General features: G+C 66.9%; 59 protein-coding genes (1 of these 59 cut by a window edge). 30 read left to right on the forward strand and 29 right to left on the reverse strand.

Annotation, left to right across the window (positions count from 1 at the left end; translation table 11 throughout):
* The 8 genes from Sj15T_RS03365 to Sj15T_RS03400 form a co-directional block, all read left to right on the forward strand.
* A protein-coding gene (locus Sj15T_RS03365; protein WP_013039876.1) for an XrtA/PEP-CTERM system amidotransferase crosses the window boundary here: on the forward strand, positions 1-775 show its 3' end. It extends 1,121 nt beyond the left edge of the window; 775 of the gene's 1,896 nt are visible here — the last part of the coding sequence; its start codon lies off the left edge, out of view; its stop codon occupies positions 773-775.
* 177 nt (positions 776-952) lie between these two features.
* Complete coding sequence (locus Sj15T_RS03370; RefSeq protein WP_013039877.1) at positions 953-2,302, forward strand: sugar transferase; 1,350 nt, start codon at positions 953-955, stop codon at positions 2,300-2,302.
* Positions 2,302-3,435, forward strand: a complete 1,134-nt coding sequence (locus tag Sj15T_RS03375) for a glycosyltransferase (RefSeq protein WP_013039878.1) — start codon at positions 2,302-2,304, stop codon at positions 3,433-3,435. The genes Sj15T_RS03370 and Sj15T_RS03375 overlap by 1 nt, the downstream gene beginning before the upstream one ends.
* A gap of 109 nt (positions 3,436-3,544) precedes the next feature.
* Positions 3,545-4,297, forward strand: a complete 753-nt coding sequence (locus tag Sj15T_RS03380; RefSeq protein WP_013039879.1) for a methyltransferase domain-containing protein — start codon at positions 3,545-3,547, stop codon at positions 4,295-4,297.
* A gap of 29 nt (positions 4,298-4,326) precedes the next feature.
* Complete coding sequence (locus Sj15T_RS03385; RefSeq protein ID WP_041386347.1) at positions 4,327-5,652, forward strand: hypothetical protein; 1,326 nt, start codon at positions 4,327-4,329, stop codon at positions 5,650-5,652.
* Positions 5,649-6,788, forward strand: coding sequence for a glycosyltransferase (locus Sj15T_RS03390; protein ID WP_013039881.1), 1,140 nt, complete (start codon positions 5,649-5,651; stop codon positions 6,786-6,788). The genes Sj15T_RS03385 and Sj15T_RS03390 overlap by 4 nt, the downstream gene beginning before the upstream one ends.
* A complete protein-coding gene (locus Sj15T_RS03395; RefSeq protein ID WP_013039882.1) occupies positions 6,785-7,537 on the forward strand; it encodes an FkbM family methyltransferase in 753 nt (250 codons plus the stop codon). Before Sj15T_RS03390 ends, Sj15T_RS03395 begins: the two co-directional genes overlap by 4 nt.
* Positions 7,537-9,276, forward strand: coding sequence for a hypothetical protein (locus tag Sj15T_RS03400; protein WP_013039883.1), 1,740 nt, complete (start codon positions 7,537-7,539; stop codon positions 9,274-9,276). The genes Sj15T_RS03395 and Sj15T_RS03400 overlap by 1 nt, the downstream gene beginning before the upstream one ends.
* Before the next feature lie 37 nt (positions 9,277-9,313).
* On the opposite strand, the gene Sj15T_RS03405 is transcribed toward Sj15T_RS03400, so the two are convergent.
* Both Sj15T_RS03405 and Sj15T_RS03410 read right to left on the reverse strand, forming a co-directional pair.
* Positions 9,314-11,056, reverse strand: coding sequence for an amidohydrolase (locus Sj15T_RS03405; protein WP_013039884.1), 1,743 nt, complete (start codon positions 11,054-11,056; stop codon positions 9,314-9,316).
* A 53-nt stretch (positions 11,057-11,109) separates the two neighbouring features.
* Positions 11,110-11,979 (reverse strand): NAD(P)-dependent oxidoreductase, encoded by an 870-nt coding sequence (locus tag Sj15T_RS03410; RefSeq protein WP_007688461.1) that lies wholly within the window; start codon positions 11,977-11,979, stop codon positions 11,110-11,112.
* A 98-nt stretch (positions 11,980-12,077) separates the two neighbouring features.
* Between Sj15T_RS03410 and Sj15T_RS03415 the strand changes: the two genes are divergently transcribed.
* The 3 genes from Sj15T_RS03415 (at position 12,078) to Sj15T_RS03425 (ending at position 17,269) form a co-directional block, all read left to right on the forward strand.
* Complete coding sequence (locus Sj15T_RS03415; protein WP_007688463.1) at positions 12,078-13,325, forward strand: threonine ammonia-lyase; 1,248 nt, start codon at positions 12,078-12,080, stop codon at positions 13,323-13,325.
* A 302-nt stretch (positions 13,326-13,627) separates the two neighbouring features.
* Positions 13,628-14,446: an arginyltransferase gene (locus tag Sj15T_RS03420; RefSeq protein ID WP_013039885.1), complete on the forward strand. Its 819-nt coding sequence runs from the start codon at positions 13,628-13,630 to the stop codon at positions 14,444-14,446.
* Between the two features lie 300 nt (positions 14,447-14,746).
* Positions 14,747-17,269 (forward strand): EAL domain-containing protein, encoded by a 2,523-nt coding sequence (locus tag Sj15T_RS03425; protein ID WP_013039887.1) that lies wholly within the window; start codon positions 14,747-14,749, stop codon positions 17,267-17,269.
* 457 nt (positions 17,270-17,726) lie between these two features.
* On the opposite strand, the gene Sj15T_RS03430 is transcribed toward Sj15T_RS03425, so the two are convergent.
* The 4 genes from Sj15T_RS03430 to Sj15T_RS03445 all read right to left on the reverse strand — a co-directional run bounded on the left by Sj15T_RS03430 (position 17,727) and on the right by Sj15T_RS03445 (position 20,271).
* Positions 17,727-18,527, reverse strand: a complete 801-nt coding sequence (locus Sj15T_RS03430) for an RcnB family protein (RefSeq protein ID WP_013039889.1) — start codon at positions 18,525-18,527, stop codon at positions 17,727-17,729.
* 108 nt (positions 18,528-18,635) lie between these two features.
* Entirely contained in the window at positions 18,636-19,121 is a 486-nt protein-coding gene (locus Sj15T_RS03435) for a GAF domain-containing protein (protein WP_041386351.1), read from the reverse strand.
* Between the two features lie 41 nt (positions 19,122-19,162).
* Complete coding sequence (gene arfB / locus Sj15T_RS03440) at positions 19,163-19,588, reverse strand: alternative ribosome rescue aminoacyl-tRNA hydrolase ArfB (protein ID WP_013039891.1); 426 nt, start codon at positions 19,586-19,588, stop codon at positions 19,163-19,165.
* Positions 19,589-19,593: 5 nt separating this feature from the next.
* Positions 19,594-20,271 (reverse strand): RNA pseudouridine synthase, encoded by a 678-nt coding sequence (locus tag Sj15T_RS03445; RefSeq protein ID WP_013039892.1) that lies wholly within the window; start codon positions 20,269-20,271, stop codon positions 19,594-19,596.
* A 68-nt stretch (positions 20,272-20,339) separates the two neighbouring features.
* Here Sj15T_RS03445 and Sj15T_RS03450 point away from each other — a divergent pair, with 68 nt between their 5' ends.
* A complete protein-coding gene (locus Sj15T_RS03450) occupies positions 20,340-21,302 on the forward strand; it encodes an acyltransferase family protein (RefSeq protein ID WP_041385843.1) in 963 nt (320 codons plus the stop codon).
* 204 nt (positions 21,303-21,506) lie between these two features.
* Here Sj15T_RS03450 and Sj15T_RS03455 read toward each other — a convergent pair whose 3' ends face one another.
* From Sj15T_RS03455 to Sj15T_RS03470, 4 genes are all read right to left on the reverse strand, one after another.
* Positions 21,507-22,367 (reverse strand): sigma-70 family RNA polymerase sigma factor, encoded by an 861-nt coding sequence (locus Sj15T_RS03455; protein WP_013039894.1) that lies wholly within the window; start codon positions 22,365-22,367, stop codon positions 21,507-21,509.
* Complete coding sequence (locus Sj15T_RS03460; protein WP_013039895.1) at positions 22,367-22,822, reverse strand: carboxymuconolactone decarboxylase family protein; 456 nt, start codon at positions 22,820-22,822, stop codon at positions 22,367-22,369. The genes Sj15T_RS03455 and Sj15T_RS03460 overlap by 1 nt, the downstream gene beginning before the upstream one ends.
* 281 nt (positions 22,823-23,103) lie before the next feature.
* Positions 23,104-23,850, reverse strand: a complete 747-nt coding sequence (locus Sj15T_RS03465; protein WP_013039896.1) for a glutaminyl-peptide cyclotransferase — start codon at positions 23,848-23,850, stop codon at positions 23,104-23,106.
* Positions 23,847-24,584 (reverse strand): folate-binding protein YgfZ, encoded by a 738-nt coding sequence (locus Sj15T_RS03470; RefSeq protein ID WP_013039897.1) that lies wholly within the window; start codon positions 24,582-24,584, stop codon positions 23,847-23,849. Before Sj15T_RS03470 ends, Sj15T_RS03465 begins: the two co-directional genes overlap by 4 nt.
* Before the next feature lie 63 nt (positions 24,585-24,647).
* Here Sj15T_RS03470 and Sj15T_RS03475 point away from each other — a divergent pair, with 63 nt between their 5' ends.
* Complete coding sequence (locus tag Sj15T_RS03475) at positions 24,648-25,973, forward strand: dihydroorotase (RefSeq protein ID WP_013039898.1); 1,326 nt, start codon at positions 24,648-24,650, stop codon at positions 25,971-25,973.
* Here Sj15T_RS03475 and rarD read toward each other — a convergent pair.
* Positions 25,970-26,839: an EamA family transporter RarD gene (gene rarD / locus Sj15T_RS03480; protein WP_338057853.1), complete on the reverse strand. Its 870-nt coding sequence runs from the start codon at positions 26,837-26,839 to the stop codon at positions 25,970-25,972. The genes Sj15T_RS03475 and rarD overlap by 4 nt on opposite strands.
* A 38-nt stretch (positions 26,840-26,877) precedes the next feature.
* The gene (locus Sj15T_RS03485; RefSeq protein WP_007688490.1) at positions 26,878-27,099 is read right to left on the reverse strand and encodes a hypothetical protein; all 222 of its coding nucleotides are present in this window, start codon (positions 27,097-27,099) and stop codon (positions 26,878-26,880) included.
* 160 nt (positions 27,100-27,259) lie between these two features.
* Between Sj15T_RS03485 and Sj15T_RS03490 the strand changes: the two genes are divergently transcribed.
* The 7 genes from Sj15T_RS03490 (at position 27,260) to Sj15T_RS03520 (ending at position 32,373) form a co-directional block, all read left to right on the forward strand.
* Positions 27,260-27,955: a hypothetical protein gene (locus Sj15T_RS03490; RefSeq protein WP_013039901.1), complete on the forward strand. Its 696-nt coding sequence runs from the start codon at positions 27,260-27,262 to the stop codon at positions 27,953-27,955.
* Between the two features lie 295 nt (positions 27,956-28,250).
* A complete protein-coding gene (gene crcB / locus Sj15T_RS03495; protein ID WP_013039902.1) occupies positions 28,251-28,634 on the forward strand; it encodes a fluoride efflux transporter CrcB in 384 nt (127 codons plus the stop codon).
* The gene (locus tag Sj15T_RS03500; RefSeq protein ID WP_013039903.1) at positions 28,631-29,941 is read left to right on the forward strand and encodes an RluA family pseudouridine synthase; all 1,311 of its coding nucleotides are present in this window, start codon (positions 28,631-28,633) and stop codon (positions 29,939-29,941) included. Before crcB ends, Sj15T_RS03500 begins: the two co-directional genes overlap by 4 nt.
* The gene (locus Sj15T_RS03505) at positions 29,938-30,612 is read left to right on the forward strand and encodes an HAD-IA family hydrolase (protein WP_013039904.1); all 675 of its coding nucleotides are present in this window, start codon (positions 29,938-29,940) and stop codon (positions 30,610-30,612) included. The genes Sj15T_RS03500 and Sj15T_RS03505 overlap by 4 nt, the downstream gene beginning before the upstream one ends.
* Positions 30,609-30,866 carry a hypothetical protein gene (locus Sj15T_RS03510; protein ID WP_013039905.1) on the forward strand — a complete coding sequence of 86 codons (258 nt, stop codon included), beginning with the start codon at positions 30,609-30,611 and terminating at the stop codon, positions 30,864-30,866. Before Sj15T_RS03505 ends, Sj15T_RS03510 begins: the two co-directional genes overlap by 4 nt.
* On the forward strand, positions 30,863-31,558 hold the full coding sequence (locus tag Sj15T_RS03515) for an ATP12 family protein (protein WP_013039906.1): 696 nt from the start codon (positions 30,863-30,865) through the stop codon (positions 31,556-31,558). Before Sj15T_RS03510 ends, Sj15T_RS03515 begins: the two co-directional genes overlap by 4 nt.
* A gap of 92 nt (positions 31,559-31,650) precedes the next feature.
* Complete coding sequence (locus Sj15T_RS03520; RefSeq protein ID WP_007688503.1) at positions 31,651-32,373, forward strand: hypothetical protein; 723 nt, start codon at positions 31,651-31,653, stop codon at positions 32,371-32,373.
* 387 nt (positions 32,374-32,760) lie between these two features.
* Here the strand turns inward: Sj15T_RS03520 and Sj15T_RS03525 are convergent, their stop codons facing one another.
* From Sj15T_RS03525 to Sj15T_RS03535, 3 genes are all read right to left on the reverse strand, one after another.
* Entirely contained in the window at positions 32,761-33,441 is a 681-nt protein-coding gene (locus Sj15T_RS03525; RefSeq protein ID WP_041386353.1) for a murein L,D-transpeptidase catalytic domain family protein, read from the reverse strand.
* 139 nt (positions 33,442-33,580) lie between these two features.
* Positions 33,581-33,865, reverse strand: coding sequence for a hypothetical protein (locus Sj15T_RS03530; RefSeq protein WP_013039909.1), 285 nt, complete (start codon positions 33,863-33,865; stop codon positions 33,581-33,583).
* Positions 33,866-33,870: 5 nt separating this feature from the next.
* Complete coding sequence (locus Sj15T_RS03535; RefSeq protein ID WP_013039910.1) at positions 33,871-35,325, reverse strand: L,D-transpeptidase family protein; 1,455 nt, start codon at positions 35,323-35,325, stop codon at positions 33,871-33,873.
* A 73-nt stretch (positions 35,326-35,398) separates the two neighbouring features.
* On the opposite strand from Sj15T_RS03535, the gene Sj15T_RS03540 reads away from it, so the two are divergent.
* Positions 35,399-36,304 (forward strand): histone deacetylase, encoded by a 906-nt coding sequence (locus Sj15T_RS03540; RefSeq protein WP_041386355.1) that lies wholly within the window; start codon positions 35,399-35,401, stop codon positions 36,302-36,304.
* A 37-nt stretch (positions 36,305-36,341) separates the two neighbouring features.
* Here the strand turns inward: Sj15T_RS03540 and Sj15T_RS03545 are convergent, their stop codons facing one another.
* The 7 genes from Sj15T_RS03545 to hisB form a co-directional block, all read right to left on the reverse strand.
* Entirely contained in the window at positions 36,342-36,923 is a 582-nt protein-coding gene (locus Sj15T_RS03545) for a hypothetical protein (RefSeq protein ID WP_013039912.1), read from the reverse strand.
* A 77-nt stretch (positions 36,924-37,000) separates the two neighbouring features.
* Entirely contained in the window at positions 37,001-37,321 is a 321-nt protein-coding gene (locus tag Sj15T_RS03550) for a phosphoribosyl-ATP diphosphatase (RefSeq protein WP_013039913.1), read from the reverse strand.
* Positions 37,322-37,363: 42 nt separating this feature from the next.
* The gene (locus tag Sj15T_RS03555) at positions 37,364-37,600 is read right to left on the reverse strand and encodes a PEP-CTERM sorting domain-containing protein (RefSeq protein ID WP_025551763.1); all 237 of its coding nucleotides are present in this window, start codon (positions 37,598-37,600) and stop codon (positions 37,364-37,366) included.
* 163 nt (positions 37,601-37,763) lie between these two features.
* Positions 37,764-38,528: an imidazole glycerol phosphate synthase subunit HisF gene (gene hisF, locus Sj15T_RS03560; RefSeq protein ID WP_007688517.1), complete on the reverse strand. Its 765-nt coding sequence runs from the start codon at positions 38,526-38,528 to the stop codon at positions 37,764-37,766.
* Between the two features lies 1 nt (position 38,529).
* Positions 38,530-39,267: a 1-(5-phosphoribosyl)-5-[(5-phosphoribosylamino)methylideneamino]imidazole-4-carboxamide isomerase gene (gene hisA / locus Sj15T_RS03565; RefSeq protein ID WP_013039915.1), complete on the reverse strand. Its 738-nt coding sequence runs from the start codon at positions 39,265-39,267 to the stop codon at positions 38,530-38,532.
* A 91-nt stretch (positions 39,268-39,358) separates the two neighbouring features.
* Entirely contained in the window at positions 39,359-39,976 is a 618-nt protein-coding gene (gene hisH, locus Sj15T_RS03570; RefSeq protein WP_013039916.1) for an imidazole glycerol phosphate synthase subunit HisH, read from the reverse strand.
* Complete coding sequence (hisB, locus tag Sj15T_RS03575) at positions 39,973-40,560, reverse strand: imidazoleglycerol-phosphate dehydratase HisB (protein ID WP_007688525.1); 588 nt, start codon at positions 40,558-40,560, stop codon at positions 39,973-39,975. The genes hisH and hisB overlap by 4 nt, the downstream gene beginning before the upstream one ends.
* A gap of 98 nt (positions 40,561-40,658) precedes the next feature.
* On the opposite strand from hisB, the gene Sj15T_RS03580 reads away from it, so the two are divergent.
* The 4 genes from Sj15T_RS03580 to gmk all read left to right on the forward strand — a co-directional run bounded on the left by Sj15T_RS03580 (position 40,659) and on the right by gmk (position 43,697).
* Positions 40,659-41,135, forward strand: coding sequence for a ClpXP protease specificity-enhancing factor SspB (locus Sj15T_RS03580; protein ID WP_007688526.1), 477 nt, complete (start codon positions 40,659-40,661; stop codon positions 41,133-41,135).
* 67 nt (positions 41,136-41,202) lie between these two features.
* Complete coding sequence (gene fumC / locus Sj15T_RS03585; protein ID WP_041385847.1) at positions 41,203-42,588, forward strand: class II fumarate hydratase; 1,386 nt, start codon at positions 41,203-41,205, stop codon at positions 42,586-42,588.
* 49 nt (positions 42,589-42,637) lie between these two features.
* Positions 42,638-42,979, forward strand: a complete 342-nt coding sequence (locus tag Sj15T_RS03590; RefSeq protein WP_007688529.1) for a hypothetical protein — start codon at positions 42,638-42,640, stop codon at positions 42,977-42,979.
* A 52-nt stretch (positions 42,980-43,031) separates the two neighbouring features.
* Positions 43,032-43,697 (forward strand): guanylate kinase, encoded by a 666-nt coding sequence (gmk, locus tag Sj15T_RS03595; RefSeq protein ID WP_007688531.1) that lies wholly within the window; start codon positions 43,032-43,034, stop codon positions 43,695-43,697.
* Between the two features lie 7 nt (positions 43,698-43,704).
* Here gmk and Sj15T_RS03600 read toward each other — a convergent pair whose 3' ends face one another.
* Positions 43,705-44,772, reverse strand: a complete 1,068-nt coding sequence (locus Sj15T_RS03600; RefSeq protein ID WP_013039919.1) for an SAM-dependent methyltransferase — start codon at positions 44,770-44,772, stop codon at positions 43,705-43,707.
* Positions 44,762-45,664 carry a prolipoprotein diacylglyceryl transferase gene (gene lgt, locus Sj15T_RS03605; protein ID WP_338756201.1) on the reverse strand — a complete coding sequence of 301 codons (903 nt, stop codon included), beginning with the start codon at positions 45,662-45,664 and terminating at the stop codon, positions 44,762-44,764. Before lgt ends, Sj15T_RS03600 begins: the two co-directional genes overlap by 11 nt.
* A gap of 401 nt (positions 45,665-46,065) precedes the next feature.
* Between lgt and Sj15T_RS03610 the strand changes: the two genes are divergently transcribed.
* Positions 46,066-46,823 (forward strand): IS5 family transposase gene (locus Sj15T_RS03610; protein WP_115288555.1). Its coding sequence is split into 2 segments (ribosomal slippage): positions 46,066-46,402 and positions 46,402-46,823, totalling 759 coding nucleotides; the frame shifts between segments, so codons are not numbered across the junction.
* A gap of 147 nt (positions 46,824-46,970) precedes the next feature.
* Here the strand turns inward: Sj15T_RS03610 and wrbA are convergent.
* Positions 46,971-47,570 carry an NAD(P)H:quinone oxidoreductase gene (gene wrbA, locus Sj15T_RS03615; RefSeq protein ID WP_007688537.1) on the reverse strand — a complete coding sequence of 200 codons (600 nt, stop codon included), beginning with the start codon at positions 47,568-47,570 and terminating at the stop codon, positions 46,971-46,973.
* Positions 47,571-47,696: 126 nt separating this feature from the next.
* Positions 47,697-48,416 carry a pirin family protein gene (locus Sj15T_RS03620; RefSeq protein ID WP_007688539.1) on the reverse strand — a complete coding sequence of 240 codons (720 nt, stop codon included), beginning with the start codon at positions 48,414-48,416 and terminating at the stop codon, positions 47,697-47,699.
* Positions 48,417-48,523: 107 nt separating this feature from the next.
* On the opposite strand from Sj15T_RS03620, the gene Sj15T_RS03625 reads away from it, so the two are divergent.
* Together Sj15T_RS03625 and Sj15T_RS03630 are read left to right on the forward strand one after the other, a co-directional pair.
* On the forward strand, positions 48,524-49,417 hold the full coding sequence (locus Sj15T_RS03625; protein WP_013039922.1) for a LysR family transcriptional regulator: 894 nt from the start codon (positions 48,524-48,526) through the stop codon (positions 49,415-49,417).
* 209 nt (positions 49,418-49,626) lie between these two features.
* Positions 49,627-50,334 (forward strand): response regulator transcription factor, encoded by a 708-nt coding sequence (locus Sj15T_RS03630; protein WP_007688543.1) that lies wholly within the window; start codon positions 49,627-49,629, stop codon positions 50,332-50,334.
* 114 nt (positions 50,335-50,448) lie between these two features.
* On the opposite strand, the gene Sj15T_RS03635 is transcribed toward Sj15T_RS03630, so the two are convergent.
* The 3 genes from Sj15T_RS03635 to Sj15T_RS03645 form a co-directional block, all read right to left on the reverse strand.
* Positions 50,449-50,865 (reverse strand): hypothetical protein, encoded by a 417-nt coding sequence (locus Sj15T_RS03635; protein ID WP_013039923.1) that lies wholly within the window; start codon positions 50,863-50,865, stop codon positions 50,449-50,451.
* A gap of 314 nt (positions 50,866-51,179) precedes the next feature.
* Positions 51,180-51,863, reverse strand: coding sequence for a hypothetical protein (locus Sj15T_RS03640; RefSeq protein ID WP_013039924.1), 684 nt, complete (start codon positions 51,861-51,863; stop codon positions 51,180-51,182).
* 100 nt (positions 51,864-51,963) lie between these two features.
* Complete coding sequence (locus tag Sj15T_RS03645; protein WP_013039925.1) at positions 51,964-53,256, reverse strand: S8 family serine peptidase; 1,293 nt, start codon at positions 53,254-53,256, stop codon at positions 51,964-51,966.
* 122 nt (positions 53,257-53,378) lie between these two features.
* Here Sj15T_RS03645 and Sj15T_RS03650 point away from each other — a divergent pair, with 122 nt between their 5' ends.
* Entirely contained in the window at positions 53,379-53,867 is a 489-nt protein-coding gene (locus Sj15T_RS03650) for a sigma-70 family RNA polymerase sigma factor (RefSeq protein WP_007682404.1), read from the forward strand.
* Positions 53,864-54,559: a hypothetical protein gene (locus Sj15T_RS03655; RefSeq protein WP_013039926.1), complete on the forward strand. Its 696-nt coding sequence runs from the start codon at positions 53,864-53,866 to the stop codon at positions 54,557-54,559. Before Sj15T_RS03650 ends, Sj15T_RS03655 begins: the two co-directional genes overlap by 4 nt.
* The last annotated feature ends 141 nt before the right edge of the window (positions 54,560-54,700 follow it).

The raw sequence follows: 54,700 nt of genomic DNA on the forward strand, positions 1-54,700 counted from the left end.
CAGGCGGCATCGGTTCCAGATGCAGGGGGAAAGGCTGCGCGGCCTGATCCCCGCTTCGGTGCGGCGGCCGCTGTTCGGGACATTGGGCCGCTACTATCCCAAGGCCGACTGGGCGCCCCGGCCCCTGCGCGCGAAGTCGACCCTGCTGGAACTGGCGGGGGAGGGCGGGGAAGCCTATGCCGCGTCGGTCGGGGTTACGCCCCATGCGCTGCGGCAGCGTCTGTTCAGCCCGGACATGAAGGCGCGGCTCGGCGCCTATCGGGCGGAGGATCGCTATGTCAGGATGATGGCGGAGGCGCCGGCGCGCGATCCGCTGGACCGGGCGCAATATGCCGACATCCGCATCTGGCTGCCCGGCGACATATTGACCAAGACCGACCGGATGAGCATGGCCGTCAGCCTGGAGGCGCGGGAGCCGTTGCTGGATCATCGGCTGGTGGAGTTCGCGGCGCGGCTGCCCGTGGCGCAGCGGATTCGCGGGAACAGCGGCAAGTACCTCATGAAGAAGGCGATGGAGCCATTCCTGCCGCAGGACATACTCTATCGCCCGAAAATGGGCTTCGTCACGCCGATCAGCGCCTGGTTCCGGGGGCCGCTCGCCGGGGAGGCGACGGCGATCGCGGGAGGATCGGCCTTGGCGAAGACCGGCTGGTTCGACGCGAAGATGCTGGGGAAGGTGGCCGCGGATCACAAGGCCGGGCTGGCGGATCACGGGCGGCTGCTGTGGCAGTTGCTGATGCTGGACAAGGCTTTGGCGCGGTTGTTCAGCCTTTGATCGTTACGCCAGATGCTCCTGCGAAGGCAGGCGTCCAGTCCCGTCGCTGCACAAGATCGCGGCGCCTGAACCGGGTTCCTGCCTGCGCGGGAACGCTTCTTCTCCATTCAAACTCTTGAAAGCCGCCTCCGGCAATGCCAACGGAGCGGACACGCCAAAGCCAATCAGGGTCCACGAGTGACAGTCTCCAAGGAAATATTGCGGGTGCGCCTGTACCTGCTGTGTCTGCTGGGGGACATGGCGGCGCTGTTCCTGTCCTTCCTGCTCGCCAATTACCTGGTGCTGGGCGCATGGCTGGGCGAGCCGGGCAAGCCCCACGGCATCGTCATGTTCGCGATGATCGCGCCGCTTTACGTCCTGCTGGGCGTGCAGGGCGGCGCCTATGGCATCCACATGCTGGAGGATCTGCGGCGCGGCATATTCCGGGCGTTGATGGCGCTGGCGCAGGCGGCGATGCTGATGCTGCTGATCGTCTATCTGGGCAAGATCGCGGAGCAGCTTTCGCGCCTGACCTTCATCGTCGGGCTTGGGATTTCGGCGGTGGGCGTGGCGGCCGTGCGGCTGGCCATCGGGCGGCTGAGCGCGCACCTGCTGGGCGAGGTGCCGCACCTGACGGCGGTCATCATGGACGGGGTCACGATCGATGCCGGCCCGCACATGCATGTGATAGAGGCCGCCGGCGCGGGATTGCATCCCAAGGGGCATGACGCGGACATGGCGGCCCGCCTGGCGGCCGCCGTGGGGCTGGCGGAACGGGTGATCGTCGCCTGCCCGATGGAGCGGATGGACGACTGGTCGGTGGCGCTCAAGTCCCTGTCGGCGCGGGGCGAGATCGTGGTGCCCGAACTGCTGCGCTTCGCCCCGGCGCGGGTGGACGAATTCGACGGCCAGCCGACGATCATCGTCGCGGGCGGGCCGTTCCAGTTCCGCGATCGCCTGATCAAGCGATTCTTCGACATCGTCGTGGCGACGGTGGCCACCATCGCGCTGTCCCCGGTGCTGATCGCGGCGGCGCTGGCGGTGAAGCTGACCAGTCCCGGCCCCGTCATCTTCCGCCAGCCGCGCATCGGCCGCGACGCCCGGCCGTTCAACATCTACAAATTCCGTTCCATGCGGACGGAGGCGAGCGACCGGAAGGCCGACAGGCTGACGGCGCGGGACGACGACCGGGTGACGGCCGTGGGCCGTTTCCTGCGCAAGACCAGCATCGATGAGCTGCCGCAGCTTTTCAACGTGCTGCGCGGCGACATGAGCATCGTCGGGCCGCGCCCCCATGCCGCCGCCGCCAAGGCCGGCGACAGCCTCTATTGGGAAGTGGACGAGCGCTATTGGGAACGGCATTGCATCAAGCCGGGCATGACCGGGCTGGCGCAGGTGCGCGGCCATCGCGGATCGACCGACCATCATCAGGATCTGATCGACCGGCTCCAGTCGGACCTGGAATATGTCACCCAATGGTCGATCTGGCGCGACCTGCGCATCATCGTCGCGACCATCGGCGTGCTGGTGCACCATAAGGCCTATTGATGGACGGGATCGACCTGATCGCGGCGTTGCTGCTGCTGCTGTCGCTGGTGGCGGTGGCGTGGCCGTTTCTTTTCTACCCGCTGATCCTGCGCCTGCTGCCGACGAAGGCGGAACGGCCGGTCGCGGGGCCGGCGCCGTCCGCATCGCTGCTGTTCTGCGCCTATAACGAGGCGGCGGCGATGCCGGAAAAGCTGGCCAATCTGGCGATGTTGAAGGCGCGCTGCCCGGCGCTGGAAATCCTTGCCTTCGACGACGGATCGTCGGACGAGACGGCGGCGCTGATCGCGGCGCGGGGCGATCTGGTGACGCTGCTGCGCGGGCCGGGGCGCAGCGGCAAGGCGCATGGCATGAAGCTGCTGGCGGCGCGGGCCAAGGGCGACGTGCTGATCTTCACCGACGCCAATGTCATGCTGGACCCCGACGCCGTCGACAATCTGCTGGCGCGCTATGCCGATCCGGAGATCGGGGGCGTGCTGGGGTCGCTGCACTATATGGGCGATGGGGAAAGCGCGACCGCCTCGGTCGGGTCGCTCTACTGGCGGATCGAGGAGCGGTTGAAGGACGAGGAATCGCGCACCGGGAACGTGCTGGGGGCGGACGGGTCGATCTTTTCCATCCGGCGGGCGCTTTATCCGGAATTTCCCGACAGCGTGCTCGACGATCTGACCGTGTCGATGGCGGTCGTCTTCGCGGGCAGGCGGCTGGTGAAGGCGAAGGACGTGATCGCCCGCGAGCGGCTGGTCGCCGGGCGCGGCGACGAATATCGGCGCAAGATGCGCATCGCCGCCCGCGCCTGGCACACGCACAGCCATTTGCGGCCGCAATTGCGGCGGATGGGGGCATTGGATCGGTTCAAATATGCCTCTCGCAAGATCGTGCGCTGGTTCGGCGGGATATTCATCCTGACGGGCCTCGTCGCGGCGGGGACGCTGGCGATGCGGATTTCGCCGACGCTCTACATGGCTGGCGGGCTGACGGGGGTGTTCATCCTGTGGCGCGGGCTTCGGTCCAGCGGCGGGCCTTTCGCGGCGGTGGTGGACATCGTGCTTGCCTATTTCGCGACGCTCCAGGGCGTGGCGAAGGCGATGACGGGGCGGACCGTGACCATCTGGAATCCGGCCAAGTCGCGCTGATCCGCCTTCGCGGGGGTGACGGCCTGAATGGGGCGGGCGCCACGGAATCGCTCGCCAAAGCGGCGGCATATTGTATAGGCCGGTGCCAACTGCTTTTTGGAGCCAAGGCGTGATCACTTTCCAGCGGGTGGCGAAGGCCGCCGGCAAGCATCTGACCCGGACCCTGCTGGCCGCGCGCAAGGCGCTGGGCGCGCGGGCGAACCGGGGCTGCCCGGCCTGCGGGCAGGCGGTGGTCGGATTCTTCCGCTATGGCGACAATGCCGAATGGGGTTGCCCGAACTGCGGCGCTTCCCCCCGCGAACGGCTGATGAACCATCTGATCGCGGGCCATGTGCTGACCGTGCCGGAACAGGGCGCGGTGCTGCACATGGCGCCCAATGAGGGCAGCCTGGTGCGCCGCTTTTCCGCCGCCGCGGACTATACCCCCGCCGACCTCGATCCCGGCCGCTATTCTGTGCCGAACATGCGGCGCGTGGACCTGATGGCGCTCGACGCCAGCGATCGTTACGACCTCTTCTACGCCAGCCATGTGATGGAGCATGTGCCCGACGATCATGCCGTGCTGCGCAACATTCATCGCGCGCTGAAACCCGGCGGCGAGGCGTGGCTGATCGTCCCGTTATGGGACAAGCCGACCGAGGACGGCAGCTTCGACATGCCTCCGCGCGAACGGGAGCGGCGTTTCGGCCAGTGGGACCATGTGCGCCAATATGGCCCTGACTTCGCCGACCGCATCCGGGCGGCGGGCTTCGACCTGGAGGAGATCGACGCCGGCGCCATCGACGCCGATACGCGGCATTATCATGCGCTGGACGACAGGCTGTTCCGCGCGCGCAAGCCTTTGACGACCGGCGCGCGGTGAGCATGCCGCCCGGCAGCGCGCTTGCCCGGATGGAGGGATCGGCGCGCATCCTTGCCCTCATCAAGCTCGCCAATGTCGGGCTGACGCTGATCTGGGGCTTTGCCGTCACCTATGTCTTCGTGCGCGTCCTGCCGTTGCGCGAGTTCCAGTCCTTCCTGCTGCTGGTGGCGTTCGGCAATTTCACGATTTCCGCCGAATTCGGGCTTACCAGCATCATCTATGCGCGGCTGCGGCGGTATTGGCTGGGGAATTCGGGGCCGGGGAATTCGGGGCCGGGAAATTCGGGGCCGGAGAAGGGCGAGGCGGGCGGCTTCCGGCTGGAGGAAATGGGCGTGCTGTTCCTGTTCCTGGGCCTGCTGATCGTCGGCGGCCTGGCTGTTCTGCTGGCCGCGCTGGCGGCGGGCGGGCTGCATACGGGCATGCCGCTTCTCTTCCTGCTTTTCTTCCTGTCCGCCTGTCTCAACCTGCCCGCCCTGCTCGCCAAGAGGGCGCTGGCGGCGGTGGACGGCAATTTCCTCTGGGAAGCGCTGGATTGCCTGCGCCGGGCGATGACCATCGCGCTGCTGCTGTTCATCCTGCAGGGGCTGGACCCGCGCATGTCCGTCGCCTTGCAGCTTTGCGTCAGCATCGCGGTGATCGGCTATGCCATCGCCCTGGTGCATCGGCGCCTGGGCATGCGGGCGCGGCACTGGCTGTCCTTCAGGGTCGGCGGCGGCCATGTCAGGCGCCATTATCTGCGGGACATCGGCGCTTCGGCGGCCTTCACCATTTCCGAAATCCTGGCCTATAACGCGCCTTATTTCACCATTGCCGCCGCGACCCAGGATGCGCGGCCGATGCTGCTCTTCGACTTCTTCTTCAAGATGTCCCGATCCCTTTCCATGCTGGTGAGGGCGATGGTGGAGGCGGCCTTGCCCCGGATCACCCGCGCCTTCCACGCCGGCGACCGGGCAAGGCTGCGCCAGTTGGTGACGCGGGCGCTCGGCGCGGCGCTATTCTTCGCGCTGGGCGCTTCGGCGGCCTTGCTGCTGCTGGGCGAGTGGCTGTTCGCAAAGCTGTTCGACGGCCGCGCCGCGATCGACCGGGTCGACCTGCTGCTGATCGGCGGCGCGCTGCTGGCGCTCGCCCTGATCTGCGTGTCCGTCTATGTGCAGGGCGCGCTGGGGCGGTTCAGGCTGCTGCTCGGCCGGTCCTTGCCCTTCCTTGCCGGGTCGCTGCTCAGCGTGCCGCTGGCCCGGATATTCGCGCCGGATCGGTTCGACCTCATGTTCCTGCTCCTCTACGCGCTGACCCTGTTCGTCGCGGCGTTCATCCACGGACTTTCGCTGCGCCAGTTGGTGGGGAAGCGCGCATGAAGGTCGCCATGTGCGATCCGTCGCTTTTCACCGGGCGCTATGACGATAGCCTCTGCGCCGCGATGGCGGGCGAGGGCGCGGAGGTCGCCTTGCTCGGCCGGCCGATGCGGGCGACCGACGCCATCGTGCCGCGGGGCTATCGCTACGAGCCGCGCTTCTTCCGCCGGAGCGAGGCGCTGCGCCGGCGCATGGGGGAAGGGCGGGCCTTCCGCCTGCTCAAGGCGGCGGAATATGGCCTCAGCTGCGCGCTGGGCGACCTTGCCCCGCTGGCCGGGGCGGATGTCGCGCATATGCAATGGCTGCCGCTCGCGCCGGCCGACCGGATCATGCTGCGGCGGTTGAAGGGCAGGACGGCGCTGGTCCACACGGTTCACAATGCCGATGCCTATCATGCCGACGCCGGGGTGCAGGGCAGGGGCTATCGCGGCCTGCTCGACATGTTCGACGCGCTGATCGTCCATGGCGGGACGACGCGGGAAGCGCTGGAGCGGCAGGGCGTCGATCCCAAGCGCATCCATGTGATTCCGCACCCGCCGATGCGGCTTGCGCCCGCCGGAGCGGAGGATCTGGCGCAGGTGCCGGATGCTATCCTGCCGCGCCTGCTGTTTTTCGGCACCATCCGGCCTTATAAGGGCGTCGACCTGCTGCTGGAGGCCTGCCTGTCGCTCTGGCGCGCCGGGCATCGCTTCGAACTGGCGCTGGCGGGCAAGCCCTTCATGGACATCGCCCCGCTGATCGAGCGCGTCCGCGCCGCGGGCTTTGGCGAGCGGTTGATCACCGATCTCGCTTTCCTCACCGAACAACGGCTCGACGCGCATATGGCGAAGGCGGACATATTGGCCTTCCCCTATCGGCATATCGACAGCAGCGGCGCTTTCCTGTCGGCCCTGCACCATGGCAAGGCCATGGTCACGTCGGACGCGGGCATGTTCGCCGACCTGCCGGAGGGGGTCGCCGCCAGGACGCCGGCGGGAAACGCGCCCGCGCTTGCGCAAGCCCTCTTGCTCCTCGTAGAAAGCGCGGCCATCAGGCAAGCTTTGGGAGCGCGCGCGCGCACCTATGGAGATTCAATGGGCAACTGGAAGGACATGGCCCTGGCCACCATCGCCATCTATCGCGGCGTGACCGGGAAATGAGCCGTCATATCCGGGAACTGCGCGACCGGGCGCTGGCGGTTCGGCTGGCGCTGGCGGGGCGGGTGCATCAATATCCCGAAATCCAGGCGCTGCGCCGTTTCCTGGGCGCCTTCGCGGTGGATTGCGTGTTCGACGTCGGCGCCAACCGGGGCCAATATGCGACGATGCTGCGCAGCGATGCGGGCTTTGGCGGCACGATATTGTCCTTTGAGCCCAATCCGGACATCTTTTCCGAACTGGAACGCAACGCCTCGTCCGACCGCCGATGGCATGTGTTCAACATGGCCCTGTCCGACTTCGACGGCATGGCGAGCTTCAACATCATGGCGGCCGACCAGTTCAGCTCGCTGAAGGCGCCGTCGGGGGAGCAGGACGCGATCTTCGCCGAGCGCAACAGGGTGACGCGCACGGTCGACATGCAATGCCGCCGGCTGGAAAGCCTGTTGCCTGACCTCAGGCGCGCCCACGGCTTCGCCCGGCCTTTCCTGAAGATGGATACGCAGGGGCACGACCTGTCCGTCTGCGAAGGCGCGGGCGACGCGCTGCGCGACATGGCGGGCGTGCAGACCGAACTCGGCGTCCGGCCGATCTATGAAGGTGGAACCGGCTATCGCGCGATGATCGACTGGCTGGCGGAGCATGGCTTCGTCCCCTCCGCCTTCTTCGCCAACAACAAGGGGCATTTCCCCCTGCTGGTCGAGATGGACGGCATTTTCGTCAACCGGGCGCTGCTGCCGCGGGAAGGCTGATGTTCAATCGGTTGCGCCCCATCAGTGCCACCCGCCTGTTCCTTGCGGGCGCGATCGGGCTGGCGCTGTGGCTGGGCGCGACTTTCCTCTGGCATGTGACCTACAGGCAGGGCATCAGCCTGGCGGTGATCCTGTTCCTCGACCAGGATTTTCCGGCGCTTCTGGGCGGATTGCTGCTGCTGACGCTGGCCGCGCCCTTCGCGGAGGGCATGGGCTGGCGCCTGGCGCCGCCGCGCGCGCGGGTGATGGTGCCGCTGGTGCTGTTCTTCGGCCTGGTGGCATGGGCGGGGCATTACTGGCTGTTCCAGGACTATTCCATCTCCCGCGACGAGGAGGTCGCCCGCTTTGCCGCCGCCTATATGCGGGAGGGTTTCCTGGCCCGCCCGATCCCGATGGAGTGGGAGGCCTATCGCCGGGCGATCATGCCCGAATTCTTCTCCCCCTTCGGCGCGGCGGATTATTGGACGGCGGCCTATCTGCCGGTGAACAGCGCGATCCAGGCGCTGTTCTGGCAGGCGGGCGACCCCAATCTGGCCGGGCCGGCGCTGCTGATGGCGGGGCTGTTCGCGCTGTGGCGGGTGGCGCTGCACCTGTTCCCCGACAGGCCGGACGCCGTGTGGGTGACGATGCTGCTGGGGCTGTCGTCGGCGCAGCTATGGGTCACGGCGATGACGCCCTATGCCATGACGGGGCATTTCGCGCTCAACATGATCTGGCTGGCGCTGGTGCTGCGCGGCGGGGCGGTGGGGCATCTGGGCGCGGGCGTGGTCGCGCTGGCGGCGGCGGGGCTGCACCAATGGCATTTCCCGCCGATCTTCATCGCGCCCTTCATCCTCTGGATGCTGCTGGGACGGCGGTGGCGGGTCGCGATCTTCCACATGCTGGTGCTGGCGGTCGTCGTCATCGTCTGGGCGAAGCTATGGCCCGCCTTCCTGACCCATGCGCTGGGGCAGGCGACCGACGTGCGCCCTTCCGCAGGCGTGGCGGACAAGGTGGGCAGCCTGTTCGAGCGGCTGGGCGACCGCTGGCAGCCGCTGGTCAATCTCAGCCGCTTCGCCGCCTGGAACAACATATTGATGGTGCCTCTGGCGACGCTGGGCGTGTTCGCGATGCGCTGGCGCGGGGCGATCCGGGGGCAGGAGATCGCGCTGCCGCTGGCGCTGGGCTGCTTTGCCGGATGCGCGCTCGCCCTGGCGCAGGGCTATGGCTGGGGCTATCGCTATGCCCATGGTTTCATCGGGCCTTTCTGCCTGCTGGCGGGCCTTGGCTGGGCGCGCTTCCGGACGGGCGCCATGCGGCCCCTGTTCCTGGGAACCGCCATCACCTTGCTCAGCAGCGCCTTCCTGGTGTGGCGGACGCACGGCTTCGTCGCGCCCTATGCGGCGAGCCACCGGATGATCGACGCGTCGCGGGCCGACGTCGTCCTCGTCGATCCGCGCGGCGGGCTTTACGTGACGGACCTGGTGCGGGGGCGCAACGGCGTGCCGGGCAAGCCGATGGTGATGAACCTTGGCATGCTGACGCTTGAGCAGGTGGACAATCTTTGCAGGAATTATGTGGTGGAACTGTTCGACCGCGCCGAATTCCGGCCGCTGGGCGTGCCGCTGGCGCGATGGAATCTGGGGCGCATGGACGCGCTGCGCGCGCATATGAAGGAGGAGGGCTGCGACAAGCCGGTGCAGCCGCCCCTGCCGGAGACGGAGGAAGAGGCCTTCAACGCGGCGGGGGATGTGCTGTAACGCGCCGTGCTCTTGGCCGCGCAGGAGCGCATCGCTTCTACTGCCCCTTCACATAGACCCGCTTGCCGCCGATCCACGTTTCCAGCACTTGCGTGCCCCGAATCTCGGCGGGGCTGGAGGTGGAAATGTCCCGGTCGATCAGCAGGAAATCCGCCCGTTGGCCCGGCGCCAGGCTGCCGAAGCGCTTTTCCGCGAAGGCCGCATAGGCCGCCGTCCGGGTGAAAGCGTCCAGCGCCGCCTCCAACCGAACCCGCTGTTCCGGCATCCAGCCGCCCGCCGGTTGCCCCGACGCATCCTCCCGCGTCATGGCGGCGGCGATTCCGGAGAAGGGATTGGGGCTTTCCACCGGCACGTCCGACCCGAAGGCGAGCGGCACGCGATTGTCCAGCATCGCCTTCCACGCATAGGCGCCCTTCAACCGCGCCTCGCCCAGCCGCGCCGTCGCCATGCGCCAGTCGGACGTCTGGTGCACCGGCTGCATGGAGGCGACGATGCCGAACTGGCCGAAGCGCGGCAGTTCGGCCGGGTCGACGATCTGCGCATGTTCGACGCGCCAGCGCCGGTCGCCCTTGTAGGTTTCGCTCAGTTCCTGCACCGCGTCCAGCACTTCGCTGTTGGCCGCGTCGCCGATGGCGTGGACCGCGATCTGGAAATTGTCCATCGCCGCCCGGCTCATGATGTTGCGAAGCTGGGTGGAAGGGATCATCGGCAGGCCGCGCTGTCCCGGCGCATCGGCATAGTCGGCCTTCAGCCAGGCCCCCCGCGATCCGAGCGCGCCGTCCAGGACCAGCTTGATCCCGCCCATGCGCAGATGATCGTCATAGAGCCAGGGCGTCGGTTCCGGCCCGGCGATCAGCACCATGTTCTCAAGGCCGAGGGCATAGGACATGATCCGTACCCGCAGCGCGCCGCGATCCGCCGACCGGCGAAAGGCCTGCCAGTCGTCGATGCCGGTGCCCATGTCGGCAATGCCGGTGATGCCCTGCCGCAGCAGCGCCTGCTGCGCCTTTTCCAGCGCGATGTCGCGGTCCTTGGGCGCCGGGGGCGGCACCACGCGGGTGATCAGCTCCATCGCCTTGTCGACGAACACGCCGGCGGGCTTCCCCGCCGCCATTTCGATCCGCCCGCCGGCGGGCGCCCTGGTCGCGGCGGTGACGGCCGCCGCCTTGATCGCCAGCGAATTGGCCCAGCCCGCATGGCCGTCCACCCGTTCCAGCCAGACCGGAACGTCGCTGACGGCGGCATCCAGTTCGGCCGCCGTCGGAAAGCGGCCCAGGCCCCAAAGCTCCTGGTTCCAGCCCGTGCCGATGATCCATTTGCGGCCCGTATTGGCGGCGGCATAGGCCCGGATCTTCGCCTGCGCCTCCGCCAGCGATTTGGTGTCCGACAGGTCCAGCGTGATCAGCGACAGGCCATAGCCCATCACATGCCCATGCGCGTCGATCAGGCCGGGGATCAGCGTCCTGCCGCCCGCGTCCAGCTTGAAGTCGGGGCGCTTGGGCTGGGCCTGTTCCGGCTCGTTCCGCTTCCGCTTGCGGGGGCGCGGCTGCTCCGGTTCCCGGTAGCGGTCGGGCAGCAGCCTTTCCACCTTGCCCTCATCGTCGATGGTGAGCGCCCGGAAACGCACCAGCCGGCCGTCGGCGTCCAGCGCGATGCCGTTCACATTGTCGATGATGCCCGACGCGAGCGCGGGGACGGGAAGCGCCAGGGCGAGGGCGGTGGCGAGGGTGACGAGGGCGATGGCGCGGCCGTTCGCGCGCGGCTTGCCGCAGGGGCGCATTGTCGCTGGGCCAGGCCCAGGGCGAACGGCGCTGCTGGTCATGCCGGCCCTGTTCATGCCCGCGTGATCCGCCGGACGAGCGCGCTGGTGTCCTGCCGGTGGCCGCCCATCGCCTGCACATCGGCATAGAATTGGTCGATCAGCGCCGTCACCGGCAGGGTCGCGCCATTGGCCCGCGCCTCCTCCAGCGCCAGCCCCAGGTCCTTGCGCATCCAATCCACCGCGAAGCCGAAATCGAAACTGTCCGCCGCCATCGTCTTCCAGTGCTTGTCCATCTGCCAGCTTTGCGCCGCGCCGCCCGAAATCGCGTCGAACAGCTTGTCCAGGTCCAGTTCCGCCGCCTGCGCGAAGCGCAGCGCTTCGGCCAGGCCCTGCACGACGCCCGCGATGCAGATCTGGTTCACCATCTTGGCGGTCTGGCCCGCGCCCGCCTTCCCGACATGGACGATGCGCGGCGCATAGGCCTGCATCACGATCCGGGCCGCCGCGACCGCCGGTTCGCTGCCCCCGCACATGACCGCCAGGCTGGCCTTTTCCGCCCCGGCCTGACCGCCCGTCACCGGCGCGTCGACGCAGTGCAGCCCTCGGCTTTCGCCCTCCACGAACAATTGCCGCGCGATCCGCGCCGATACCGTGGTATGATCGATGAAGAGGCCGCCCGGCTTCATCGAGCGGAAGGCGCCGTCGCGGCCCAGGGTGATCTGGCTCAGATCGTCGTCGGTGCCGACGCAACTGATGACGATCTCCGCATCCTCGGCCGCCTTGGCCGGGTTGATCGCGACCGCGCCGCCATAGGCCTCCGCCCAGCGCTTCGCCTTGCCGATGGAACGGTTGTAGACGGTCAGTTCATGTCCCGCCTTCGCCAGATGCCCCGCAATCGGGCCGCCCATGACGCCCAGGCCGATAAACGCGATTTTAGCCATATGCCTCGATCAGTTGGATGCGCGCCCCGCAAGCCATAGGCAGAGTTTTCCGTCAGTGCCAGTTCCTTCCGCCGCAATTTTAAGCTAGGTGGCGCGCCATGAACACGCTGAGCAAGATAGAGAGCGCCGTGCCGCTGCCCATTTCCGTCGACGACATACTGGCGGCGCGGGTGCGAATTTCGGGCTCTGTCGTGCATACGCCGACGCTGGTCAGCCAGACGCTGTCGGCCATGTTCGGCTGCAAGGTGTATCTGAAGTTCGAGAATCTCCAGTTCACCGCCGCCTACAAGGAGCGCGGGGCGCTCAACCGATTGCTTCAGTTGGACGAGGAGGCGAAGGGGAAGGGCGTGATCGCCGCGTCTGCCGGCAATCATGCGCAGGGCCTTGCCTATCACGGCAGGCGGCTGGGCGTGCCCGTCACCATCGTCATGCCCAACACCACGCCCACGGTGAAGGTCACCCAGACGCAGGGCCATGGCGCGACCGTCGTCCAGTTCGGCGAGAAGTTCGACGACGCCTATGCCCATGCCCGCGAACTGGAGGTGCAGCAGGGCCTGACCTTCGTCCACCCCTTCGACGAGCCGGACATCATGGCCGGGCAGGGGACGGTCGCGCTGGAGATGCTGGAGGACGCGCCGGAGATCGACACGCTGATCGTGCCCATCGGCGGCGGCGGCCTGTTTTCGGGCATGGCGACGGCGGCCAAGGCGATGAAGCCCGACATCAAGGTCTATGGCGTGCAGGCGGAGCTTTATCCGTCGATGTACGACTATATCAAGGGCGCGAACCTGCCCTGCGACGGCGACACGCTGGCGGAGGGCATCGCCGTCAAGGAGCCGGGCGAACTCACCCGCCGCTTCGTCGAGCGGCTGGCGGACGACGTGCTGCTGGTCAGCGAGCGCCATCTGGAGGAAGCGGTCAGCCTGTTGCTCCAGATCGAAAAGACCGTGGTGGAGGGGGCGGGCGCCGCCGGCCTGGCCGCGCTGCTGACGCACAAGGAGCTGTTCGCCGGGCGCAGCGTGGGGCTGATCCTGACGGGCGGCAATATCGATACGCGGCTGCTGGCCAATGTGCTGCTGCGCGACCTGGCGCGATCGGGCCGGCTGGCGCGGCTGCGCATCATCCTTCAGGACCGGCCGGGCGCGCTGTTCCATGTGGCGCGCATCTTCGACCAGGAAGCGGTCAACATCCTGGAACTGTCGCACCAGCGGATCTTCACCAATCTGCCGGCCAAGGGCCTGAGCCTTGACGTGGAATGCGAGACGCGGGACGGCGCTCATCTGGAACGCCTGATCGCGGCGCTGCGCCAGGTGGGCTATGAGGTCGCGCCGATCGAGGTGGCGTAGAGGATTTGCGGCGAAGGGTGGAAAGCCGTCAATCCCCATTTCGTCACCCCGGGCTTGACCCGGGGTCCCGCTTTCTTTCTGAGTCCGCGCCCGGCTCAAGGCAGCGGGACCCCGGGTCAAGCCCGGGGTGACGGAAAACTGATGACCGCTCATGGCCATTTCCCGCCTATCGCGCAAACCTCCAGTCTCTTCTCTGCCGCTTAACCAATTTTCGTGGTAAATAAACTTTTCACAGCCGCTCGCGAACGGCATAGTCGACTCATGAATCAGGGGTCGGGCAGCGCTGTGGGGGAGATGCGGTCGTGAGTGCGCCTTTCCGCTTTCCGCGCTTTTTCGTCACCAATCCCAGCCCCTGCCCCTATCTGCCCGGCAAGAGCGAGCGGAAGGTGTTTACCGAACTCAGCGGCGACAACGCGTCCGAACTGAACGACGCCCTTGGCCGCATCGGTTTCCGCCGCAGCCAGAACGTCGCCTATCGCCCCAGTTGCGCGGATTGTTCCGCCTGCGTATCCGTGCGCGTCGTCGCGGGCGAGTTCGAACCCAACGCCACCCAGCGCAAATTGCTGCGCCGGAACGAAGACCTGGTCATCACCGCCTGCAAGCCCTGGTCGACGGAGGAGCAGTTCGAACTGCTCCAGCGCTATCTGCGCGCCCGGCATCCCGGCGGCGGCATGACCGAAATGGACGAAATGGACTTTGCCGACATGGTCGAACAGACCCCGGTGGAAAGCCATGTCGTCGAATATCGCGAACCCGGCGAGAACGGCCGTCCCGGCAGGCTGATCGGCGCCTGCCTGACCGACCGGCAGGGCGATGGCCTGTCGATGATCTACAGCTTCTTCGATACGGAGCTGGAGCATCGCAAGGGGCTGGGCAACTTCATCATCATGGACCACATCCTGCGCGCGGCGAAGGCCGGGCTGCCTTATGTCTATCTCGGCTATTGGGTCGAGGGATCGCAGCGGATGCAGTACAAGATCCGCTATCGGCCGCTCGAACGGCTGAGCCGCAACGGCTGGGCGCGGTTCGACCCGCAGGAGCAGGCGCAGGCGGCGCGGCAGGCGGAAAGCCGCGACGATCCGGCCTTGCCCCGCGAACTGGCGGCGATCTTCCGCAAATAAAACCCGATGGCCACCGGGGACAGGCCGGGCGCAGGCTGTATCGACATTCGGCCCTGGTGGCCTGCAAATGGTCGAAGCGAGTCACGCGCTTCGCTTCAAGAGTCGCGAAAAGCCGCCAATTTTCGGCTCGTCATCTTCAAAATATCGATTCAGCCCAGGGACGTCTTCGCATGGCCGGCCCGGAACGGCTTTGCGTCATCATGGATTTATTACGTACTACGCTATTGGAAAGCTTATTTAACTTTTTCCGTTACTGCTTTCCGATGGGTTGCGGAAATAGCGATGGATCAGGGTCGATAGATGGACCGTTTTGCTGATCGCAGATTTGGGGAATTTGCCTCCGGACTGGCTCGGGAAGGGCTGGGATGGGATTCATTCTTCTATCGCAACGAACTGTCCTTCTCCCCTGTTTTCCAGCGCGTTTCGCCGCCGCTGATTCGCTGGATCGCCGACCGTCGCGGCCGCATATTGTCGCGGGAGATCATGTCGGACCTCTTCGCCCGTCATTTTTCCGGCGACATCACCGGCAATGGCTGGCGCGCCATGCTGGACAGGCATGACTGGAAGGCGCTGGCCGACGCGGCCAGGCGCTCTGCCCGGCCAGATCCCGTTCCCGTCCGGATGCGCACGCTGGCCGGAGAGACCAGGACGGGGATCGTGCGCATGACGCTGGTCGCGGAACCCGATGAGGCGCCGCTGTGGTACGGAACGATAGAGGACATAGACGAGCGCCACGACCTTGACCGCCACGCATTGGCGGCCGCCCTGGCGGAAAGCCGGCAGCATTATCGCTGGTCGGTCGAACTCAGTCCGCAGGTTCCCTGGACGGCGTCGGCGAGCGGCGACATCGAAGAGGTGGGCCCTCGCTGGCAGGAACTGACCGGCATCGCCCCGGCGCGCGCGCGGGGTAGGGGATGGATCGATTCGCTGCATCCCGACGATGTCGACCGGACGCTGGCCGTCTGGTCGGAAAAGCTGCGCACGGGCGATCCCGTCGATGTCGACTACCGGCTGCGCCTTTCCGACGGCGGCTATCGCTGGATGCGCTCCCGCGCATCGGCGCGGCGGGACGCGAAGGGCCGGATCGTGCGCTGGTACGGCACGCTGGAGGATATTCACGCGCAGAAGCTGGCGCAGCGCGAACTGGCCAACAGCGAGGAGCGCTTCCGCCTGGCGGTGCAGTCGGCGCGGCTGGGCATATGGGATTTCGACGCGGTCGCCGGCACGCGGACATGGTCGCGGGAATTCCGGACCATGCTGGGCCTGTCCGACACCGAACCGGCGACCAGCGAACTGGCATTGCGGCTGGTGCACCCGGAGGACCGGCCGCGCCTTGCCGAAATGCTGGACGTCGTCGCGAGCGAGCGCATGCCGCCGCATTTCGAGGCCACGCTGAGGGTGTACAGGGCCGATACCGGCGCCCTGCGCTGGATCAAGAGCGTCGGCTGGAGCAGCTTTTCCGATTCCGGCAAGCCGCTGCGCGTCATCGTCACTTTCCAGGATGTGACCGAGGAGAGGAACAGCGAGGAACGCATACGCTGGGCCGCCACGCACGATCCGATGACGCGCATGCCCAATCGGGCGCTGTGGCAGGCGACATTGGAGGAGATGACGGAGCAGGCGCGGCGGACGGGGGAGAGCTTTGGCCTCATCCTGGTCGACATCGACGACCTGAAGCGGACCAACGACACGCTGGGCCATGATGCGGGCGATGCGCTGCTCTGCGGCTTTGCGCAGCGTTTCGCCTCCTGCGCGCCGGCCGATGCCATGATCGGGCGGCTGGGCGGCGACGAGTTCGGCATGATTGCGCCCTCGCTGGCCAGCAGCGCGGCGCTTTCGGCGTGGAGCGCCGAATTGCTGGGCGGGGTGCGGGTGCCCTATGTCCATAATGGGCGGTCGCTCGACTATGGGATCAGCATGGGCGGCGCGGTCTTCGGCGAACATGGCGAGGACGCGGCGGAATTGCTGAAGGCGGCGGACCTGGCGCTCTATGCGTCCAAATCCACCGGGCGGGGGCGGCTGACGCTGTTCCAGTCGCAATTGCGCGCCGATGCGCAGCAGCGCAGTTCGATGATCCACATGGCGCGCCAGGCGATCGTGGACGATCTGGTCGTCCCCTATTACCAGCCCAAGGCGGACATGCGAACCGGCCGGATTTTGGGCTATGAGGCGTTGCTCCGCTGGGAGCATCCCCGCACCGGCGTGCATTCGCCCGATACCATCGCCGCGGCTTTCGACAATGCGGAACTGGCGGTCGAACTCACCGAAAAGATGCTGGCGAAGGTCGTCCGCGACGTCGACCGATGGCTGCGCGCAGGCCATGATCCGGGCCGGGTCGCCATCAACGCGTCCGCCGCCGATTTCATTCAGCATGATTTCGCCGACTATGTCCTCGCGCATCTGGCGCGCTGCGCCGTCCCGCCGCAGCAGTTCGAGATCGAGGTGACGGAGACCGTTTTCCTGGGCCGGGGCGCAGAACAGGTTGAGCGGGCGCTGCACCGCCTGTCGTCGGCGGGCGTGCGGATCGCGCTGGACGATTTCGGCACCGGCTACGCATCGCTCAGCCATTTGAAGCAATATCCGGTCGACGTGCTGAAGATCGACCGCAGTTTCATCAGCAATATCGAGCAGGATGCGGGCGACGCCGTCATCGTCGACGCCATCGTCAAGCTGGGCAGCAGCCTGGGCATGGAGGTGGTGGCCGAAGGCGTCGAAACCGCCGGGCAGGTCGAGATGCTGATCGCGCGCGGCTGCACCATCGGCCAGGGTTACCTGATGGGAAGGCCCCGGCCCTGGGCGGCGGTGCGCTCGCGCGCTGCCTAGGGCATCGTGCGTTCAACGGATCCAGCCATTTGCGCTGACTAGGCAGCGTGGACAAATTCAAGACTCGCCGGACTGAGTGATTTGAGTGGGGAGTGGACGTTCCCCTATTCGTCACGCCTCCCCCTATTCGTCACCCCGGGCTTGACCCGGGGTCCCGCTGCCTTGGACGAGGCGCGGCACTTAGAAGGAAAGCGGGACCCCGGGTCAAGCCCGGGGTGACGGAAAACTGATGACTGCTATTGGCCATTTCCCGACATTTCCGAATTTGTCCACGCTGCCTAGCCACTGCGGCGGTCGACAGGCTCGGTCCCTGCTCAGCGCGAATATTGCGCGATGCTCCAGTTCCGTTTCGCATGGTGGAAGCGCAGCGTGTTCCCGCCTCGCAGGAACACGGTTCGGCTTGAACGCCGGCTTTCCGCTCGAATCCGTCCCGCGATGCCGGGGCAGTGGATCTGTTCTACCGCCCCCTGCGCCTGCGGACCGGAACCTCGGTCACATAGGTGTGGGTGGTGGTGACGGCGGGCTGGATCACGACGGTCGTGGTGGTGGCGCCCGGATAATAATAGCCGCCCGATATGAAGCCCGGCGCCTGCGTCGTCGTGACGACGGGTTCTCCCGGACCGCCATGCCGCTCCGTCCGGTTCGGCCTGGCGGCATAGGGCGGCGGGTCGAAATCGACGCCCGGTCCACCCTGGACCTGCCCTTCGAAACGGCCTTCATAATCGCCGCTGAAGGTCTTGCCGTCCTTGTCGCGCCAGGTGCCGCTCCAGCGCCCTTCATAGCCGAGCGGCGGCGGAGGCGGGCCATCCCGCGCGGTGACTTCGTCATCATAGCGCAGGCCAGGCGGCGGCGCGTCGCCCGCCTCCTCCCATGCGACGCCGCTGCGATAATCGCGCACGCGGCCGTCCCGGTCGGTCATCACCGCATCGTCATAATAGCGCGACCAGCCATGGCCGCTGACGGGCGCCGGCAGCCCATAGGCGCCATGGTCGCGGATATGATAGGCAGGGCTGATCCAGTAGCGCGGCAGCACATAGCCCACCACCGGCCGGCGATAGGCCGCCCAGCCGCCCGGCGCGTACCAGCCCGCGTGCCAGCGGCCCTGATGGCGCGGACCCCAGCGGTGAACCGTCGCGCCCGCATGCATTGGCGCTCGGGCGGCGATGGCTCCGCCCCTGGCCGGCCCGTTCGCGGAAACCGGCGCCGTCAAACCGATCGCCAGGCCGGCGCCGGCCAGGATGAAGCTCCGGATATGCATGCTCGAATCCCTGTTTTCGGCTGATATGTTAACGGCTTGTTTAGCATGATGGACGGCCGCCATCCAAGCGTCGGCATTTTCAGGCCTGTCCCGAAAAGGGGCAGGCCCCTAAACCAGACGCGGCGCGATCCGCCCGACCAGCGCCTCCAGCCCGCTTCTGTCCGCACTGTCGAAGCGCGCCGGGATCGGGCTGTCCAGGTCCAGCACGGCGACGACCCGGCCTTCGACGATCACCGGCACGACGATTTCCGATGCGCTGGCGGCGTCGCAGGCGATATGGCCGGGAAAGGCGTGCACATCCTCCACCAGTTGAGTCTGGCCGCTGGCCGCCGCGGCGCCGCAGACGCCCTTGCCCAGCGGGATGCGGATGCAGGCCGTCTTGCCCTGAAAGGGGCCAAGGACCAGTTCGCCGTCCACCATCCGGTAAAAGCCCGCCCAATTGAGGTCGGGCAGGAATTGCCAGATCAGGGCGGAGACATTGGCCATATTGGCGATGGCGTCGGGCTCGCCCGCCGTCAGCGCATCGGCGGCGGAGAGCAGGTCTTCGTGGAGCGCGGCTTTGTCGGCACCGGCCGGAGGAGAAAAATCGAACATGGCCGGCATATAGGGTGTGGCGCGGGTGCAGGCCAGCCCGGTTAATCCAGCCTTACCTTGCCGCGTCCGGCCTTGACCGAACTGCGCGCCTTCTTGGCGTCGACGCGCCGCGCCTTGGCGGCCTTGCCCGGCCTGGTCGCCTTGCGCGCCTTGGGCACGATGGTGGCTTCCCGGATCAGTTCCACCAGCCGGTCCAGCGCCTCCTGCCGGTTCAGGAGCTGCGACCGCGATCCTTCGGAGCGGAGGATCAGCACCCCATCCGCCGTCATTCGCCGCCCGGCGATGACCGCCAGACGGTGCTTGACCGCCTCCGGCAGCGACGGGCTGTTCGCCACGTCGAAGCGCAGTTGCACCGCGCTGTCGGTGGTGTTCACATGCTGGCCGCCGGCCCCCGTCGAGCGGACGAAACTTTCCGTCAATTCGTCGCTGTCGATGGAGATCGACCGGGTGACGGGGATGCGGGGCAAGGGCGCTAAAGCCGGGCCTGTTCGAGCAGTTCCTGCCCGAAGCCCGCCGCCGCAAAGGTCGCGGGCAGGGGGGCGGTCGCCTCCGCCGGCGGCTTTTCCCCGCGGGGAATGCTGAGGAAGCGGCTGTGCAGCAGCATCGGCCCCTGGCCCGATCCATAGACCGGATCGCCCGCAATGCCGAAGCCCAGGCCATGCAGCGCATGGGTCCGGATCTGGTGGGTGCGTCCGGTGCGGGGGGTGAAGACGATCAGCGCCCGTCCATCCTTTTCCGCGATCTTGCGCCATTCGGTGAACGCGGCCTTGCCTGCCTTCGCCGGGATCATCCGCCAGCCCTGGGCAGGCGTGCTGACCTTCTTGAGCGACAGGTCGATGGCGCCGCTGTCCTCCGCCGGGACGCCGTCCACCACCGCGACATAGCGCTTCGCGACCGTCCCCGCCTCGAAGGCGGCGGCGAAGCGCTTGTGCGCCTTGGGATTGCGGGCGAGCAGCAGGCAGCCGCTGGTGTCGCGGTCCAGCCGGTGAACCGGCAGCGGCCAGCGCTGGAAGCCGAAGGTCAGCGAGGACAGGTGGTTTTCCAGCGAAAGCGACCCGTCACGCGGCGCGTCGACGGGCAGGCCCGCCGGCTTGTCGAGGATGATGGCCTCGCCATCGATGAACAGAACTCGGTCATGAAGCAGGGACAAGGGGCGTTTTTCCGTAAATGCAGGGCAGCGATTGACGCGCGTGCGGCTTCCTATAGGGCGTGGAGGGCATGGAGAACAGGGGGCATGAGGCGCATCCGCCGGGCGGAGGGCGGCTGGAATGGATCGATGTCGCGCGCGGCATCGGGATCGTCGCCGTGGTCGTCGGCCATGTGTGGACGCGCGGCGGGCTGCGCGATGCGATGTACAGCTTCCACATGCCGCTGTTCTTCCTGCTGTCGGGCCTGCTGTCCCGCCCGCAGGCGGCGGGACGCTTCGCCCGCCGCCAGCTTGCGTCGCAGATGCGGCCCTATGCGGCTTTCCTGATCCTGCTGATCCTGGCGGACCAGATCATAGAGACGATGAAGGGCGGCAGGCCGATCTTCCATGACTGGCCGGGGGATCTGGCGCCGATAATGCTCGGCGGCTCATGGTTGCGGGGACCGTTCACCATCTTCTGGTTCGTGCCCTGCCTGATGATGGCGCGCATCCTGTTCAACATGGCGCTGGCCCGCTGGCCAGACCCGCTCGACCGGCGCTGGGCGCTGCTGATGCTGCCTGCCCTGCCGATCGCCTATGGCGCGGTGCGGTTCGCCGGCCTGTCGCCGCTGGGCATGCTGACCGTGCCCATGGCGCTGGTCCTGCTCTGGGTGGGGGCGGCCTGGCAGCGCGTGAACTGGCGAGGCTGGATGCTGGCGCCGCTGGTCCCGCTGTCGCTGGCCGGGCTGACGGCGCTGCTGCCGACGCTCAACATGAAGGCCGCCGACTATGGCTGGCCCCTGCTGTCCATCGGATCGGCCGTGGCGACCAGCCTGCTGCTGTTCCGCCTTTCGGTGCGGATCGCGCCTTTCAGCGGCTGGATCGCCGCCATCGGGCGAGCGTCGCTGGTGATCATGTATCTCCATGTGGCGGTGATCCACTATCTCTCGCCCTATGTGGGCAGGCCGTGGCTGCTGGCGCAGGCGCTGCTGATGCCGATCGCCGCCTATTATCTGATCCGGGCCGTTCCCGGCGCGCGAAGGATTTTCCTTTAGGCTGTGTCGACATTCAGCCCTGACGGACGCTCCCTCTATTCGTCACCCCGGACTTGATCCGGGGTCCCGCTTTCTTGTCTGAGTGCCCGCCTCGTCCAAGGCAGCGGGACCCCGGATCAAGTCCGGGGTGACGGTGGGGCAATGAGCGAAATTGGCCATTTCCCGACATTTTCGAATTTGTCCACGCGGCCTGGGACCGCTTCGTCAATGCAGGTGCCGCAGCTTGTCGGGATTGCGCATCACATAGATGCCGGTGACGCATCCATCCTCTATGTCGAGCGCCGTGGTCTGGAGTTCGCCGTCCGCCTCGCGGGTGACGAAGCCGGGGAGGCCGTTGATCAGCCCCACGCGCACCAGCGTCGAGCCATATTTGCCGAACAGCACGGCCAGCGCCTTGTGGACCTGCATCACCTGGCCGAAGCCCAGCACGGGGACGATCGCGGCGGGGCGCTTGCCGCCGCCGTCGCTGTGCAGGCTGACATCCTGGGCCAGCATTGCGCCCAGCGCCGTCATGTCCCCGCTGCGCGAGGCGGCGAAGAAGGCGCCGGCGATCTCCAGCCCGCGCTGCCTTTCCACCCGGTATCGGGGCCGGGCTTCCCGCACATGGGCCCGCGCCCGCGCCGCCAGTTGGCGGCAGGCCGCCGGATCGCGCTCGACCGTGGCGGCGATTTCCTCGAATCCGACGCCGAAGACGTCATGCAGCAGGAAAGCCGCCCGTTCCAGCGGCGACAACCGCTCCAGCGCCAGCATCAGCGGCAGGGTGACGTCCTCCTCTTCCTCGCCCTCATCCACCACCGGATCGGGCAGCCAGGGGCCGATATAGGTTTCGCGGTTGCGCCGCGCCGACTTGAGCTGGTCCAGGCACAGCCGCGTCACCGCGCGGCGCAGGAACGCCTCCGGCTCGCGCACCGCTTCCCGGTCGGCGCCCATCCAGCGGATGAAGGCTTCCTGCACCACATCCTCGGCATCCGCGACCGAACCCAGCATGCGATAGGCGACGCGGATGAGGCGGGGACGCAGCGGATCGAAGCTCTCCGCTGCGTCCCCATGCGTCCCCTGCGCCATCACGCAGCCGCCCTGGCGGGCGTGTCGTGCCAGAGGCCGAAGCCCACCGCGATGCGGTTCCAGCCGTTGATGACGTTGATCATCAGGGTCAGCTTCACCTGCTCCTCCTCCGAAAACTCGGCCGCCAGCGCCTCATGGGCCGCTTCATGGCTGTGCCCTTCGGAAAGGCGCGTCAAGGCCTCCGTCCATTGCAGCGCGGCGCGTTCGCGGGCCGTGTAGCAGGGCGCCTCCCGCCAGGCGGAGAGCAGGTAGATGCGCTGTTCGCTTTCGCCCTGGGCGCGGGCTTCGGCCGTGTGCATGTTGATGCAGTTGGCGCACTGGTTGATCTGCGACGAGCGGATCTTGACCAGTTCGATGAGGCTCGGCTCCAGGCTGGCGTTGATGGCGGTGGAGGTGGCGAACCAACTCTTCATGAGCTGGGGCGCGGCGGCGAAGGGATCGAGCTTGGCGGTCATGTCAGCACCTTTCTTCTGGGGTTGTGCCGACATGACGAGACAGGATGGGCTGGCGTGACATGGGTTGCGAAAAAAATGCGATGCGGGGATTGGGGGGCGGTTTCCCGCCACCCCTCCTTTCGTCACCCCGGGCTTGACCCGGGGTCCCGCTGCCTTGGACGAGGCGCGGCACAGACAAGAAAGCGGGACCCCGGGTCAAGTCCGGGGTGACGGTGGGGCAATGTCCTGATTGGCCAACAGCCGCCGTTGCCGTCCCGCTTCGGGAGCGCCTGCCGCCAAGCTCATTTCCCGACCCTTATCTCGAACAGCCTGGCCCAGTTCTTGCCCGTCACGAACAGGCGGTCGGCCTTTGCGTCATAGGCGATGCCGTTCGCCACGGCCTCGCTGTCCCTGGCGCCGCTCGCCTTCAGGAGGGGCGCGATGTCGAGCCAGTCGATGACCGCGCCCGTGCGCGGGTCGATCCGGACGATATGGGTGTCGTACCAGATATTGGCCCAGATCTCGCCCTTCACATATTCCAGCTCGTTGAGCCGCTCCACCAGACGGCCGTTCCATGTCACCGTGATCCGGCGCTCCTCGGTCAGTCCTTCGGGGTCCAGGAACCGCAGTTGCGCGGTGCCGTCGCTCATGATGAGGCTGCGCCCGTCCTGCGTCAGGCCCCAGCCTTCGCCTTCGTAGCGAAACTGGGAAACCGGCGAGAAGTCGTCCAGCTTCCAGACGAAGCCCTGCCGATGCCGCCAGGTCAGGCTGATCAGCCGGTCCTTCCAGTTGACGATGCCCTCGCCGAAATAGGGGCGGGGAACGATGCGGCGGGCCAGCACCTTGCCGCTTTTGGGGTCGACCTTCCGGATTTCCGACTCGCCCTCCAGCCCCGTGCTCTCGTACAGGGCGCCGTCGTGGTAGAAGAGTCCCTCCGTAAAGGCGCCGGGATCGTGCGGATAGCTTCGCACCAGCTTCCATCGCGTCTCCGCCTGGGCCGGGACGATCAGCAGCCATGCGCCCAGCAGCGCGAAAAGAGCGCGCCTCATTCGGCGGCCTGATCCATCATCGCTCCGGCAAGCCAGCCGGGCAGGTCGGCGGCGTCGATATCCTCCACGCGCCGCAATTCGATGGACAGGCCAAGGTCAGGCAGCGCCGCCTTCTGGCGCTTCTCATCGGCCCGCGCGAGCGGCACGGCCACCAGGCGCCGGTTCACCTTGTTGCGATAATGCATGCGGGCGGTGTTTTCCTGCCCGACATAGCAGCCCTTGTCGTAATCGACGCCGCCCAATTCCCCGGCATTGGCTTCCAGCCAGAGAATCTGGTCCTGGCCCAGTTCGCCCACGCCCTCGAATATGCCGAGCGACAGCCGGTGCGCCCGGAAGGCCGCCGAAGCGTCGCCCTCGTCCGCCGGCGCGATCCAGCGATGGCCAAGCTGCGGCAGGCGGGGGTCGAACGGCTTGCCGGGCGCCTCCAGCGCCCAATGCACCGCCAGTTCATCGGCCCGCGTAATGGCGACCTTGCGCCGCAGCCGGTAGAGCGCCAGCCGCCTGGCCAGCGCGTCCGCCTGCGCGCCCTCGCAATCGATCAGCACGTCCCCGCCGTCCGCCCACAGGATGAAGTCGAACAGCGCCTTGCCCTGCGGCGTCAGCAGCGCGGTCCAGCGCGGTTCGCCCTCCTTCAACCCCGGCACGTCGCGGGTGAGCAGGCCTTGCAGGAAGATTTTAGCCTCCTCGCCGGAAATTCTGAGGAGCGCGCGGTCGGTAAGGGTGGTGCCGGTCATCGGCTTTAGGTAGGACAATCGCCCATCATATCCAAGCCCACCCCCCAAGCTGGCGAGACCGACATGACTTTCGACCTCCTCCTCAAGAACGGCACCGTGCACACCCCCGGCGGCGCGGAAAGCGTGGACGTGGGCGTCAGCGGCGGCAGGATCGTCGCCATCGGCACATCTTTGGGCGGCGCGGGCGAAGTGATCGACTGCACCGGCCTGGACGTGCTGCCGGGCTGCATCGACAGCCAGGTCCATTTCCGCGAGCCGGGGCTGGAGCATAAGGAGGATCTGGAATCGGGCAGCCGCGCCGCTGTGCTGGGGGGCGTCACCGCCGTGTTCGAAATGCCGAACACCAACCCCAATACCGACACCGCCGAGCGCGTGCACGACAAGCTGAAGCGCGCCCGTCATCGCATGTGGTGCGACCATGCCTTCTATGTCGGCGCCACCGCCGACAACGCCGAACAGTTGAGGGAACTGGAACGCATCCCCGGCACGTCGGGCGTCAAGATCTTCATGGGCGCATCGACCGGCAGCCTGCTGGTCGACGATGACGACGCCCTGTCGCGAGTCCTGGCCAGCGGCACCCGCCGCGTCGCCATCCATGCCGAGGACGAGGCGCGGATGAACGCCCGCAAGGATTATCGGGTGGAGGGCGATCCGTCGTCCCACCCGGTCTGGCGCGACGATGAAAGCGCGATGATCGCGACCAGGCGCATCATCGACCTGGCCCGCAAGGCGCGCCGCCGCATCCACATATTGCATGTGACGACGCCCGCCGAACTGGAATATATCGCCCGGAACAAGGACATCGCGACCTGCGAAGTCACGCCCCAGCATCTGACCCTGGCGGCGGAGGACGCCTATCCGCGCCTGGGCACCTATGCGCAGATGAACCCGCCGATCCGGTCGGGCGCGCATCGCGACGGCCTGTGGCATTGGCTGAACCAGGGGGTGCCGGACGTTCTGGGCAGCGACCATGCGCCGCATACGATAGAGGAGAAGGCGAAGCCCTATCCCGCATCGCCCAGCGGCATGCCGGGCGTCCAGACGCTGGTGCCGCTGCTGCTCAACCATGTGGCGGAAGGGCGCCTGTCGCTGCGCCGGTTCATCGAACTGACCTCTTCGGGGCCGCAGCGCGTCTTCGGCCTGGTGGGGAAGGGGCGCATCGCGCTCGGCTATGACGCGGACTTCACGGTGGTCGACCTCAAGAAGCGCTGGACCGTCGGTCGCGACTGGCTGGCATCGCGCTGCGACTGGTCCCCGTTCGAGGGGATGGAACTGACCGGCAAGGCCGTCGGCACCATCATCCGCGGCCGTCGGGTGATGTGGGAAGACGCGCTCGCCAACCAGGCCGTGGGGGAGCCTGTGCGGTTCGAGGCGACAGAGTTCGCTTAGGCCGTCGCCAGGCGATTGCGACGGGCGGCGGTCAGGCTGTCCGCCGCGAACAGGATGAGGCTGAGCCAGATCAGCGCGAAGCTCGTCATCTGCCCCGCGGTCAGCCTTTCGCCGAACAACAGGATGCCGCACAGGAACTGCATCGAGGGCGCCAGATATTGCAGCAGGCCAAGCGTCGCCATCGGCAGCCGATGCGCGGCGGTCGCGAACAGCAGCAGCGGCACTGTCGTCACCGCTCCGGCGGCGATCAGCAGGATGGTGGTCGGCGCGTCCTGCCCGAAGCTGATGCCGCCATGCGCGGACAGCCAGAACAGATAGGCCATGGCCGCCGGCATCAGCAGCAGGGTCTCCACGCCCAGCCCGGCCATCGGCGCGACCGGCGTCAGTTTCCGGATCAACGCGTAGAAGGCGAAGCTCAGCGCCAGCGCCACGCTGATCCAGAGCGTGGTGAGGGCGGTCGCGGCCATGATGGCGACGCCGACCGCCGCGATTCCCACCGCCGCCACCTGCCCCCGCCGCAGCCTTTCGCGGAGCAGCAGCACGCCCAGTCCCACCGTGACGAGCGGATTGAGGAAATAACCCAGGCTGGCGGCGAGCACATGCCCGGCGTTCACCGCCCAGACATAGGTCAGCCAGTTGGCGCCGATCATCACCGCCGACGCGGCAAGGGCCGAAAGCAGCCGCCGGTCGCGCAATATCGGCCCCAGATCGGCCAGGCTTCGCCGCGCCAGCAGCAGCGCCAGGATCAGCAGCAGCGACCACAGGATGCGCTGGCTGACGATCTCCACCGCGTTCACATGATGCAGCAGCTTGAAATAGATCGGCAGCAGGCCCCACAGGCCATAAGCCGTCACCGCGGCGATCAGGCCGCGGCGGACCGCCCGTTCCGATGGCGGAAGGGAATTCAGAGGATGCCTCCGCCCAGGAACAGCCGCAGCGCGCCGAATCCCGCAACGATCAGGCAGAAATTGCGCCCGCCGTTCCTGGCCGAGAACATGCCGACAAACGCGCCCAGCAGCGCCATCGGCACCAGCAGCCAGTTGAGCGCACCCAGCAGCGGAAAGACCGCCGGGATCATCAGGATGAGGGTGACGAGGCCGATCAGGGCCGACAGCATGTTGAGCATGATCGCACAAATGGCGCTTCGCCGGGGGAAGGGCAAGATGGACGGCGGGGCCAGTTGGCGCGGATTGGCCCGGCGCGGGAGAAAATTCGCGGATTCACCACAATCCCTAACGAAAAATTAACCTCTGATATTCATCCCTTGTTTACGAAGGAGTGAAGCCATGGCGTCTGTTCGATCTTTCTGTGTTCTGGCGATGATCGTCGCCCTGCCGCTGGCGGGCTGCGGCAAGAAGGCGGATGATCTGAACGCGCTCGACGCCCAGCTCACCAACAATGCGGCGGATGCGCTCGCCAACCAGATCGTGGTCGATCCCCGGCTCGCCGGCCAGTCCCAGGCCAGCGCCAGGCTGCCTGCGCTGAAGGGAGAGGCCGCGACCGCCCTCGCGGCGGCGGTGAAGCTCGCCGGCGGCAGGCTGCTCGCCGCGCCCGCTCCGGCGGAAGGGGAGGCGAAGGAGTCCGAATCGACGCTCGCCGCCGTGGCCGGCGAACAGAAGAAGCCGGGCGGCAACGCCTTTTGCCGCGAACAACTGGTGCAAGGCGCGCAGTGGGCCAACCGCCTGCCCGAACCCTTCACCGTCTATCCCGGCGCGCAACTGACGGAGGCGGCGGGCGCGGAAAAGGACGGATGCACGTTGCGCGCGGCGACGTTCGTGACCCCCGTGCCGTGGCAGAGCGTGATGGATTTCTACTATACCCAGGCGCGCCGCGCGGGTTTCGACGCCGAACACAGGGTGATGGGCGGCGACCATGTGCTGGGCGGCACGCGCAAGGGGGACGGCAGCGCCTTCCTGCTGCTGTTCACCCAGGCGCCCGGCGGCAGGACCAGCGTCGACATGCTGGCGGATAACGGGCGATAAGGGCGAAGGCAAGTCGGGCTCTGGCCAATAGCAGCCACTAAATCCTCCCTGCGCGCAGCGTGGGGAGGGGGACCGCTCGCGAAGCGAGGGGTGGAGGGGAAATGGCGCGACCTGCGCATTTTCCCCTCCACCAGCCTTCGGCCGGTCCCCCTCCCCATCTATCGATGGGGAGGATTAAGAACGTCCGCTCTCCACCCATAGCCTCCATGCCTATCCTCCACTTCGTCGGCGCGCCCTTCTCCCAAGGCCAATGACCGCTTTCCAAGCCTTGCAGAAATGCTCTAGGGCGGACGGCATGACCAATATTCTTCTCGTCATGGCAGGGGGCGCCGTCGGATCGGCCCTGCGATACCTGCTCGGGCGTCTTGCTGCGCAGATGATCCCCGGCGCCTCGTGGCCCTGGGGGACGTTCGGCGCGAATGTCGTCGGCGGTTTCACCATGGGGCTGCTCGCCGGATGGCTGGCGCGCTTCAACGCGCCGTCGGGCGAGCCGATCCGCCTGCTGCTGGCCGTGGGCCTGCTCGGCGGCTTCACCACCTTCTCCTCCTTCAGCCTGGAGACCATGCTGATGATGGAGCGCGGACAGACGGGCATGGCGCTCGGCTATGCGGTCCTTTCCGTCGTCGGCGCCGTGGGCGCGCTGGCCGGCGGCCTGGCCGTGATGAGGACCGTCGCATGAAGGGGCGTCCTCCCGGCAAATCTTCCGGCCCGCGCAAGTCCGGCACCGCTCCTGCGGGTCGTGCGCGGGGGGCGGTCAAGGCCGCTCGCGCCCGCAAGCCCGATGCGCCCAAGGCCGGTCCCAGGCCGCCTGCCGCGAAACCTGCCGCAAAACCCGCAGCCGCGAAGCCGGCCAAGCCGTCCCCAGCCAAGGGCGTTTCGCTGGATGTCCGGCAGTTCCGCGTCGGCGCGGATGACGACGGCATTCGGCTCGACCGCTGGTTCCAGCGGCATCTGCCCGATGTTGGCTTCAACACCGTCTCCCGCTGGGCGCGCACCGGCCAGTTGCGCGTCGATGGCGCCCGCGCCGCGCCGGGCGACCGCATCGCCGAGGGCCAGAGCATCCGCGTGCCCCCCGCCGAACCCAAGGCGCCCGAAACCGCGAAGCCCAGGCGCGTCCGCCCGCAACTGACCGACGATCAGATGGCCTTCGCCCAGGGACTCGTCATCCATCGCGACGCGCAGGCCATCGTCATCAACAAGCCGCCTGGCCTCGCCACCCAGGGCGGCACCAAGACGGACGATCATGTCGACGGCCTGCTCGATGCGCTGGAGTTCGACCTGGACCAGCGGCCCAAGCTCGTCCACCGGCTGGACAAGGACACGTCCGGCGCGCTGCTGATCGCTCGCACCGCCCGGTCGGCCGCCTATTTCGCCAAGGCCTTTTCCAGCCGCACGGCGCGCAAGGTCTATTGGGCCATCGTGATGGGCGTGCCCTCCATCGAGGACGGCATGATCGAACTGCCCATCGCCAAGCAGCCCGGCACCGGCGGCGAGAAGATGCATGTGGATGAGGAGGAAGGGCTGCCCTCCCGCTCGCGCTATCGCGTGATCGAGCGGGCGGGCAACCGCGCCGCCTGGGTGGAGCTGCAACCCTATACCGGCCGCACCCACCAGTTGCGCGTCCATATGGCGGCCATCGGCCATCCCATCGTCGGCGACGGCAAATATGGCGGCAAGGACGCCTTTCTGAGCGGCACGATCAGCCGCAAGATGCACCTTCACGCCCGGCGCATCCGGGTCGATCATCCCGATGGCGGCCCGGTCGACGTGCGGGCCGAACTGCCGGAGCATTTCGCCGCCAGCCTTGCCTCGCTGGGCTTCGACCTGTCCGCCGGCGACCTGCCGCTGGACGAGGAGATCGCCCGCCCGCCCACGCGGGAGGATGAGAAGAAGGCCGCCCGCGCCCATGCCAAGCAGATCCGCAAGGGCCGCAAGGGCGAAAGGCGCGCGCGCGGCTCCGGCGGGGGAGCGCGCGGGAAGTCATGACGAACAGGCTTGCGGTGTTCGATTGCGACGGCACGCTGGTCGACAGCCAGCACAGCATCTGCGCCGCCATGGTCCGCGCGTTCGAGGGCGAGAAGCTGACGGCGCCCGACCGGGCGGCGATCCTGCCGGTCATCGGCCTGTCGCTCCCGCTCGCCATGGCGCGCCTGCTGCCCGATGCGGAGGTCGGTTATCATGACCATCTGTCGGAAAGCTACAAGCTGGCCTTCCAGCAGCTTCGCCGGGAAAATGCGGTGTCGGAACCGCTTTATCCCGGCATCGCCGCGCTGATCCGCGAACTGGATGCCGATGGCTGGCTGCTCGGCGTCGCCACCGGCAAATCGGACCGGGGATTGCGCCTCTGCCTTGCCCATCATGGCATCCATGCCCATTTCGTGACCTTGCAGACCGCCGACCGCCATCCGTCCAAGCCGCATCCCTCCATGCTGTTGGCCGCCATGGCCGAAGCGGGAACGACGCCCGAAAGCACGGTGATGATCGGCGACACCAGCTTCGACATCGACATGGCGCTGTCCGCCGGCACGCGGGCGCTGGGCGTTGGCTGGGGCTATCACACGCCGCAGGAGCTGATCGGCGCGGGCGCGCATGGCGTCGCCATGGACAGCGAGGAGCTGCGCGGCCATATCCACGCTTCCCTCATGCGATCCCTATGACCGACATGCCGCCCGTTCCGCCCGTCGACCCCGAAAAGGTCGCCCGCCAGCGCTTCTTCGCGCTCGGGCTGTTCCGCCTGTCGGGCGCGCTGCTGGTGATGTTCGGATTCCTGGTGCTGATGCAGCGTTTCCATTGGGTGCAGGGGAGCAAGGCGAAGGCCATGGGCGCGATCTTCGTCCTCGTCGGCCTGTTCCAGTTCGTCATCGTTCCGCGCCTGCTGCTCGCGCTGTTCAGGAAACCGCCGCAATCATGAAGCGCTTTTATGAGGACGCCGCCGTCGTCGCGGGCGAATCCGGTTTCGAAATCCGCCTGGACGGCCGCCCGGTCCGCACGCCGGCCCGCGCGGCGCTGGCGCTGCCCACCCAGGGGCTTGCGGAGGCGATCGCCGAGGAATGGCGCGCGCAGGGCGAAACGGTCGACCCGCGTTCCATGCCGTTCACGGGCCTTGCCAACGGGGCCATCGACCAGATCGCGCCCCACAGCGGGAGCTTCGCGGCGGGGATCTCCCGCTATGCCGAAAGCGACCTGCTCTGCTATCGCGCGGAGGGGCCGGCGGAGCTTGTCGCGCGGGAGGCCGCGTCCTGGGATCCGCTGCTGGATTGGGCCATGGCGCGCTATGACGTCGCCTTTCGGGTGACGCAGGGCGTCGTTCCGGTCGCCCAGCCCGCCCGGACGCTGGAAAGGCTGGCGGCTGCCGTCGCTGCGTTCGATCCCTTCACGCTCGCAGGGCTGTCGACGCTGGTGACGCTGTCAGGCTCGCTCGTCTGCGGTCTCGCGGTGGTGGAGGGCGGCCATGACGCGGACCTGATCTGGACGGCGGCCGAGATCGACGAAGCTTGGGAAGTCGAACAATGGGGCGAGGACAAGGAGGCTGCCGCCCGGTCGGCGCGGCGCAGGCACGAATTTGCCATGGCCCGAGCCTTTTGCGAGATGACCCGCGCCTGACCGGGTGGGAATGACGTCGCCTCTTCGTTCAATATCAACGAGCGGGCAGCCCTTCGCGCCCGCTTCCGTTGCATGATCGAGGAGTGTCCATCTTGCCGTCCCGTACCTTTCTCGTCGCCCTGATCGCCCTGTCCGCGCCGCTGGCGGCGCCGGCGCTTGCGCAGGAGGCGGCGCAGGCCGCTCCCGCCGCAGGCCAGATGACGCCGGAGCAGATCGCTGCCTTCAACCAGGCGGTCACGGATTTCACCGCCGGACAGACCGCGCAGCAGGCCGGCGACAATGCCGGCGCCGCCGCGAAATATGAAGCCGCGCTGCCCGCCATCCGCACGGCGGTGCAGGCCGATCCCGCCAAGATCGACAATGTGAATTTCCTCGCCAACGCGCTTTACGCCAATGCGGCGGCGCAGGGCGCGCTGGGCAGGATGGACAAGGTGATCGCGCTCTACACCGAATCCGCGCCCTATTGGCGCAAGCTGGTGGAGGCGAAGCCCGCCGACGCCGCCAGCCGCAATATCTTCGCCGGCATATTGATCCAGATGGGCAATCAGAAGCTGGCCGGCAGCGACAAGACCGGCGCTGATCCCCTCTATCAGGAGGCGCTGGCCCTCGCCCGCAAGTCCGTCGCGGAAAACGCCCAGGACGCGGTGTCCCGGAACATCCTGCTGTCGGCGCTGATCGGGGCCAGCCAGACCGGCAACGACCCGGCCCTGTCCGCCGAAGCGCTGAACATGGGCAAGGCGATGCTGAGCGACGGCACCATCGATGCGATGAACAGGCCCTCCATCGAGGCGATGACGGGCGCCAAATCGGGCTGACGCGGCTTTCCGTTCGTCCAGAGCGGGTTTCGATCTGATTGAATCAGCTCTCCGCTCTGGATTCGTGGTTAATCAGCGATCGGTTCCGTTCGCTTGGAATCGCCCTAGCGCCAAGGTCGCAACTGGCTCCTGCCGTCGCAGGGCCGCGCCGAAAGCTCTTGTCCTAGGCAGCGTGGACAAATTCACAAGACTTGCCGGACTGAGTGATTTGGGTGGTTTCCCGCCACCCCCTCCTTTCGTCACCCCGGGCTTGACCCGGGGTCCCGCTGCCTTGGACGAGGCGCGGCACTCAGAAAGAAAGCGGGACCCCGGGTCAAGCCCGGGGTGACGGTGGGGCAATGTCCGCAACTGGCCATTTCACGACATTTTCGAATTTGTCCACGCTGCCTAGGCCGTTATGCCTGTGATCTTGTCGGCATAGAGCAGCCGACCCGGCCCCATCAGGCCGATGAATTGCGGCAGCATATGGCGGGCAAGCGCAAAGCAGCCCTCGCTGCGGCCGATCTTGCCCCAGCTCGCGATATGGTTCTCGCTGACATAGTCCGCGCCATGCACGACGATGGCGCGCATTTCCGCATTGTTGTTCTGCGGATCCAGCCCGGCCAGCCGCATCGCCCGGCCATGCTGGCCCTCATAGATTTCGCCGGTCTTGAACGCGCCCGAACTGCTCGCCAGCGAATTGGGCTCATTGGAAAAGCTGTGGAGCCATCCCGAATGCTCCGGGTCGGAACCGCGGCCGTGGGCGACCAGATAGGAACTGGCCTGTCCGCCGATCAGATCGACCACATGGAAGCGCAATTCGCGGGACGGCGCGTTGAAATCGGCCAGCGCCACCCGGTCGCGCAGCGTGAACATATGCCCATGCTGGTCCAGCGCGGCCTTGGCCCGTTCCAGCAGTTTCGCATAGGGCTGGGCAGCGAGCGGTCCCGGCGAGGCGGGGCGCGGAGCCGGAGGAATGGCCGGCTGCGGCTGCGTTTCGCCCAGCGGAGCGGCCCGCCCGGCACTGTCGGCAAGAAACGAAAAAGCCAGCCCGCTCAAAGCGAGCTTGGTAAAATTACGACGATCCATGAATCGCAATATAGCAAAGGAGCGGCGACAGTCCAAGGGCGCCGCCGGATCGCCGCCGCCGTCCATCCCCCATGATGCCCGGAAAACCGTCGTCCCGCCTCCTTTCCGGGGCGGGAGACCGCGGCCGATGCCTGGGGGCCTATTCGGTGGCGTTCGCGCCTTCGTCGCCGCCAAGGCGCGCGGTCATGCCGGTCGCGGCGGCGTCATCCTCTATCTGCTGCTGTTCGGAAATGCTGGGCGGCGGGGCGGGTTCCGGCGCGGCATTGTTGCTCGGCTCCGGCGTCGGGGCCGCGGGTTCTTCCTCGATGACGTTCTCGACAGGCGGTTCGACCAGATTGTTGGTCATGGGCGCCTCCTCCTCCTTCTTGCCGCAGGCGGCGAGGACGAGCGTGCCGGCAAGGGCGAAAAGGGCGAGTTTGCGCATGAAGATCAATCCTTGGATGCGATGGTGGCGGCGGGCGCGGCGGTCGGATCGACGCGGCGGCTGGACGCCTCGATCTTCGCCGCCAGCAGCTTGTCCCAGCCATAGGGATCGGAACGGAAGTTCATCGTGCCGTTATTGCCGGCAAAGGCGGTCCAGTAAAGCAGGTACACCGCCACTTCCTTCGGCAGCGACACGCGCTGGGTCTTGCCGGTGTCGATCAGCGACTGGATCTTGCCCGCAAGGTCGGGATCGCTCGCCACCATCAGTTCCGCCAGCGGCACGGGCTTTTCCAGGCGGATGCAGCCATGGCTCGCCAGTCGGTCATAGCTTGAGAATTTCGCTCGCGACGGGGTGTCGTGCAGGTAGACGGCGAAGGGATTGTTGAAGTCGAACTTCAACCGGCCCAGCGCGCTGTTGGGACCGGCGGGCTGCACGATGCGCTCCCCGGTCTCCGGCGTGCCGACGATCTTGTAGCCCTGACGGATCAGCGCGGCGCGCCCCTTGGGCCATAATTCGCGCTTGGCGATGGAGGCGGGGACGTTCCACGGCGGATTGACCACGATGGAATGGATGCTGGAAACCAGCATCGGCGTCGCATTGTCGGGCGCGCCCGTCACGGCGCGCATCGACGTCACCGGCTGGTCGCCCTCGAACACGGTCAGCACGGCGGCGGCGATGTTCACCTGCACCCGGTTGACCGGCAATTGCCGTGGCATCCAGCGCCAGCGTTCCATATTCGCCATGATCGCGGCGATGCGGTCGTCCACCGGCACGTTCAGTTCCCTGAGCGTCCGGGCGTCCAGCAGGCCGGTGGGGTTGAGGCCATAGCGCCGCTGCGCCCGTTGCAGCACGTCGACCAGCTTTTCGCCGGGCGTGACGCTCTTGTCCTCTATGGCGATGCGCGCCCGCACGACATCGGGCGAGGATTGCGCCGTCAGCGTCGGCCAGCCGCCCGCATCGCGAATCCGCTCATAATTGGCGAGGCCCTTGCGCAGCCCGTCATAGCCCGCATAGGGCGGCGTCAGGCTGAGCGCCCATTGCGGCAGCCTGTCTTCGGCGATCGCCTTGGCAAGGCCGGGCCGGGGGTCGAACCGCGCCGGGCGCAAGGCCCAGATCTCCAGGAAATCGGCGGTGTCCACGCGCCCGGTGCTGAGCGCCTTCGCCCGGTCCAGCACGGCGGACAGAAGCGCGTCGCCCTTCAGTTCTCCGGTCGCCCTGGCCCGCGCCATCAGCCCCTGCACCGCGCCGCCCTTCAGCCATTCGTTCAGCCATTTTTCCTGCGCCGCCGAGGGTTGCGGCAGCGGCACGGGCGGCGGCGTGACGATGGCCGGGGGCAGGATGACCTGCGGGGCGGGGGGCTGCGACGAGGGCGCCGGCATGGTCGGCGCGACGGCGGGCGGCTGCGCCGCCGCGGGCAGCGCGACGGCGGCCAGGAGGGAAATTACGGAAAAACGGATCATTTCAGGACGGTTCATGCTGGACCAGATAGCGCAAAGCCCGCATCGTTCAAACTCGAAGATAGCGGAAAAGATGATGCTGCACGTCGTTCACCATCCGGCCTATGTCTCTCCGGCAACAGCGGGCAGTTCCTTTCGCTTCGACAAATACGGGCTGGTGATGGAGGCGCTGACCATGGCGGCGGCACCCTTTACCGTGCATGAACCCGCCCCCATGCCGCGCGCCTGGATAGAGGCGGTCCACGACCCCGATTATGTCGAGCAGGTCGCGACGCAGACCGTGCCGCCGGAAAAGGAAAGGCGCATCGGCTTTCCGGTGACGGCGCGGGTGGCGCGCCGTTCCATGCTGTCGCCCGGCGGCACATGGCTGGCGGCGCGGCTCGCCATGCGCCATGGCTATGCGGCCAATGCGGCGGGCGGCAGCCATCATGCGCTGCCCGGCAGCGGCGCGGGATATTGCGTGTTCAACGACCTGGCCATCGCCGCGAACCGGCTGATCGCGGAGGGGGACGCGCGGCGGATATTGATCCTCGACCTCGACGTGCATCAGGGGGACGGCACGGCCGTGCTGACTGGCGGGCGAGGGGACATATTCACCCTGTCCATCCATGCGGACCGCAACTTTCCCGTGCGCAAGGCGCGATCGACGCTGGACATAGGCCTGCCCGACGGCACGGGCGACGAAGCCTATATGGATGCCCTTATGAAGGTCATGCCGCCCGTGCTCGACGATTTCCGGCCCGACCTGATCCTCTACCAGGCCGGGGTCGATCCGCATGAAGAAGACCGCCTCGGCCGTCTGGCGCTGAGCGATGCCGGCCTGGACCGCCGGGACCGCGCCGTGATGCGCGCCGCGCGCCGCCGGGGCATCCCGCTCGCCAGCACCATGGGCGGCGGCTATGGCGAAGACCGCATGGCCATCGCCCGGCGGCATGCCGACTGCATGATCCGGCTGGCGGAAGAGGCGGGCGATGGCCGATAGCTGCAAGGGCAGAAAGTCGGCAAACCCCCATCCGCGCTCAATGCAGCGTCGCCTCCCCCGTCGCGTCGGAACCGGCGGCCTGCCTGCTCTCCATGATTTTTGCCGCCACCAATCCCGCCGCGACCAGCGCCGCGAAATCGCTGAAGGCCAGATAAAGGATATAGCCCCAGGGCGCATGATTGAACACGGCTTGCCCAACATGCAGCCACAGCACGGCCGCGAGCGCGAACAGGACCGTCGCTCTCGCCCGGCCGCCCAGATCGCCGCTCGCCAACCGCAGCATCAGCGCGATGACGATGCCGACGACCAGCGCCAGGATCAGCCCGCCGATCAGCGCCCCGGCATCGGTCACCGGAAATCCGCTGTTGTTGTAGAAGACCGTCGCGACAGGCCCCTTGCCGTAGAGGATGGTGCCCTGCGCGGTCGCCGGGTCCGGAATCACATAGACGCCGGTGCCCGACGGCGTCAGCGCCTGCGCCAGGGCCGCCTGCAAATTGCTGCCGGCGGCGGATTCGGCGCGGTGAAAGGCGAGGGCGCTCAGCGGCGTCCCCCAGAAGATGAAGCCGACGAGATACATGGCGACGCCGCCGATCAGGCCGCCCAACAGGGTCTTGAACATATGCCCTCCTGTCCTCTCAACGGTCGAGAGGCTGACGGACAAACGCGGGAACGGCAATATCTTTCCGGGGAGGGCGCTCAATCGCCCTTGCGGGAGGCCTTTTCCGATATGCCCGACACGCCTTCGCGCCGGTCGAGTTCGTCCAGCACATCGTCCAGCGAGATGTCGAGGTCGACCAGCAGCACCAGCAGGTGGAACAGCAGGTCCGCGCTTTCCCCGATCGCGCCCTGCCGGTCGGAAGCCATGGCGGCGATCACCGTCTCCACGGCCTCTTCGCCGACCTTCTGCGCGATCTTGGCCCGCCCCCTGGCGGTCAGCTTCGCCACATAGGATTGGTCGGGATCGGCATCCCGCCGCTGGCGGATGGTTCGTTCAAGGTCGAAAAGGGTCGCGCGCATGGCGCCATCAAGCGCCGCGCGCGCAAACCGTCAAACGAAAACTTACTTGCGCTTGCGGCGGGCGACGAAAACCCGCGCGCCCAGCACCGCTGCGCCCAGGCCGAACAGCGCCATCTGTTCCGGTTCGGGCACCGGCGTCGGCGTGCCGCCGGACGAGGAACCGCCCGAGCTGCTGGAGCCGCCGCACTTCTTGCCCCAGCACCAAGTCGCTTCCGCCGGAGCCGCCGCGCCCATCAGAGCGGCCACGCCAGCGGCCAGAAACAGCTTGTTCACATTCATCGTCTTCACCCCGCTGTTGATTTGAGTCAGGTGCGGGAAGAGGTGCAGGCGCCGTGCCAGTTCCGCCAAATGGAGGCGGAAGGGGGTCGTAATGGTTAACGCAGGCCTGCCGTCATTGGTTAATGTAAAGGAAACCGACGCTTTTTCTGCGGAATGCGGTCGGTCAGGCGGCCCGCACCGCTATGCCAGCGGCGGCAAGCGCCTGATGCGCTTCAGCAATGCTATGTTGACCGAAATGAAATATGGAGGCCGCCAGCACCGCGCTGGCATGCCCCTCCACCACGCCCTGGACCAGATGGTCCAGCGTGCCGACCCCGCCGCTGGCGATCACCGGGACCGAAACCGCATCGGCAATGGCGCGGGTGAGGGCCAGGTCATAGCCCGCCTTGGTCCCGTCGCCGTCCATGGAGGTGACGAGCAGCTCGCCCGCGCCCAGTTCCGCCAGCCTGACGGCATGGTCCAGCGCGTCGATGCCGGTCGGCTTGCGCCCGCCATGGGTGAAGATTTCCCAGCGGCCTTCCGCCACCCGCCGGGCATCGACGGAGCCGACGACGCACTGGCTGCCGAAGCGGTCGGCGATGTCGGCCACCACCTCCGGCCGGGCGACGGCGGCGCTGTTCACGGCCACCTTGTCCGCGCCCGCGAGCAGCAGGGCGCGGGCGTCCTCCGGACTGCGCACGCCGCCGCCGACCGTTACGGGCATGAAGCATACCTCCGCCGTGCGCCGCACTACGTCCAATATGGTGCCCCGCGCCTCATGGGTGGCGGTGATGTCGAGGAAGCAGAGTTCGTCCGCGCCCGCCGCGTCATAGACCTTGGCCTGCTCGACCGGATCGCCCGCATCGCGCAGGTCGATGAAGTTCACGCCCTTGACCACCCGGCCATTGGCGACGTCGAGGCAGGGGATGACGCGGGTGCGGACGGTCATGTCACGCCGCCGCCTGCGCCACGGCCAGCGCGGTCTTCAGGTCCAGCCGCCCGTCATAGAGCGCCCGGCCGGTGATCACGCCTTCGATGCCTTCATCGGCATGCAGGCTGAGGATGCGGATGTCCGCGATGCCCGCGACGCCGCCGCTGGCGATCACGGGAATGTTCGTGGCCCGCGCCAGATCGACGGTCGCGTCGATATTGCAGCCCTTGAGCAGGCCGTCGCGGCCCACGTCGGTGAAGAGCAGGCTGGCCACCCCCGCATCCTCGAACCGGCGGGCGAGGTCGACCACCGGCATGTCGGACTTCTCCGCCCAGCCGTCGGTCGCGACGAAGCCGTCCCGCGCATCCACCGCCACGACGATGCCGCCGGGGAAGTCCCGCGCCGCCGCCTTGACGAAATCCGGGTCTTTGAGCGCCGCCGTGCCGATCACGATGCGCGATACGCCCAGGTCGAACCAGCGCTCCACCGCCTCCCGGTTGCGGATGCCGCCGCCCAGTTGCACATGGCCGGGGAAGGCTTCGACAATGGCTTCGACCGCTTCGGCGTTGACCGCATGACCCGCGAAGCTGCCGTCCAGATCGACCACATGCAGGTGCTGCGCGCCCGCTTCCGCGAACAGCAGCGCCTGCGCGGCGGGATTGTCGCCATAGACGGTGGCGCGGTTCATGTCGCCCTCCGCCAGGCGGACGACCTGGCCGCCCTTGAGGTCGATGGCGGGAAAAACGATGAGGCTCATTTCAACATCCGTTCGGTTCGAGCGAAGTCGAGAATTTGTTGCACGCCCCATGTCTCGACTTCGCTCGACACGAACGGGGGGAAGGGCAGGCTCATGGGCGCCATTCCAGAAAGCGGGACAGGAAGGAAAGGCCGTAATTCTGGCTCTTTTCCGGGTGAAACTGGCAGCCGATGATCGTGTCGCGCGCGACCGCGGCGACCAGCGGCCCCCCATGATCGGTGACGGCGGCGACATCGGCCTGGTCGGCCGCGTCGAAATGATAGCTGTGCAGGAAATAGGCCTCGCCCGCTTCCAGCAGCGGCGGCGCGCCGCGCAGGGTCACGTCGTTCCAGCCCATATGCGGCACCTTGATCGCCGGGTCATGGGGTTCGATCAGCCGGACCGTGCCGCCGATCCAGCCCAGCCCCTCATGCCGCCCGAACTCCTCCCCGGCGTCGGCCAGCAACTGCATGCCCACGCACACGCCCAGGAAGGGCGCGCCGCGCCGGTGCACCGCTTCGTTCATCGCCTCCACCATGCCGGGGATGGCGACCAGCGCGTCGCGGCAGGCGCGGAAGGCGCCGACGCCGGGCAATACGATCCGGTCGGCCCTGGCCACGACATCGGCGTCGGCGGTGATGACGGCGTCCGTCGCCCCCGCCTTGCGCAGGGCGTTATGCACCGAATGGAGGTTGCCCGCGCCGTAATCGATCAGGGCAAGCGTCGTCACAATATCCCCTTGGTCGACGGAATGGCGTCGGCCTTGCGCGGATCGATCTCCACCGCCTGCCGCAAGGCGCGGGCAAGGCCCTTGAAGCAGCTTTCGACGATATGGTGATTGTTGCTGCCGTAGAGATTCTCGATGTGCAGCGTGATCCCGGCGGCCTGGGCGAAGCTGTGGAAGAAATGCTCCACCATCTCCGCGTCCCATTCGCCGATGCGCTGCACGGTGAAGTCCGCCTTGAACACCAGCCAGGGACGCCCTGAAATGTCCAGCGACACGCGGGTCAGCGTCTCGTCCATCGGGGAATAGACGCTGCCGTAGCGGGATATGCCGCGCTTGTCGCCCAGCGCCTTGGCCACCGCCTCGCCGATGGCGATGGCGGTGTCCTCCGTCGTGTGATGCTGGTCGACATGCAGGTCGCCGACCGTCTTCACGTCCATGTCGATCAGCGAATGGCGGGACAGTTGTTCGATCATATGATCGAAAAAACCGATGCCCGTCGAAACGGTATAGATGCCGGTGCCGTCGAGATTGACGGTCACGTCGATCTGCGTTTCCGCAGTGTTGCGGTGAATGTCGGCCGTGCGCATGGCTGCGCCCTATACCGAAGTGGGCGGCGGTTGCAATGTGCCCGGCAATCTATGGCGCGCACTTGACCCGCGCCGCCGCGCCGTTAGGACATTGGCGCATGAGCGAAGACCTGCCCGACAGCCTGATTCCCTATGACGAAATCGTGCAGGAGGCCCTGCGCGCCGTGGTCGGCCGCGTATTGGGCGAAATCGAGCGTTCCGGCGGGCTTCCCGGCGCGCATCATTTCTACATCACCTTCAAGACCCAGGCCGCCGGAGTCGATATTCCGCGCCATCTGGTCGAACGCTTCCCGGACGAGATGACCATCGTGCTCCAGAACAAATTTTGGGATCTGAAGGTCAGCGACGACGCCTTCGGGGTCAGCCTGACCTTCAATCAGGTGGCGGCGCATCTGCATATTCCCTTCGCCGCGATCACCGCCTTCGTCGATCCGGCGGTCAATTTCGCCCTCCAGTTCCAGGCGCAGGCCGACATCGCGCCCGAACCGCATGAGGAGGCGGAAAACGACGCGCCGCAGGTCATGACCGAGGACGGCTCCAATGTCGTGACCGTGGATTTCGGCAAGAAGAAATAAGCTCTGGTATCGGGGACCGGGCGTCCCCAGATTGGCGGCACTCCGGCCATTTCAGGGAGTGCCCGAATTGAGCGATACCCGCACCGAAACAGACAGCATCGGCGCCATCGAAGTGCCCGCCGGCGCCTATTGGGGCGCGCAGACCCAGCGCAGCATCGAGAATTTCCCCTTCGGTCCCGATGAGCGCATGCCGATCGGCATCGTCCACGCGCTGGCCATCGTGAAGCAGGCGGCGGCGCGGGTGAATCGCGGCCATGGACTCGATTCGGGCCTGGCCGACGCCATAGAGGCGGCGGCGGCGCAGGTGATCGCGGGCCGCCATGACGACCAGTTCCCGCTGGTCATCTGGCAGACGGGCAGCGGCACCCAGTCCAACATGAACGTCAATGAGGTGATCGCGGGCATCGCCAATGAGGCGCTGACCGGCAGGCGCGGCGGGAAAAGCCCGGTCCATCCCAACGACCATGTGAATATGGGGCAATCGTCCAACGACAGCTTCCCCACGGCGCTGCATATCGCGGCGGCGCGGGCGGCGACCGGGCATTTGTTCCCCGCGCTCGACCGGCTGCACGCCGCGCTGGACGCCAAGGCGAAGGCGTGGGCGGGCATCGTCAAGATCGGCCGCACCCATTTGCAGGATGCGACGCCGCTGACGCTGGGGCAGGAATTTTCCGGCTATGCGCATCAGCTTTACCGCAGCCGCAAGCGGATCGAGCCAGCGACCATGCACGGCATGACGGCGCTGGCGCAGGGCGGCACGGCGGTCGGCACCGGCCTCAACGCGCCCGCAGGCTTCGACGCGGCGGTGGCGAAGGAGATCGCGGCGCTGACCGGCCTGCCGTTCCGAACGGCGGACAACAAGTTCGAGGCGCTGGCGTCCAACGATCCGCTGGTGCACCTGTCCTCCACGCTGGCGACTCTGGCGGTGGCGTTGACCAAGATCGCCAACGACATCCGCCTGCTGGGCAGCGGGCCGCGTTCGGGCCTTGGCGAGCTGGACCTGCCCGCCAATGAGCCGGGCAGTTCGATCATGCCGGGCAAGGTCAACCCGACCCAGTGCGAGATGCTGACGATGGTCGCCGCGCAGGTCATCGGCAATCATCAGGCGGTGACGGTCGGCGGGTTGCAGGGGCATCTGGAACTCAATGTGTTCAAGCCGATGATCGGCGCGGCGGTGCTGCGGTCGATCCATCTGCTCAGCGTCGGCATGGACAGTTTCGCCGAACGCTGCGTCGAGGGGCTGGAGGCGAATGAGAAGCGGATCGCCGAACTGGTCGACCGCTCGCTTATGCTGGTGACGGCGCTGGCCCCGGAGATCGGCTATGACAATGCCGCGAAGATCGCCAAGCACGCCCATGCCGAAGGGCTGACGCTGAAGGAGGCGGGGCTGGCATTGGGGCTGGTGGACGAGGCGACGTTCGACCGGCTGGTGCGGCCGGAAAATATGGTCTGATCCAGATCAACATGGCGGAACCGGGCAGGCTGCGATACATTGACGCCTTATGAGCAAGACATCGCCCGATAAACCGCTGATCGCCGTTCGCCCGCCCCGCAAGGCCGGGCTGCTCAGGAAGGCGGCGCGTGTCGGGGCGACGGTCGTCGCGGCGCGGGTCGCGGCGGACACGGGCAAGAAGGGCGTTATCGGCCTGATCGCGGGCATGGGCGCAAAGCGGCTCATCATGCGCCATCCGGTCGGTGCGCTGTTCGTGACGGGCGCCTACATGGCCGGCAAGGTCTATGAGGCGAAGCGCGAGGCGGACCGCAAGCGCACCACCAAGGCGCTGCCCGACGGCAGCGCGCCGCCGATCCTGATCGAGGAGGCGCGCAAGGCCCGCAAGCGTTGACGGCGCGATAGTCCCCCCTTGCCAAATTGCGTCCATGGCGGCACTAGCGGCCATGGCCGACAGCATTCCCATCGAGACGCCCGATTTCAAGCGCCGCGGCGTCCTGTTCGTTCTTTCCTCGCCTTCGGGCGCCGGCAAATCCACCATTGCGCGCAAATTGCTCGCCGCCGAACCGGATTTGGCGATGTCGGTGTCCGCGACGACGCGGCCGATGCGGCCGGGCGAGGTCGACGGCAAGGATTATCATTTCGTCGATCTGGAGGAATTCCGGCGGATGATCGCCGATCATGAATTCCTGGAATGGGCGCATGTCTTCGGCCAGCGTTACGGCACGCCGCGCGCGCCGGTGGAGGCGATGCTGAAGTCGGGGCGGGACGTGCTGTTCGACATCGACTGGCAGGGTGCGCAGCAGTTGCACCAGATTGCGGGCGGCGATGTCGTGCGCATCTTCATCCTGCCGCCGTCAATGGAGGAACTGGAGCGGCGGCTGCGGGGCCGGGCGACGGACAGCAATGAGGTGATCGAGGGCCGCATGGCGCGCGCCGCCGGAGAGATCGCGCATTGGGACGGCTATGACTATGTGCTGTGCAATGTCGATGCGGAGGATTGCTTCCAGCGGGTCCAGACCATCCTGCATGCCGAACGCATGAAGCGCAGCCGCCAGACCGGGCTGATCGGCTTCATCCGCAGGCTCAGCCGCTATCATCAGGAGGATTGAGGGTCTTTCAACCCTCGAACCCCGCAGGGTCGGCCCAGTCGGGATGGACCCAGGCCATCGCCTTGAACAGCGTTCCCATCGCGTCGTCGTCGGTCAGGCGGCGGCGGGCGGCCTCCACCTCCTCTGCGCGGGCGGGAGTGGTCCGGCTGAGTTGATCGGCGCGGGCGTCGATGCCGAGTTGGCGCAGGAAGGCGCCCTGGCCGACCGTCCGCGTCACGCGCAGCCCGGCCTGCCGCGCCATATTGCCGATCATGGTGAAATCGACATGGGTGGTCAGGTCGCTCTCGCCCGGTTCCAGGAAGGGATCGGCATAGCGATGCGCCCTGACCGCCTGGAGCGTGTCGCCGGTCGCCGGTCCTTCATAGCCATAGTCGATGACGATGGCGGCGCCACCCTGCTTCGCGATTCGGTGCGCCAGTTCCAGCGCGATGGCCGATCCGGCGAGGGGCATTTCCAGGATCGCGCCTTCCGGGGCGTCGGCGGCCATGGCGGGGATGCCGGATTCGACGCGGCGGTATCCGGCCATGGGGGCGAAACGGTCGGGCTGGTCCGGATCGGGGCGGACGACGACTCGCTCGCGCCATTCGCTGCCGACGCGGACAAGCTGCCGGGCGGGAAGGGCGTCGAAAAATTCATTGGCGACGACCAGCAGCGGTCCCTGTTCGGGCAGGCTGGACACGGAATCATGATGCGCGACATTGGGGATGAGCGCGCCCTGCCGTTCGCGCAGGCTGGGGCTGGTTTCCACGAAATGGACGCGGGGGTGGAACGTGACGCTGGCCATGGCGCGCAGCGCGTCGGACGCCAGCGTGCCGCGTCCGGGGCCAAGCTCCACATAATGGGCTGCCGGACGACTGCCGGACCGCATCCATATGTCCGCCAGGCACAGGCCGATCAGTTCGCCGAACATCTGGCTGATTTCGGGCGCGGTGGTGAAGTCGCCCGCCGCGCCCAGCGGATCGCGGGTGCCGTAATAATGCTGGTTCGCCTCCGCCATATAATGGGCGATTGAGATCGGGCCGCCCGCCTCGATCTGGCGGGCGAGCCGTTCGGACAGGGTCAGTTCAACTGACACTCGCGCTGCCCGCGACGGGTTCCACGCGGACGCGGTGGCCCTTCGCCGTGACGATCAGGTAGAGGCCGCCCAGGATCATCGGCACGCACAGCCACTGGCCCATGTGCAGCCCGGTGCGGGCGGCGAATTCCATGAGTTGGGCGTCCGCCTCCCGCACATATTCGACGCCGAAGCGGAACACGCCGTAGCCGAGCAGGAAGATGCCGACCAGCATGCCGGGCTTGTAGCGGGCGCGGGTCTTCCAGAAGGCGAAGGCGAGGATCAGGAACAGGACTATGCCTTCGAGGAAGGCTTCGTAAAGCTGGCTGGGATGGCGGGGGAAGGGGCCGCCGGTCGGGAAAATTATGGCCCAGGGCACGTCCGTCTCCTTGCCCCAGAGTTCCCCGTTCACGAAATTGGCGAGGCGGCCGAAGAACAGGCCGAAGGGGACGCAGCAGGCGACGAAATCATGGATGCGCAGCCAACTGAGCTTTTCCTTGCGCGCCATGTAGAGGATGCCGAGCGAGACGCCGATGGCCCCGCCGTGGAAGGACATGCCGCCGTTCCAAAGCTTGAAGATGTCCAGCGGATTGCGGAGGATTTCGGGCTGGTAGAAGAAGACATAGGCCAGCCGCCCGCCGATGATGATGCCCAGCGTCGCGTAGAAGATCATGTCGTCGGCATGGCGGCGCGCCATGGGCGATCCGGGCTGGGCGATTAGCTTCAGCAGATACCAGTAGCCGATCAATATGCCCGCCAGATAGGCGAGGCTGTACCATTTCAGCGTGAAGAAGCCGAGGTCGAGCGCGACCGGGCTGAGGCCGAGCTGGTCGAAGCGAATGGCGCCCGAAGCGGCGGCGGCAAGGTCTAGGATCAAGTTGGCGTTCCCCTTGGGAAATTCGGTCCCCGCCATAGAGCAAGGTGGGGGACGGAGGGAAGGGAGGAAGTTGATCCGGCTGCTGCGGGAAGCCGCATGGCGACCGCGACAGCGGGCAGGCGAGGTGCGGGGAAGTGGAGGCGGAAGGGTGTCGGCGGCCGCCGTGAACCGGGATCCGGTTCAGCTTTCCTTCGGTCGGCTAGGGTGTGTGGGGATTCAGTTCAGGGCGCGGCGAAAATAGTGGATTTCGAGAACCTCGAAACGAGGCGCGTGACTCGTTTCGACGGAGCGTACTTCAGTACGTGAGCACCGGAAGCGCAGAAAGCCGCTATTTGCAGCCCGCCATGGGCTGAATCCCCACACACCCTAAGGCTTGTTGAGATTCAGGATTCCCCTTTAGGCTTTGATCTGATTCAAGCTCCTTGAAGGAGTTTGTGATGGAAGCTGAACGACTTGTCCTTCGGGACGATCAGTGGGCAAAGATGGCGCCATATTGTCTTGGCAAGGCAAGCGATCCGGGTCGGAGCGGCCACGACAATCGGCTATTTCTGGAGGCGGTGTTGTGGATTGCGCGCACGGGCAGTCCATGGCGTGATCTTCCGGCTGCATTCGGGAAGTGGAACACGATCTTCAAGCGCTATCGGGATTGGGTGAAAGCCGATGTTTTCCAACGGCTTTTCGACGCCGCGTCGGATGATCCAGACATGGAGTTTGCAATGGTCGATGGCACGATCGTCAAGGTCCACCGCCACGGCCAGGGCGCAAAAGGGGGACTCAAAGCCAGGCCATAGGGCGGTCGAAGGGCGGCATGACCACCAAGATCGTCGCACTCACGGATGCCTTGGGCAATCTCGTTCGCTTCGTGCTGCTACCGGGTCAGCGCTGCGACATCATAGGTGTCCCGCCCCTCATCGAGAACCTCGCCTTCGCTGGCTTCATGGCCGACAAGGCGTTCGACACCAACGCCATCATTGCTGAACTCGACGCGCGGGGCGCAAGGGTCGTGATCTCACAGCATCCCGGACGGGCCAGCAAGCGCCGGATCGACGCAGAACTCTACAAATGGCGTCACCTCATCGAGAACTTCTTCTGCAAACTCAAGGAGTTCAAACGAATCGCCATGCGTTCCGACAAGACCGATCAGAGCTTCTCAGCCATGATCTATCTCGCCAGTGCCGTCATCAACTCTCGATGAATCTCAACAAGCCTTAGGCCGCTCTCCGTTTCACCCCAAAAAAACAGGGGAGCCGACGCGCAGTCCCATGCGCCGGCTCCCCCTTTGCGCTGATGCCTTGCGACCCAAGGCTCAACGACTGCGCCATATAGACGGCGCAGTCATGCATCAGCCGTGCAGCTTCAGCGCCGTTTCCGCGATGCGGCGGCCCTGATAGCGCGCGCCGTCCAGTTCCTCTTCGCTCGGCTGGCGGCTGCCGTCGCCGTCGGCCAGCGTGGTCGCGCCATAGGGCGCTCCGCCGCGGACCTTGTCCACGCCCATCTGGCCGGCAAAGCCATAGTCCAGGCCGACGATCACCATGCCGAAATGCAACAGGTTGGTGATGATCGAGAACAGGGTGGTTTCCTGCCCGCCATGCTGGCTGGCGGTCGAGGTGAAGGCGCCGCCCACCTTGCCGTTCAGCGCGCCGCGCATCCAAAGGCCGCCGGCCTGGTCGAGGAAGGCCGCCATCTGGCTGGACATGCGGCCGAAGCGGGTGCCGGTGCCGATGATGATCGCGTCATAATCCGCCAGGTCCGCGACGGCCGCGACCGGCGCTTCCTGGTCGAGCTTGAAATGCGCGGCTTTCGCGACTTCCAGCGGCGCCGTTTCGGGCACGCGCTTGATGTCGACCTGCGCGCCGGCGGCCGCCGCGCCTTCCGCCACGGCCTTCGCCATGGTTTCGATATGACCGTAGGACGAATAGTAGAGAACCAGAACCTTTGCCATGCGTATCTCCATTTCTTCTAATGCGTTGATCGTAAGAAGGTTTCGAACAATTTGGCCGCCCGCGCCGGAGTGGGGGGAGAAGCGCGGGCGGCCTTTCGGCCCGTCCGGAGGGAGAAGGGACGGACCTTATTCGCTGTCCACCAGGACGATTTCGGCGTCCTCGATGGCCTTGATGGTGATGGGCGCGCCGCCGATGATCGCGGCGCCGTCACGCGCCTCGAACAGTTGGCCGTCTATTTCGATCCGGCCGGTTGCCGGGACCAGGTAGAGGTGGCGCCCTTCGGCGCTGTCATAGGTGACGCTGTCGCCCGCCTTGACCGTGCCGCCCAGCAGCCGGGCGTCGGCGCGGATGCGCAGCGCCTCCCTGTCCTCGTCATGGCCGCTCGCCAGCACCACCAGCCGGCCCGACCGATCGCCCTTGGGAAAGGGCTTGGCGCCCCAGCTCGGCTGGCCGCCCCGGCTGCGCGGCATGACCCAGATCTGGAAGAGAGTCGTCGTCTCGTCCTCCAGATTATATTCCGCGTGGCGGATGCCGCTGCCCGCGCTCATCACCTGCACGTCGCCCGCCTCCGTGCGGCCCTTGTTGCCCAGGCTGTCCTGATGGGTGATCGCGCCGGTGCGGACATAGGTGATGATCTCCATGTCCGCGTGCGGGTGCGGCGGAAAGCCGGAGCGGGGACCGATCTCATCGTCGTTCCATACCCGGATCGCGCCCCAATGCATGCGGGACGGATCATAATAGTCCGCAAAGGAGAAATGATGCCGCGCATTCAGCCAGCCATGGTCGGCGTGGCCGAGCGAGGCGAAGGGGCGGCGGTCGATCCGGCTGCCAACTGTCATGCTCATCACTCAGGCCTTTCGAAGGATTGCCGGAAGGTTCCGGCTTGCTTTCCATCAATCTAGCAATCAGGATCGTTTCTTGAATAAGCAGCATTGAAACGGATTGTTTCCTTATGCGTCTTCCCGATTTCGAGGCATGGGCGATGTTCGCCGCCGTGGTGGAGCATCGCAGCTTCACCGACGCGGCCAAGGCGCTGAGCGTGTCGAAGGCCACCGTGTCCAAGGCGGTGACGCGGCTGGAACAGCATCTGGACACCAGCCTGTTCAGCCGCACCAGCCGCCGCCTGGCCCTGACCGAAAGCGGCAGGCGGCTGGCCGAGCATGCGGCCCGCATCCTTTCCGAAGGGCAGGCGGCGGAGGAGGCGGCCAGGGACGAAACGGCGGAACTTTCCGGCACGGTCCGGCTGGGCGCGCCGATGACCTTCGGCCTGCTCCGCATCGCGCCGCTGGTCGCGGAATTCACGAAGCAGAATCCGCATGTCGACATCGACCTGCACCTGTCCGATGCGCGCATCGACCTGGTGGACATGGGCCTGGACGCCACCATCCGCATCGCCGACATGCCCGACAGTTCATTGCGCGCCCGGCGCCTGGCCGACGTCACGCTGCATGTCGTTGCGTCGCCCGCCTATCTGGCGGAAAGGGGGCGGCCCACCCATCCGTCCGACCTCGGCGACCATGACTGCCTGTGCTATTCCAACACGCCGACGCCCGACGTCTGGCGCTTTTCCGGGCCGGGCCAGCAGAATGTCGTGGTGCAGGTCCGCGCCCGCCTGACGGTCAACAGCGGGGAGGCGATGCTGCCCGCGCTGCGCACCGGCGTCGGCATCGCCCGGCTGCCCGACTTCATCGTCGGGGAAGCGATCGCCTCGGGCGAACTGGAGGAGATACTGGTAGACTGGCGACCGCCGCCGTTCGGCATTCACCTCGTCACGCCGCCATCGCGACTGCGGCCTGCGCGGGTGGATGCGGTGCTCGACTTCCTGACCCGCCATCATGGATGTTGACCGCTCGTTTCGAAGTCGAATCCATATTGACTCCGCCTGAATCATTTTGGCTTCAAAACATTGAAAATAGATTCAAAATCCAGCGACTCGCGGATTTCTGCCGGTTAGCGAAAAATTAACCTTTGTCCTTCAGAAGTTTTTTGGTTAATGAATTGATGCGGCCGTCGTTCTTTGGGGGTGGACGGAACTGCTACGCAAAGGGGCTTCACATGCGCGTGCTGCTAATCGAAGACGAACCGACGACCGCGAAGGCGATCGAGCTGATGCTCACGACGGAGGGGTTCAACGTCTACACGACCGACCTTGGCGAAGAGGGTCTCGACCTCGGCAAGCTCTACGACTACGACATCATCTGCCTCGACCTGAACCTGCCGGACATGCACGGGTACGACGTGCTCAAGAAGCTCCGCGCGGCGAAGGTGCAGACGCCGGTGCTGATCCTGTCGGGCGTGGCGGAAATGGACAGCAAGGTCCGCTCCTTCGGCTTCGGCGCCGACGATTATGTGACCAAGCCGTTCCATCGCGAGGAACTGATCGCCCGCATCCACGCGGTCGTGCGTCGGTCCAAGGGCCATTCGCAGTCGGTCATCCGCACCGGCAAGCTGGCGGTCAACCTGGACGCCAAGACCGTGGAAGTGGACGGCAATCGCGTCCACCTGACCGGCAAGGAATATGCGATGCTGGAGCTGCTTTCGCTCCGCAAGGGCACGACGCTGACCAAGGAAATGTTCCTGAACCACCTTTATGGCGGCATGGACGAGCCGGAACTCAAGATCATCGACGTCTTCATCTGCAAGCTGCGCAAGAAGCTGGCGCTGGCCTGCAATGGCGAAAATTATATCGAGACCGTCTGGGGCCGCGGCTATGTGCTGCGCGATCCGGACGAGGCGGAGGAATTCGCGACCAAGGTCGCCTGATCCGGCCATGGCGCCCGGCAGAAAAGGCCGGCGTCCCTGGGGGATGGCCGGCCTTTTTCATGGGCGCTCCCCGGCGCCCGAACATGGCGTCGCCCGTTCAGGACGGAGCCGAGATCATCGCCATTTATTGTTGGTGTCCGGTCCCTGCACCCGCGTCCTGAACCCCGGCCGTTTCGTTTCGCCCGATGGCCGGAACGCCTCCGGCACCTGATAACCATCGGCCGGGCGATCTGCGGGCGCGCGGCTTCTGACCGCTTCCGGATTGATCTGCGCCTCCAGTTGCACGCCGAAGCTCTGTCCCTTGCGCCAGGCGATCTTCCCTGGGGCGGGACGGCAATCGGGCAGGAGGATGACGACGCGTTCCCCGACAGCAAGGTCGAGATCGCACCGCCCGCCAAGCCCCATTTCCGAAACGTCGCGGACCAGGATGTCGATTTCGCCATAATCCGCGTGGCGCATGCGCGCCTTCAGCAGCCTGCGCTGGCGGTCATATTGCCGGTTGGAGGCGAAATCGGAATCGGAAACGGACATTCAGTCCTGTATCTCTTCAATATTCGGCGCCTTGACGCACCTTTGGCGATCCTTGGCCCCATTCGACGTTGTCGGCCGGAACCATCTGACATACCGATCTAAACGCTTAGGGGTGCCATGAAAAGCACCATCATCTCAAACCGTTCGGATCAAAGGATTTCAGCCTTCGGTTTGAAAAAGGGGAAGGCCGGCGACCCTGGAGCACGTCGCGTCCGATTTGACGCGGGGCGCTCCATGATCGCCGGCCTTCGATCAGGCGGTGAGGCGGCCATGCGGCTGAAAGCCGGTCGGGGACAGGCCGCCTCCGCGCGGGGTCAGTCGGCCGCCTGATCCGAAGATGCGGTGCTGCCCGAACCAGAGGCCTGTCCGCTGCCGGAGAGTTGCCCGGCCGCATCCACCGAGGCGATGCCGCCCGCGCCGTTCGCCGCGCCGCCGGCTGCGCCGGCAGCGCTGCCGGCGGCATTGCCGGCTATCGAGCGGGTCCGGCCCACGGCATTTGCGGTGCGGTCCCGCGCCGCCCCTGCGGTGGCGCTGGCGCGGTCCTTGGCCTTGGCGGCGGTCCCGGCGGCGCGATCCCGCGCTGCGCCGACCGTGCTGCCGGCCTGGTCGCGCAGGCCGCCCACGGCGTTGCGCACATCGCCGGTCCCCAGCGTGTCGGCGGTCAGGCTGCCGCCCGCCGATCCGCTGGCCGAACCCGAAGCGCTGCCGCCGTGGCTCTTGCCATGGCGGCTGACCGAGCCGGATGCGGAACCGCTGCCGCTGCCATGGCCCGAGCCGCTGGCGCCGACGCGGCCATTTTCCAGGTCGATGCTGCGGTCCAGGCCGATGCCGCCCGATCCGCCCAGCGTGCCGCCCAGCGATCCGCCCGCGCCACCCAGCGCGCCGCCCAGGCCGCCGCCCAGCATGCCGCCGCCACCGCCGCCCAGCAATTGGGCAGAGGCGGGCGCGGCCGTCATGGCGGCAAGAGCGGCGGTTGCAATCAGGAACTTGACTTTCATCGATCGTCTCCTTGTTCGTTGTCGATCCGATGACAAGACAACGTGAGGGCGATGCGATTTAATCCCGCCGTGCCGAAAAAAATTTTCAAGCACTTGAAAATCAGTCGTTATTTCTGCAATTCCCGCAAACGACGCTAAGGCGGCCGCCCCGCTTCGCCTCCGCCCGCAGGGCCGCCAGGCTGCCGGTGGCGAACAGCCGCCCGGCGACCAGCGGCGCGGCGAAGGACGTGCCGCGAACCTTGCCCTTGCCGCCATCGGCGCGGGCCGCATTCATATCCGCCCCCGGCGCGGCGAAATCGACATGGCGCGCTCGCCCGGCCTCCGGCAGGACGCGGCCCCGCCCGTCTATCCCGGTGACGGCGATCACCCCGGCATAGGAGGCCGGATAGGCCGGCGGCGCGGCCGGCCCGTCATTGCCGACCGCCGCGACCACGGACACGCCGCGTTCCCGCGCCAGCCGGATCGCGCCCGCCAGCAGGGGATTGTCCGGTCCCACCAGGCTGACCGTCACCACATCGGCCCCGCGCGCCGCCATCCATCCCAGCGCCCGCGCCATCGCAAAGGCGCCGCCGCCCGCCGGATCCTCGCCATATATATCGGCCACCAGCAGGGGTGCGCCGGGCGCCGCGCCCCTTATGCCGGTCGTCCCGCTGATGAGGGAGGCGACCGCCGTCCCATGCGCGCTGGCGCGGGGAGCGCCTCGGGCAAAGCCGCGCTGCTCGATCGGGCCGCTCAGGGCCGGATGGCGCGCCACGCCGCCGTCGATCAGTCCCGCCGCCTTGCCCCGCACCGGCCCGGTTTCCGCAAGCGCGGCGGCGGCAAGGCCGATGGAGGCGCCGCTGGGGAAATAGAGATTGTCGGCGCTGGCCTGCGCCTCCGGAGCGAGGGATCGGACTTGCTTCAACGCCCGCGACAGGCTGCGGCCCTGCGGCACGGTCAGGCGGGTGACGCTGAGGTCCAGCCCCTCTATGGCGGCATTTTCCACGCCATAGCCGGCGGAACGCAAGGCTGCGACGCTTTCCGCCCGCGCCCCGGTCATCAATATGACACCGCGCCGCGCCGGTTCGCGCCGGTCGTCCAGTTCCACCGAATCGGCATGCCGCCGCAGCAGATCGTCGATCCGCGCCGCCCGCGCCGCAACCAGCCAGTCGGCCAGGCGCGCAGGCGACAGCCGGTCGATCCCCGCCTGGTCCAGCGTGCCTTCCACCCGGTCCAGCACATGCGGCGCAACGCCGCCCGCCTGGCCGCTCACCTGGCCCAGGGCGCCGCCCGGCGCGGGCAGCAACTGCGCCTGCGCGCCCGGTGCGGTCAGCAGCAGGCCGGCGACGATCCATGGACGCGTGAACTTCATTTCGACCTCCCAGCCGCCGGCCTTTTCATCATTGGACCGCATTACGGTCCTTTCGCTCTCAAAATGATTCATCGCGAAAAAATTTCCGATAAAAGATTCATGATTCAGGGATGAAACGCGCGGCGGCAGCCGTTTCATCCCTCAGGAAGCTGAATGGAGACCGGATGTCGTTCGAAAGCGATCTGTTGGCGATCCTGCCCCGGCTGCGGCGCTTTGCCGCCAGCCTGTCGCGGGACCGCGCCGATGCGGACGATCTCTGCCAGGCGGCGTTGGAAAAGGCGCTCCGGGCACGCGATCAATGGCAGCCGGGAACGAGACTGGATAGCTGGATGTATCGGATCATGCGCAATCTCTGGATCGACGAGGGCCGCTCCCGGCAGCGCGCCGCCCGCACCTTCGCGCCGGAGGAGGCGGGCGAGCATGTCGGCCATGCCGGCGACCGCGACGTGGAGGCGCATGTCATGCTGTCCGACGTCGACCGCGCCATGCACGGCCTGCCCGACGAGCAGCGGGAGGCGATCGCCCTCGTGCTGGTGGAGGGGCTGTCCTACAAAGAGGCGGCGGAGGTGCTGGACATTCCGATGGGCACGCTGACGTCGCGGCTGGTGCGCGGGCGCGGCGCGTTGATCGAACTGCTGGGGGAAGCGGCATGACGGACATGGACGAAGCCATGCTGATCGCCTTCGTCGATGGCGAACTGGACGAGGTGAACCGGCGGCGCGTGGAGCGGGCCGTGGCGGAAGACCCGGCCCTGGCCGCGAGGTTGGACATGCATCTTCGCCTGCGGGAGCGATTGGCGGGCCATTATGCGCCCATCGAAGCCGAGCCCGTGCCGGCGGCGATGCAGGCCCTGTTGCGGGAGGAGGCAAAGGTCGTCCCGTTCGCTCGTCCGGCGACGGAGCGGCGGCGCGTCTGGGTCACGGGCGGGGCGATCGCTGCGAGCCTGCTGCTGGGGCTTGGCATCGGGCATTTTTCAGGCGGGAGCGGCGGTCCGATTGCGGTGGAGCGCGGCGCGATGGTCGCGCAGGGCGAACTGGCGTCGGCGCTCGAAACCCAACTCGCCTCCGCCCAGCAAGACGCACCGATCCGCATCGGCCTCAGCTTCCGGCGCAAGGGCGGCGGCTGGTGCCGCAGCTTCGAAGGACAGGCCCTTTCGGGCGTCGCCTGTCGCGAGGAGCAGGGCTGGCAGGTGCAGCAGCTCTTGCCGGGCGCGGGGCAGGGGACGGCCTATCGGCAAGCGTCCTCCGGCGACATGCGCCTGATGGCGACCGTCGATGCATTGATGGACGGCCCCCCCCTCGACGCCGCGCAGGAGAAGGCGGCGAAGGACAGGCGGTGGCAATAGGATAGAGGCTGGAAGGGGTGGGGGCGGATGTTCCCCCATTCGTCACCCCGGGCTTGACCCGGGGTCCCGCTGCCTTGGACGAGGTGCACTCAGAAAGAAAGCGGGACCCCGGATCAAGTCCGGGGTGACGGAAAACTAACG

Source organism: Sphingobium sp. TA15 (assembly GCF_037101235.1).
GTDB classification, from domain to species: Bacteria; Pseudomonadota; Alphaproteobacteria; order Sphingomonadales; family Sphingomonadaceae; genus Sphingobium; species Sphingobium indicum.

Coding starts and splice junctions, on each gene's coding strand:
- Sj15T_RS03375 (WP_013039878.1), top strand. CDS start 2,302: ATGGACGGGATCGACCTGATCGCGGCGTTGCTGCTGCTGCTGTCGCTG.
- Sj15T_RS03385 (WP_041386347.1), top strand. CDS start 4,327: ATGGAGGGATCGGCGCGCATCCTTGCCCTCATCAAGCTCGCCAATGTC.
- Sj15T_RS03390 (WP_013039881.1), top strand. CDS start 5,649: ATGAAGGTCGCCATGTGCGATCCGTCGCTTTTCACCGGGCGCTATGAC.
- Sj15T_RS03395 (WP_013039882.1), top strand. CDS start 6,785: ATGAGCCGTCATATCCGGGAACTGCGCGACCGGGCGCTGGCGGTTCGG.
- Sj15T_RS03400 (WP_013039883.1), top strand. CDS start 7,537: ATGTTCAATCGGTTGCGCCCCATCAGTGCCACCCGCCTGTTCCTTGCG.
- Sj15T_RS03405 (WP_013039884.1), bottom strand. CDS start 11,056: ATGCGCCCCTGCGGCAAGCCGCGCGCGAACGGCCGCGCCATCGCCCTC.
- Sj15T_RS03410 (WP_007688461.1), bottom strand. CDS start 11,979: ATGGCTAAAATCGCGTTTATCGGCCTGGGCGTCATGGGCGGCCCGATT.
- Sj15T_RS03415 (WP_007688463.1), top strand. CDS start 12,078: ATGAACACGCTGAGCAAGATAGAGAGCGCCGTGCCGCTGCCCATTTCC.
- Sj15T_RS03425 (WP_013039887.1), top strand. CDS start 14,747: ATGGACCGTTTTGCTGATCGCAGATTTGGGGAATTTGCCTCCGGACTG.
- Sj15T_RS03430 (WP_013039889.1), bottom strand. CDS start 18,527: ATGCATATCCGGAGCTTCATCCTGGCCGGCGCCGGCCTGGCGATCGGT.
- Sj15T_RS03435 (WP_041386351.1), bottom strand. CDS start 19,121: ATGTTCGATTTTTCTCCTCCGGCCGGTGCCGACAAAGCCGCGCTCCAC.
- Sj15T_RS03450 (WP_041385843.1), top strand. CDS start 20,340: ATGGAGAACAGGGGGCATGAGGCGCATCCGCCGGGCGGAGGGCGGCTG.
- Sj15T_RS03455 (WP_013039894.1), bottom strand. CDS start 22,367: ATGGCGCAGGGGACGCATGGGGACGCAGCGGAGAGCTTCGATCCGCTG.
- Sj15T_RS03460 (WP_013039895.1), bottom strand. CDS start 22,822: ATGACCGCCAAGCTCGATCCCTTCGCCGCCGCGCCCCAGCTCATGAAG.
- Sj15T_RS03465 (WP_013039896.1), bottom strand. CDS start 23,850: ATGAGGCGCGCTCTTTTCGCGCTGCTGGGCGCATGGCTGCTGATCGTC.
- Sj15T_RS03470 (WP_013039897.1), bottom strand. CDS start 24,584: ATGACCGGCACCACCCTTACCGACCGCGCGCTCCTCAGAATTTCCGGC.
- Sj15T_RS03475 (WP_013039898.1), top strand. CDS start 24,648: ATGACTTTCGACCTCCTCCTCAAGAACGGCACCGTGCACACCCCCGGC.
- Sj15T_RS03485 (WP_007688490.1), bottom strand. CDS start 27,099: ATGCTCAACATGCTGTCGGCCCTGATCGGCCTCGTCACCCTCATCCTG.
- Sj15T_RS03490 (WP_013039901.1), top strand. CDS start 27,260: ATGGCGTCTGTTCGATCTTTCTGTGTTCTGGCGATGATCGTCGCCCTG.
- crcB (WP_013039902.1), top strand. CDS start 28,251: ATGACCAATATTCTTCTCGTCATGGCAGGGGGCGCCGTCGGATCGGCC.
- Sj15T_RS03500 (WP_013039903.1), top strand. CDS start 28,631: ATGAAGGGGCGTCCTCCCGGCAAATCTTCCGGCCCGCGCAAGTCCGGC.
- Sj15T_RS03505 (WP_013039904.1), top strand. CDS start 29,938: ATGACGAACAGGCTTGCGGTGTTCGATTGCGACGGCACGCTGGTCGAC.
- Sj15T_RS03510 (WP_013039905.1), top strand. CDS start 30,609: ATGACCGACATGCCGCCCGTTCCGCCCGTCGACCCCGAAAAGGTCGCC.
- Sj15T_RS03515 (WP_013039906.1), top strand. CDS start 30,863: ATGAAGCGCTTTTATGAGGACGCCGCCGTCGTCGCGGGCGAATCCGGT.
- Sj15T_RS03525 (WP_041386353.1), bottom strand. CDS start 33,441: ATGGATCGTCGTAATTTTACCAAGCTCGCTTTGAGCGGGCTGGCTTTT.
- Sj15T_RS03530 (WP_013039909.1), bottom strand. CDS start 33,865: ATGCGCAAACTCGCCCTTTTCGCCCTTGCCGGCACGCTCGTCCTCGCC.
- Sj15T_RS03535 (WP_013039910.1), bottom strand. CDS start 35,325: ATGATCCGTTTTTCCGTAATTTCCCTCCTGGCCGCCGTCGCGCTGCCC.
- Sj15T_RS03540 (WP_041386355.1), top strand. CDS start 35,399: ATGCTGCACGTCGTTCACCATCCGGCCTATGTCTCTCCGGCAACAGCG.
- Sj15T_RS03545 (WP_013039912.1), bottom strand. CDS start 36,923: ATGTTCAAGACCCTGTTGGGCGGCCTGATCGGCGGCGTCGCCATGTAT.
- Sj15T_RS03550 (WP_013039913.1), bottom strand. CDS start 37,321: ATGCGCGCGACCCTTTTCGACCTTGAACGAACCATCCGCCAGCGGCGG.
- Sj15T_RS03555 (WP_025551763.1), bottom strand. CDS start 37,600: ATGAATGTGAACAAGCTGTTTCTGGCCGCTGGCGTGGCCGCTCTGATG.
- hisF (WP_007688517.1), bottom strand. CDS start 38,528: ATGACCGTCCGCACCCGCGTCATCCCCTGCCTCGACGTCGCCAATGGC.
- hisA (WP_013039915.1), bottom strand. CDS start 39,267: ATGAGCCTCATCGTTTTTCCCGCCATCGACCTCAAGGGCGGCCAGGTC.
- hisB (WP_007688525.1), bottom strand. CDS start 40,560: ATGCGCACGGCCGACATTCACCGCAACACTGCGGAAACGCAGATCGAC.
- Sj15T_RS03580 (WP_007688526.1), top strand. CDS start 40,659: ATGAGCGAAGACCTGCCCGACAGCCTGATTCCCTATGACGAAATCGTG.
- Sj15T_RS03590 (WP_007688529.1), top strand. CDS start 42,638: ATGAGCAAGACATCGCCCGATAAACCGCTGATCGCCGTTCGCCCGCCC.
- gmk (WP_007688531.1), top strand. CDS start 43,032: ATGGCCGACAGCATTCCCATCGAGACGCCCGATTTCAAGCGCCGCGGC.
- lgt (WP_338756201.1), bottom strand. CDS start 45,664: ATGGCGGGGACCGAATTTCCCAAGGGGAACGCCAACTTGATCCTAGAC.
- wrbA (WP_007688537.1), bottom strand. CDS start 47,570: ATGGCAAAGGTTCTGGTTCTCTACTATTCGTCCTACGGTCATATCGAA.
- Sj15T_RS03620 (WP_007688539.1), bottom strand. CDS start 48,416: ATGAGCATGACAGTTGGCAGCCGGATCGACCGCCGCCCCTTCGCCTCG.
- Sj15T_RS03625 (WP_013039922.1), top strand. CDS start 48,524: ATGCGTCTTCCCGATTTCGAGGCATGGGCGATGTTCGCCGCCGTGGTG.
- Sj15T_RS03630 (WP_007688543.1), top strand. CDS start 49,627: ATGCGCGTGCTGCTAATCGAAGACGAACCGACGACCGCGAAGGCGATC.
- Sj15T_RS03635 (WP_013039923.1), bottom strand. CDS start 50,865: ATGTCCGTTTCCGATTCCGATTTCGCCTCCAACCGGCAATATGACCGC.
- Sj15T_RS03640 (WP_013039924.1), bottom strand. CDS start 51,863: ATGAAAGTCAAGTTCCTGATTGCAACCGCCGCTCTTGCCGCCATGACG.
- Sj15T_RS03645 (WP_013039925.1), bottom strand. CDS start 53,256: ATGCGGTCCAATGATGAAAAGGCCGGCGGCTGGGAGGTCGAAATGAAG.
- Sj15T_RS03650 (WP_007682404.1), top strand. CDS start 53,379: ATGTCGTTCGAAAGCGATCTGTTGGCGATCCTGCCCCGGCTGCGGCGC.
- Sj15T_RS03655 (WP_013039926.1), top strand. CDS start 53,864: ATGACGGACATGGACGAAGCCATGCTGATCGCCTTCGTCGATGGCGAA.